Raw genomic sequence first — 54707 nt, forward strand, 5'->3', positions numbered from 1 at the left:
AGGTAACCCTCGGCGTCGCCGCAATCGAAGCGCAAACCCTTGAATTTGTAGGCCAGCACACAGCCGTTCTGCGCCTGTTTCATCAGCGCGTCGGTGATCTGGATTTCCCCGCCTTTACCCGGCTCGGTGTCGGCGATCAGGTCGAAGATATCCGGCGTCAGAATGTAGCGGCCGATGATCGCCAGGTTCGACGGGGCGTCCTGCGGGGCCGGTTTTTCCACCATGTTGTTGACCCGGTAGATCCCGTCGGAGATCGGCTCGCCGGCAATCACGCCGTACTTGTGGGTCTGGTCGCGGGGGACTTCCTGGATGGCCACGATCGAGCAGCGGAATTTCTTGTAGAGCTCGATCATTTGCGTGAGCACGCCATCACCTTCCAGGTTCAGGCACAGGTCATCGGCCAGTACCACGGCGAAGGGTTCGTCGCCGATCAACGGACGGCCACTGAGAATCGCGTGGCCCAGGCCCTTCATTTCCACCTGGCGGGTGTAGGAGAAGGTGCAGGTGTCGATGAGCTCGCGGGTTCCGGCCAGGAACTTCTCTTTCTCGGTGCCGCGAATCTGGTGCTCCAGCTCATAGCTGATGTCGAAGTGGTCTTCCAGCGCGCGCTTGCCCCGCCCGGTGACGATCGCCATGTGTTGCAGGCCGGCGTCCCGTGCTTCTTCGACGGCGTACTCGATCAATGGCTTGTTGACGATCGGCAGCATTTCCTTGGGCATGGCTTTGGTTGCCGGCAAGAAACGAGTGCCATAGCCGGCAGCGGGGAACAAACATTTACGAATCATAAAAGTATCCTGGACAGTCATGGAACACAGCCAACGGGTGCGCGCAATAACGAGTGATTGCAAGTTTCAATGATTATTGAAGGCTTACTTTAATACCTGAGAGTGGCCACTAGTGGCAAATAGCAATGTGCGGATAACGCGACAATGTTATGAGATGTCGGGTTGATAGTTGTTAGTTATTTTTAGTCGGTATCTGTTGATAGTGGTGAGTGCGTCGGAATGCTAATAAGTATTCCGCAATACAGTTTGGCCTGAAAAAATATTTATTGCCAGTCGTTGAACTAATTTTGTTTTGGGTTGTTGTCGCTCTTATTTGTGTGGATCAGCACACAGCTTTAACAAGAGGGGCTTGACACGCAACTTCGCACTTTTCCCACTATGGACCGCGCTATGAAAATTCTGGTAACGGGTGGAGCTGGATATATCGGTTCGCACACCACGCTCGCGCTGCTTGAGGCAGGCTATGAAGTTGTTGTGCTGGATAATCTTTGCAACAGCAGCGACGCGGCATTGCACGCGGTGGAAGCCATTTGCGGCAAGAGTGCGCTGATGATCCGCGGTGATGTGTGCGACCGGGCCTTGCTGGACCGGATTTTCCAGCAGCATGCCATCGATGCCGTCCTGCATTTTGCCGGTCTCAAGGCTGTGGGCGAGAGCGTGCGCAAGCCGCTTGAGTATTACGAGACCAACGTCAGCGGCAGCATCACGCTGTGTCAGGCGATGGCCGCAGCCGGGGTGTTTCGCCTGGTGTTCAGTTCATCGGCCACGGTATACGGCGAGCCGGAGCAGATGCCGATCCGCGAGGACTTCCCCACGGGCAACCCCACCAATCCCTACGGTCAATCCAAGCTGATCGTCGAAAATGTATTGCGCGACCTGAGCCTGGCCGAACCGCGCTGGAGCATCGCGCTGTTGCGTTACTTCAACCCGATCGGCGCGCATGACAGCGGCCATCTGGGCGAAGACCCCAGTGGCATTCCGAACAACCTGGTGCCCTACATCAGCCAGGTGGCGGTGGGCAGCCTGCAGGAGTTGTCGATCTTCGGCAACGATTACCCCACGGTCGACGGTACCGGGGTACGCGACTACATCCACGTCGTGGACTTGGCGGACGGGCATCTCAAGGCCTTGCAGTCCATCGCCGGGCGCACCGGCATCCATACCTGGAACCTGGGCACGGGCGATGGCTACAGCGTGTTGCAAGTCCTGCGGGCGTTCGAGCAGGCGTGCGGCCAACCGGTGCCCTATCGGATGATGCCGCGTCGCTCGGGTGATATCGCCGAGAGCTGGGCCGACCCTTCCAAGGCGCAGAAGGAGCTGGGCTGGAAGGCTACGCGCAACTTGCAGGACATGGTCATCGATACCTGGCGCTGGCAATCGAACCACCCCAAAGGCTACCTGGGATGATGGCGTTTTAGCCCAATGTTATTTCCGGTCAGGTTGTTAGATATCGTCGGGAAAATACACTGGCCATGCCTTTTGCAAGTCCGTAGATATAAACCTGCCGTTCGACTTTTATCAGTTGGGTAAGACTGTGAAAGAACAACGGATCTTGTTCGCACTTTTCGCGGACTTGAACTCTACCACCTCTAACGTAATGCCCGATTTCTATCAGGTTGAATGTTAGAAAGGAGTTGATATGAAGAAAGCGATGGCAATTGCCCTGTTGACGATGTTGAGCAACTGGGCGTCCGCGGTAGAAGCGCCGCTTACAACTGCGACCAATGTATTGGGTAACGTGGCGGCGACTCAAGCCACTGCAGCCAGTACTGCAATGGTCGCCAGTGCTGTAGCGGCGTCCAACAGTGGTGGAAGTGCAAACGGCGGTACCACGGGTACGACAGGTACCACGGGTACAACCGGCACGCACAACTAACTGAAACACCTGTTGGTGCAGTACAAGGTCGCCCGATGCAAATCGGGTGACTTTGTTTTTAGATTCGCCCTTGAATAGCGTAGTGCCATTATGACTCGTAGTTTTTCTCTTTTAATGTTGGCAAGCATCGCTTTACAAGGTTGCATGTTTTCCCCCGGCCAATACCTGAGCACCAGTGATATCACACGCCAGGGCGCCAGTGAGAGCAGCCGGGTCGAGCTCATTCCGATCACACCCAAGCTCATCTCCATGAACAGGGCCACGCAAAAGCGTGAGTCCGTGCCGGCGGAATTGCTGGCGGCCCCGGCCGAGTACCGCATCGGCAGCAACGATGTCCTGTACATCACGGTCTGGGACCACCCGGAGCTGACGGCACCCTCCGGCGCGCAACAGCAGATTGACGCCAACGGTCGCCTGGTGCGTGCCGATGGCACGCTCTACTACCCGTTTATCAAAGAGGTCCAGGCGGCCGGTAAAACCGTCCAGCAATTGCGGGCGGACATCGAAGCCAGGCTGTCGGCCTTCATCGCGGAGCCGCAAGTGGATGTCGCCGTGTTGCGCTTTTCCAGCCAGAAAGTCGTGGTGACGGGCGCCGTTTCGAAGGCCGGTCCGCAAGCGATTTCCACCAACCCGCTCAGTGTGGTCGAGGCCCTCGGTTCGGCCGGTATCGATACGGCGAACGCCGACTTGTCCGGTCTGTTGCTGACGCGAAACGGGCGGGTCTATACGCTCAATCTCGACACGCTCAATCAATCGGATTCCGAGTTGCAGAGCGTCTACCTCAAGGGTGGCGACCAGTTGTATCTGCCGTACAACGACAAGAAGCGCATCTACGTCATGGGTGAGGTCAACCAGCCGCGCGCACTGAGCTTCAAGACCGCCACCATGAACCTGTCCGATGTGCTGGGCTCGGTCGGCGGATTGAGTCAGACCACCTCCAACGGTAACGCCGTGTACGTGATCAGGGGTGTTGAAAACCTCGATGTGGAACCGGCGAAGGTCTACCAGTTGCAAGCCGAATCACCGACCGCCATGGCGCTGGCCACGCACTTTGAAGTACGTCCCCAGGACGTCGTCTACGTAGGTCCTGCCAACGTGACTCGCTGGAATCGCTTCATCAGCCAGTTGGTGCCGTCGGCATCGATTGTCGGTACAGGCGCTTCCGCGGCGAAGAACATGAGTGAAGTCAGCAGCAACAGCAATTAAGGCCGGGTCCGATCGTGAGAACGTTGAAAGTTGGCGTCTGCTTGATAGCGGCCTTGATGTTGTGTGGCTGTAACCCGCTGATGGTCGCTTCGTTGACCAACTTCAAATCGGCGGTGTCAGGGCCGGATGAGCTGGACGTGACGGCGGCCCAGGTGGCGGATGTCCGCTATCCCCAGCTCAAGCTGACCACACCGTTCGGTTCCGGCGTGCTGGCGCTGGTGCGCGAGCGCGACGACCTGCAGTTCTGGGTCGCATCCGGCAAACAGGTTCTGCTCATGCGCGATGGCCTGGCGGTGCGCAGCATCGGCCTGGGCCTGGGCGGCGATCTGGACGGGACGCGCCTTGCCGACGTCTCGCCCTTCAAGCTAGGCCTCCATCAAGTGCCCGATGGCTACACCAGCCAGCGCTGGATCGATCTCTACCAGGGCCAGGAAGTCGGGGTGACGCTGAACAGTCGCTTCTCGCGCAAATCCATGGAAACCCTGGAAATCCTCAACAAGGAATACGCCGTGCTACGTGTCGATGAGCAGATTGACGCGCCGGCCATCGGCCTGCGTGCGACCAATCGTTACTGGGTCGACCCTGTTGACGGTTTCATTGTGCAGAGTGAGCAGCAACTGACCTCGCAGTTACGGGTCAAGATCGTGCAACTGACCCCTGACCGCAGGCATGCCCGGTGAAGCGGGTCAGGGCTCTATCGGCGTGCCTGCTGTTGCTCACCAGCCTCAGCCATGCAGCGGTCACCGTCACCGGTGACGTGGCCAACCCGGGGCCGGTCGAGCTGCCGGCGGGCGGGCGGTTGCTGGACGTGATCAGCGTGGCCCAGCCCAATGCCGAGAGTTACTGGTTGGCGGGTGTATTGCTGCGTCAGTCCCTGGTCGAGCAACAGGCTCGGCTCAAGGCCGGGGTGCTGTTCGATCTGGATGTGTTGCAACGCATGGCCGTGCTTTTCGACAGGCCGAGCCGGGCTGCCCTGGCGGTGCGCTTGGCCGAGCAAGTCCGGCGCATGCCGGTCACCGGGCGCCAGGTGGCGGTTCTGGATCCGGTCGCCGTGGAAGTCGGGTTTGCCCGCAACATCCGCCTGGACGACGGCGACCGCCTCATCTACCCGTTGCGGGTCGACGAAGTCGAGGTGCTCGGCGCTGTCGCCGAGTCGTGCCGGTTGACCTATCAGCCACTGCAAGAGGCCCGCGATTACCTGCAGGGTTGCACGCCGCTGGTCGATGCGGACGCCGATTACCTGTGGTTGATCCAGCCCAACGGCGTCACCCGGCGTGTCGGCATTGCGCACTGGAATCGCGAGAGCGGGCAGATACCTGTCGCCGGCAGCAGGATTCTGGTCCCGGTCAAAACCGATGACCTTGATCCGCCTGTCCCTGAACTGAATCAGCAGTTGGCCGAATTTATTGCCACGCAGCTGGCTGAGGTGGTTCGTTGAATTTACGTTTTGCAGCCGTATTGTTATTGCCGTGTGGTCTGGCTTATGCAGAACCACGCATTACCCAGAATGATTTCGGTGGCGCGGGCTTGTTGCAGACGCCGACGGCGCGCATGGCGCCGGCCGGTGAGTTGAGCCTGAATGCCAACCGCACCGACCCCTATAGTCGCTACAGCGTTTCACTTCAGCCGCTTGAGTGGCTGGAAGGTTCGTTTCGCTACACCGCGATCACCAACCGCCCCTATGGCCCTGAATCGTTGAGCGGCAACCAGAGCTACAAGGACAAGGCGGTCGACCTCAAGGCACGCCTGTGGGAAGAAACCCATTGGGCGCCCGAGGTGGCCTTGGGCTTCCGGGACATCGGCGGTACAGGCCTGTTCTCCAGTGAGTTCGTGGTGGCCAACAAGCGCTACGACAATTTTGATTTCAGCGCCGGCATTGCCTGGGGCTATCTGGGCAACCGCGGCGACTTCGAAAACCCGCTGGGCTACCTCGGTGATCGATTCAAGACCCGGCCGGACAACGAAGGCACCGGTGATGTCAACGCCGGGGCCTATTTTCGTGGCAGCCCTTCCTTTTTCGGCGGTGTGAGCTACCAGACACCCTGGGATCGGCTCAGCCTGAAACTCGAGTACGAAGGCAACGATTACAAGCACGAGCCGAAGGACAACCAGATCAAGCAAGACTCGCCGATCAACCTTGGCGCGGTGTTCAAGTTGACTGACTCGATCGACGTCAGCGCGGCCTGGGAGCGCGGCAACACGGCGATGTTCGGCGTCACCTTTCACACCAACTTCGCCAGCCGCAAGGCGCCGGCCAAGACGTTCGACCCGCCGGCTGAACCCTTGCCGGCGAAGGCGCCGAGTACCGGGATGGATCAGGTCGACTGGGCCGATGTGTCCCGGCGCCTGCAGCAAAATGCCGGGTACAAGGTCGAGCGCATCAGCCAGCGCGATTCCGAATTGTTCGTGTATGGCGAGCAGCAGCGTTACTTCCATTCGGCCAAGGCCGTAGGCCGCGCGAGCCGGATTCTGGACAACAGCGTCAACGACGATATCGACTGGTTCACCGTGGTGAACAAACGCTACGGCCTGCCGCTGGAAGAAACCAGCGTGCCTCGGCAAACCTTCCGCGAAGTGATCAACAATGAGGAGCCGCTGCAATCGCTGCACCGCACCACCGAGATCAACCCGGCGATGCCGCACAACGAGAAAACCCTCTACACCGAAGCGATGCAGCCATTCGCTTATGGTGTCGGGCTGGGCTTCAAGCAGAACGTCGGCGGCCCCGATGGCTTGCTCTATCAGTTCAGCGCCGACGCGGACGCCGAGTACCGTTTCAACCGCAACACCTGGTGGAGCGGCTTGCTCAGTGCCAACCTGATCAACAACTTCGACAAGTTCACCTATGACGCACCCAGCGGCTTGCCCCGCGTGCGCACGGACTTGCGCCAGTACATGACCACGTCCGATGTCACCATGCCGTTGTTCCAGCTCAGCCATGCCGAGCAGTTGGACAAGGACCTGTATGGCATGGTGTACGGTGGCTACCTGGAGTCGATGTTTGCCGGCGTCGGGGGCGAGGTGCTGTTCCGTCCGACCGGCGAGCGCTGGTCGGTGGGCGCGGACCTGAACTACGTCCGCCAGCGGGAGTTCGACCAGGGGTTTGGTTTGCGTGATTATTCAGTGGTGACCGGCCACATCACCGGCTACACCGACTTGCCCTACGATACGCTGGCCGCCGTCAGCGTCGGGCGGTACCTGGCGGGTGACTGGGGCGGCACACTGGATATTTCGCGGGAGTTTTCCAATGGTGTACGGTTTGGCGCCTGGGCAACGATCACCACCGCCACCGGTGCTGAATACGGCGAAGGTAGTTTCGACAAAGGCATCTACCTGTCCATTCCGTTCGACGAACTGATGAGCATGTCGACCATGCGCCGCGCCAACCTCGTCTGGTCGCCACTGACCCGGGACGGCGGTGCACGGCTCAATCGCAGCTACCAGTTGCACTCCATGACCGACAGCCGCGACGACGACATGTTCTACCGCAACTTCGAGAAGATCACCGAGTAACCTGTGGGAGCGAGCTTGCTCGCGAAGGCGTCGGTACAGCCAGCATCCATATTGCCTGACCCTACGCTTTCGCGAGCAGGCTCGCTCCCACAGTGGGTCTATTGGTGACTCGGAAATCTGGCCAGATACCCGATTCCTGTGGGAGCGAGCCTGCTCGCGAAGGCGTCGGCACATCCAGCATTGATGTTGGCTGACCCGACGCTTTCGCGGGCAAGCCCGCTCCCACAGTGGGTCTATTGGTGACTCGGAAATCTGGCTAGATACCCGATTCCTGTGGGAGCGAGCTTGCTCGCGATGGCGTCGGCACATCCAGCATCCATGTTGGCTGACCCGACGCCATCGCGGGCAAGCCACGCTCCCACAGTAGTTACTTGGCGACCGGTAGATCCAGGCACACCGCCAATCCCCTGTGGGAGCGAGCTTGCTCGCGATGGCGTCGGCACATCCAGCATTGATGATGGCTGACCTGACGCTTTCGCGAGCAGGCTCGCTCCCACAGGGGGGGCTTTTGGTTAGCCGGAGATCCGGGCAACCACCCATCTCCCGAATCACAGCCACAAAAAAGGGGACTTGCGTCCCCTTGCGGTGTTGCCTTGTGCAGCCCTAGACCATCAGTAGATGTCTTTCGACAACAAGGTGAACGGCGTCTTCACCAGAATCTTCAGGTCCAGCCACAACGACCAGTTGTTGATGTACTTGAGGTCGATCTCGACACGCTTCTGCATCTTGTCGATGGTATCCGTCTCGCCACGGCAACCATTGATTTGCGCCAGGCCCGTAATGCCCGGTTTGATTCGATGGCGCGCCATGTAGGCGAGAATTTTCCCGGAGTAGTAGTTGTTGTGCGCGATGGCGTGAGGGCGTGGGCCGACCAGGGCCATGTGTCCTTGCAGCACGTTGAACAGTTGCGGCAACTCGTCCAGCGAAGTGCGACGGATGAAGCGTCCGACGGCGGTGATGCGCGAGTCGTTACGGCTGGCCTGCTTGACCTCATGATCATCGTGCACCCGCATGGAGCGGAACTTCCACACCTGGATCACCTTGCCGTTCCAGCCATGACGGTCCTGCTTGAAGAACACCGGGCCGGGCGAATTGAGCTTTACGGCCAGTGCAATGAGCAGCAACACCGGGCTCAGCAGGATAATCGCCAGCAGGGCCACGCTTTTTTCCGCCAGGCTTTTACTCAGTGCGGCAGTGGGCCGGCTGGTCAGCGGACTTTCGTTCAGGTAGATCGCCGGCAAGCCGTCCACGACTTTCACCGAGTGATTGAGCAGCGTCAGGCTGTTCAAGTCCGGCACCCAGACCACGTCAACGTTGGCATCCAGCAAATCGACGTACATGGCTTCGATTTGTGCCGCCTCCGACAGGGGCAGGGTGATGTACAAACGACGGATGTCATGGGTCTTGATCAGTTCGAGCAGGTCTTCCTGGGCGCCGACGATGCGGGGGGCGCCGGGTTCCAGAGAGGGAAGGGTGCCGTTGCTGACCAGGCCCACCAATGGCAGGTTTTCGAGGTCGCTCAGCTTGTTCGCCAATCCCAGTGCCAGTTCACCGGTGCCGACGATCAGGGTTTTATGCTCGCTTTTGCGTGACCGCTGGTAGAACTTCGAAAACGCATGCAGCGGCGCATACAGCAACGCCTGTCCGAGGAAACCGTACACCGCCCAACCCAGGATGACTTGTCGGGAAAACAACTCATCGGCCTTGCAGATAAACGCGATGCAGGCCAGCGCCGCCATTGTCATGGACCAGCCCATGAACAGGCGTCCCAGCCCTGACAGATAATTGTCTCTTTTGCGGTACACACCGCTGAACGTATAAGCCGGAACCGAGGCCAGGACGGCGAGCGTTGCGCACATCCGGTAATAGAACTCGACCGATCCGGTGTGCCGTTCAGCAAGTATGAACAACAGCGAAACTACAAAGGCCTGTGCCAGCGCCCATTGTCCCCAAAAGGTAAGTCCCTTGAGGCCAGTGTTTCGATTGATACCAAGAGTAAGATCCATACAATATCCCCAAAAGACGTCCATTCAGGTTTCGACAGTTGAAATCCGAGTTGTTAAGCAGACTTGTTATTGTTGTTAGAGCGAGTGTCCTGAGGTAACAACGTCGATATGCCGAACTGTCGTCAGTCAATAGACTAAGTTATTGGCGGAGATACTGTCTGACGAGTTCTAACAAGATGGCAAAGTGCCAACTATCAGGATTTTAGAAAAGATCGAGCGTTAGAAAAGGTCGAATGGAAGAGGGTGAATAATTAGAGTGGTCTTTGGTATTGTAGGAGGGGTGGGGATAAGAGGGTCTTGCCAGTGCGGAGGTTGTAACCAAACAGAGTGCTTTTTTTATTGTTGTAGTCGCACTGTTTCTGTTTGTTTTAATTGCTGAAGGTTGAGGTGTTTACGCTACGACTTCCTGGATCAGGCAATAGCCACGATTTCTGACTGCGCGAAACAGTCGTTCACCGTTACTGGCCAATTTGAATTTGTCTTGCAACCGGCTCAGGCACATTTCCAGGCCGCGATATTGCTCCGGCTCCCTGCCGATGCTGAGGATCAGTTCGTCGCGACTGACGACGCGCTCTTCATGGTGCAGCATCTTCTTTACCAGCGCGGCTTCCAATCCGGTCAGGCTGATCTCGACGCCCTCTTTTGCCAATACGCTTTGATCCTTGTCGAGTTGCCAGGCTTCGCTGTAAGGAGTGTCGCCATCGATTGTTTGCGAGATATCGTTGGCTGTCCCGGCAGTTGCCGGAATGCTGTGGAATGGATTCGTCGATTGCGCTGCGAGCCATTCGGATTCCAGGGTGGCCAATAGTCGCTGTGTATCATGTTCGATACTGCGCGCGACGTTCCTCCTTGAAACGCTTGGGTAGCTGAACTCCATCAGCACGGGAGCGGAAGAGGGCGAAGCAACACCTTCAATAAACATTTGTGCCTGGGAGGTGCCAAATGAGTTGAAGCGCTCACTGGACAGGATGGTCTCAAGTTCACGCTGCGACGTAGTGCTGTGGGTCACGACGACAAAGTATTTCCTTGGGAGGGTTGTACTAGTTTCCATGTCTCTCTCCTGAAGTACACACCAAATTTGGCGAAAAGATGATCGGCAGGGGAGTAAAGACTCCCTCGGAAGTAATCGAAAGGCAGGGTCTGGGCCCAAATTTGGCCCTCGATAGGTTCCACTCGATCTACAGTTGCAGAATAAACTCTTATTGTTATGGTCCGATGTTGCCTCGGTGATTGATTCGATAAGTGTCGTCAGTATGAAATACAAAAAAAACGATGAAGTCGAGACCTTTGTATCCTTGAGTTAAATTGCCTGTTGAATTGATATTAAAGCGCCATCCCTGCTGTGTATCAGGGGGTCGAGATCAGTCCCCTCATCAACCGGTAGCCATGCCCTCGGATGCTCTGGATGGCGTTTGTGCCATACATGTCCTTGATTTTTCCACGAAGGCGACTGATCGATTTTTCCAGCGCCCTGGGGTCATAAAAGTTGGTGTTGAGCCCCATGATATTGGCGATTTCATCGTGGCTTAGTATGTGGTTACTGGTTTGCGCAAAAGCTTCCAGGATCTTCATTTCTGCAAAGGAAATGTCCAGCTTCTTACTGGTGCCCAGTAGGCAAATACGGGTGGGGTCCAATATCAAATTGATATCTCTTTGCCATTCTTCACTGTTGAAGAACTCGGCGAGCAACTCGGAGTTTTCATCGGAAAGGGTATTGAACTTGATACAGTAGTCGGCCCCTGCAAGATAGTACTTGATCTTGTTGTAGCTGCCTCGACCCGTGATCACCGCGCAAATGATGGGTTTCAAGTTGCCGGTGCGCAGGTTTTCCACTAGCGCGAGGCTTTCCTCGAGGGCCTGGGGGCTGTCGATGATGATGAAGATGGCGCGGTACGAACCAGAGCGTTCATTCTTCTTGAATGAACTAGTGTAGGCGTTGGCCTCTAGTGCCATATCGGTCCGCACATGCCTTGCGACTAGCGCTCTAAAATGTTCAGCCACGCCACGGGTACGACCCAGAGTGAGAACTCCGGGTTCATCGTTAGTCTGGCGCTGGCTTCTAGTCGCTAAGTTCCCTGTAAGCATCATGCATTGACTCGAATAGGTGCTGACATCGGGATGTTAAAGCACCGGTTCTCATCTGTGACTGACAATTGGTAACATTTACGCCGATTTTAGACGTGGCTCCCGAGTTTTCTAACAATAGTTAAGCTTTTCAAGCTTTTAGTTGATTTTCTCGGCAGGCTGAACTAGTGGAATAGCGTCCTTAGATGGTGGCAATATGGAATTGTGCCACTATTTTGAAACGATGGCGATTTGTTTTTATGTCCTTTTGCCACTGTTTGGCCCACTACGTGCCACCACTCAGGCCAAGGTGCTCAATCCAGTAAGAAACACAAATACTGTGAGAGCGATCACACTTTATTGAGTGGCGAGACTTTTTTCTACTAATTACCTAAATATTTTCCGCGCTGTTCGTACCCGGACGATTATTAACATGGCTTGAGTGTGTCTTTTGATAAGACATATTCTCCCTCGCTACATCAGGTCATGGGTGTGGATGTCTCGATTGTTTTGCTTGAGCTACTCAATATCTGAGTACAGTTGACGGATCGTTCCCAAAGAACGGTCTGACGGAGGATTGATGGATTTCTGGACCCTTTTCAAAGTGTTGATTCTGGGCGCGGTAGAGGGCCTGACTGAGTTTTTGCCCATCTCCAGTACGGGCCACCAGATTATTGTTGCGGACTTGCTGGAGTTTGGCGGTGAACGCGCCATGGCGTTCAATATCATTATTCAGCTGGGCGCCATTCTTGCCGTCGTCTGGGAGTTTCGCCGCAAGATTTCAGAGATCGTCAAAGGACTGCCGACCCAACGCAATGCACAACGCTTCACGCTGAACTTGCTGATCGGTTTTCTTCCGGCCGTCGTTCTGGGTGTCTTGTTCGCCGACCAGATTCATCACTACCTGTTCAACCCGATCACCGTGGCAGTCGCATTGGTCGTGGGCGGCATTGTCATGTTGTGGGCGGAGCAGAGGGACCACGTGGTGCACGTCGACCATGTCGACGACATGCGCTGGCCGGATGCGCTGAAGGTAGGCTTCGCGCAATGCCTGGCGATGATACCGGGCACTTCCCGCTCCGGATCGACCATTATCGGCGGGTTGCTGTTTGGCCTGTCGCGCAAGGCCGCCACCGAGTACTCGTTCTTCCTGGCGATGCCCACCATGGTCGGTGCGGCGGTGTATTCAGGCTACAAATACCGGGAGCTGTTCCAGGCCGGCGACCTGGCGGTTTTCGCCCTGGGCTTCGTCACAGCGTTCTTTTTCGCCATGATCGCCGTGCGCGGCTTGCTCAAGTTCATTGCGAACCACAGTTATGCCGCGTTCGCGTGGTACCGGATTGTTTTCGGATTGTTGATCCTGGCAACCTGGGCATTCGGTTGGGTGAACTGGACGGCGGCCGCCGCCAGCTGACAGGCGAGTCAGGCGGATCGAACCGCCTGGCCGAATGGCGAGAACAACCAGGCATCAACGCCCTTCAAGTAACCCGGCAGCTTGATCCAGTAAGGCCAAGGGCTCCTTGGCCTTGTGGATATCCACCGACAACAACTGCCGAAACTTGCGCGCCCCCGGGAACCCGGTGCCCAGCCCCAACACATGCCGCGTGATGTGGTGCATCGAACCGCCGGCATCGATGTGTGCGGCGATATACGGCCGTAACTGCGCCAGTGCTTCGGCACGCGTGATCACCGGTGCCGTGCTGCCGAACAGCTGCTGATCCACCTCGGCCATCACATAAGGGTTGTGATACGCCTCGCGGCCCAGCATCACGCCGTCGAACGTCTGCAAATGCTCGTGGCAGGCCTCCAGCGACTTGATCCCGCCGTTGAGAATGATCTCAAGTTCAGGAAAATCCGCCTTCAACCGCGCCGCCACGTCATAGCGCAGGGGCGGGATGTCACGGTTCTCCTTCGGCGACAACCCCTCCAGAATCGCAATCCGCGCATGCACGGTAAAACTGGTGCACCCGGCATCCCGCACTGTGCCGACGAAATCACACAACTCCTCGTAACTGTCCCGGCCATTGATCCCGATACGGTGCTTGACCGTCACCGGAATCGACACCGCATCACGCATCGCCTTCACACAATCGGCCACCAACTGCGGATGCCCCATCAGGCACGCGCCGATCATATTGTTCTGCACCCGATCACTCGGGCAGCCGACATTCAGGTTCACCTCATCGTAACCATGTTCCTGCGCCATGCGCGCACACGCCGCCAGGTCCAGCGGCACACTGCCGCCAAGCTGCAACGCCAACGGATGCTCGGCCTCGTTGTGGCGCAGAAAACGCTCGTGATCGCCGTTGAGCAGGGCACCGGTGGTGACCATTTCGGTGTAGAGCAGGGCGTTTTTCGACAGCAGGCGCAGGAAGAAGCGGCAGTGGCGGTCGGTCCAGTCCATCATAGGTGCAACGGAGAACCGCCGAGACAGCGTAGAGCTTAAGTTTACTGGAGATGTAGCTGATTTTTGTACCATTTTACTCTACGTGTTTTATGCCGGTTTTCGGGGGTAAATGGGCGTTTTTGAGAGGTCGTTGGTACAATGTACCAACCCTTTTCACAATTGTACCAGTTGACCATGGCCACGATCAGAGCACGGAAACGCACCGACGGCAGCATCAGTTACACAGCACAGATACGCCTGTTTCGCGATGGGGCGCAAGTTTACCAAGAGAGCCAGACTTTCGCCCGAAAACAGGCCGCCCAGGCTTGGGTTCGCAAGCGTGAAACCGAACTGGATCAACCAGGCGCCATCGAGCGGGCCAACCGCCAAGGCGCCACGGTCAAGGAAATGATCGACCGTTACCTGCTCGAAATGGAAAAAGTCCGCCCATTGGGCAAAACGAAACTGGCAACGCTCAAGGCGATCAGCGAGTCGTACCTGGGCAAACTCAACGACCAGGACATTAACAGTCAGCAGTTGGTGGAGTATGCACTGTGGCGCATGGGCAAAGAGGGCGGGACCGTCCAACCTCAGACGGCCGGTAACGATCTGGCTCATCTCGGTGCAGTACTTTCAATTGCCCGGCCAGCGTGGGGTTACGAAGTCGACCCTCACGCAATGGCGGACGCCCGAAAGGTGCTGAAGAAGCTCGGCTATAACATGAAAAGTCGGGAGCGCGACCGACGGCCGACCCTGGAAGAGTTGGACAAAATTCTCACGCACTTTCGTGGGATTCAAGCCCGCCGACCAACGTCGATCAACATGCTCAAGCTGACCGGGTTTGCATTGTTCTCAACCCGGCGTCAGGAAGAAATTACGCGCATCCTGTGGGCGGACCTGGATGAGGAAGGCCGACGGGTACTGGTGCGCGACATGAAAAATCCCGGTCAAAAGATCGGTAACGATGTTTGGTGTCATTTACCGCCAGAGGCATGGGACATCCTTCAAACAATGCCGAGATCGCTCCCCGAGATTTTTCCGTACAGTGCTGAGTCCGTGTCCACGTCCTGGACCAGGGCTTGCAAGATTCTCGGCATCGAGGACCTGCACTTCCATGACCTGCGCCATGACGGTGTCAGCCGGCTGTTTGAGATGGACTGGGATATTCCGCGTGTCGCCAGCGTATCAGGGCACAGGGATTGGAATTCCATGCGTCGTTATACCCATCTACGCGGTCGTGGCGACATTTATGCGAATTGGAAGTGGTTGGAGAAGGTCCTACAGGCGCCCGTAAAACTGGGCGCTAGGACACTGAAGTAATTCAGCTGCCTCGCGGCGCGCTGTTCAACTGATTGCTCTCTTTAATCGCTGCAGCGCGTTGAGCATCGAGGTATTCCGCGAGATCTGTGATGTGAATTCCCTTCGCACTTTTTTGGCTTGGCTCCAAACGAGTAATTGGGATTTTTATTTGCCCAGCCAGCACCTTGCGTTGAAACATATCGGTGGTGAGGTGCGTGAAATAGTCGCTGCAGACTCGCGCCAATGGAATGATGGCTTGTCCGTCGTATTGGGCAAGAAGCACGAAGAGAGTTTTCATGGCTTTGTTCCCTCATGAATAGCTTCCATCTGTTCATTGCGTCCCAGGTCTGCGACTGGGCAGGGGCGTGTAGTACTTCTGCCAACTGAAAACGTGTTCGTGATAGCCTCGGCGACGCCATCGTTGAGGGTTTGAGCTTGCATGGTTCTCTCCTTTCAGTGGTGGTCGGTGTCGAGGGGTTGCAGCCCCTCGGCACCACTTCCAGTTACTTCGTTACTTGGCGAGCCAGATCAGTACGTCAGGTACCTGAATAGCCGTGACAGCGATCAGTGCGACGGTTGCGATCGTGCTGATCAGGTTGCTCAACAACTCCCTGCTACCCCGTTGGGCTGTTTCGTTGGTGTGCTGCATGGTTCTCTCCTTTCAGTGGTTGCCGGTTGCAGCCGGCGTTACATGTCGCTGTCTGGTTTTCGCACCAGGTGCAGCTCCAAGCCTTCAAACTCGTTGTTGTCCTCTGTGCTCGATTGCCAATCCAGTACCGCCTGGATCTGCTGTCGCGAGCAGTTCAGGACCAAAATCTCGCGCTGACCGTCGGTTGCCCGAACCTCCAAAATGTCAACGAGTCCCTCTGCCCCGTAGGCTTCGGCCTGTACGGTTTTCCGGTGATCGTTGCCCATTTGGTTCATCAACTCGGTGACGCGGTCCTGCAGGCATGCCGATCTGTCACTGCCGGCGAGTATTTGAATTTGCATTCATCTGTCCTGTCGGTGATTGGCGGTCACGCCTGAAAAATCCAGCACTTCACAATGGGTTGCTTGGTGACGACGGCGTTGGAATGCTTCGCCTGGTGGGCACGCACCGCGCTGTCAGTCGCCTTGTTCGTCTCGAGCAGCTTCCGAGAGCGCGAGTCTTTCAGGCGCTCCCTCAATTCGCTGATGTCGGCGACCTTCTGGCGGTGTTCTGCCGCACATTTGACGAAGTCGTTGAGGTTGATCGCGATGGTGTTGTCTTTCTTGCTGTGATTGACCACCGGCCCGTCAGCGTCCAGACCCTCGAGGTATTCGTAGACTTCCCAGAATTCAGCCACTACCGGGTGATCCGAGCTGATCGAGGATTGACGCTCGATGGCCATGCGGATGATTTGGGTCCGGGTGTGGCTGATTTGCGGCTCGCTGAGAGGCACGACCAGACGCAGGCAATCGAGCAGGGCGAGCAGTTGGGCGTGGTTCTTGTTGATCCGCTCCACGCGGATGTAGCCACGCAGCTGGTTGCCGCAATGGCCACACTGCTCCTGGTCATCTTTGAATGGCGTTTCGCACGCGAAGCAATGGCTGTGAAGGGTGCGTAGCTTGGCTTCGTAGCCCGGCATGCGATTGGCGAACAGCTCCATCACTTCCGACTCTTTGCGTACCGCTTGCAGCAGGAAGTTGCTGAGCTTTGCGCCTTCCAGGGAGTTGAGCAGGTCCGCCGCCGCACGGCTTTCGGCTGTCACGGTTGGCCGGACAAAGTGAAGTTTCACAATCCGAGTCATGATCGCCTCGGATGCCACGACCGGTGCGTTCTGGCTGATGGCGATAGTGGCGCGGAAAGGCGGTTCGTAGGTTTCGTTGCCGGCGGTTTTGACACCCTTGGTCGCGAGCGTGCCGCCACCGTAGTAGTCCTTCAATTCGTCCCATTCGAACGTTTTGGCGTGGGCCTTATCGTCGCCGCTGCGATCCGATTCCAATAGAACAACGGGCATGCCGGAGATTTGCCCCATCAAGCGGCTACGCCCAGCCTTGGTGGATTTGGACGGGTCGAAACCTTCGTATCCCTCGCGGCCCAGCAGTTTCCACAACAGGGTGAGCAGTGTGGTTTTACCAGCACCTGCCTCGCCCGTGGCTTCGAGGAACGGGAACGACTGGTACCGGGCGCGGATCTGCTCCGCAAACAGCGAGCCGAACCAGAAGGTCAGCGCGACGGTGCCTTGGGCGCCAAAGCACTGCCAGAGCAAATTCACCCACTGCGAGTCGTAGTCCTTGGCGTCCTTCTGCAGGGCGATCTTCACGCCTTTTTGCAGGCTCTTGAGCTTCAGCTTGCCCATCTCGAAGAACTCCTCTTCGTTGATGGTGATGAGCTGGCCTTCCCGGATGGCGATGTCGTTGAACACGTAGCAGCCGTACTCCCGGCTGTAGCCAACGTAGTCGATGGTTTGAACGGTTTTGATACCGAAAAGCTGGTCTTTCATGATTTTGTCCAACTGTTGCCCACTACCGGTGAACACGGCTCCGGCACCCATGCCGAGAAGTCTTTTTTTGAATTCGCTGGCCGCTGCCACCTGGCCGCCGGTGAAGGTGTTTTTCACCGAACCACCGTCATGGGGGAAGTCGACGCGGAAGAAGTACCAGGACTCGTCGGTAATCTCGTTGCGCTGGAAATACAGGGCCTTGGGATAGCAGTTGGCGATCTCGACCACGCAGCCGGACATGCGCAGTGCCTTGGCGCGGCGAGCCTTGTCGTTGAGCTGCTGGTCTTCGTGGTTATCGCTGGCATCCAGCGCCTGCATGGCGCTGTTGAACTTCGAGATGTCCAACTTCCACCAGTACAGGCGGGAGTCGAAGCCGAAGTGAAACTCTTCGCGCTCGCGCCACTGATACATGAGCAAGGCCTTTTCCACGGCGCTTTCTGCGATCAGCAGGGCACCGTGATGCTTGGCATCGTCCAGCTCTTTGTCGATCCGCTGGGTGCGGGCTTCGACGTCCTCCATGAACGCCCAGCGCTGGTGCAGATCGTTCCAATCGACCTTGCGCGAATCAGGCTGAGGGATCTGTGCCGCGTCGCAGGTGAAGCCAAGGTCACGCGCCTGGCGGACCCACATACGGGTGTATTTGTGTGCACCTGGTTCGTTATCCAGTGCCCAGATCAGCTTTGGCGTCTTACCGCTGCGAGCGGTGATCAGGGCTTTCAGCGACTCCTCTGGGTAGGCGTTCGAGGAAAGCGCGGCGACTGCGGGGATGCCGTTCTGCACCAGGGCGATGGCATCGAAGATGCCTTCGACGATCCACAATTCGTCTACCTGTAGGAGGTCGACGCAGGGTGGCATCCACCAGTAGCCCTTGTAGCTTTCGCCAGGCTTGAAACGCGCTTTCTTCTTGCCGAAGCGGTTCGGCTTGTCGATGAGCCGCTCCCAATAGCCGCCTTTTTCGAGCGGAAAGCGAACGGTGGCCGAGCCAATGTTCAGGTCCCGATCAAAGTAGTGTTCCTGGGTGTACCAGCCTTCAATCTGGCCAACATCGAAGCCGCGGGCGAAGGTCAAGTAGGCCTTCGCACTCGCTGCGGGTTGATCGTCGGTGGCAGGGGCACGCTTGCTCCAGTCGTCGAACAGGTCGCTGTACAACTCTTTCACCGGTTCCATGTAGCGGCATTTCTGCTCGCGACCGCAGCGGATGAACCATGGCTCGTCATACCGGGAAAACAACCGGCGCTGGTTGCATTGGGGGCAGGTTCCCTTGCGCATGTATTGGGTACCGGCCATGTGCTGCAGACCAAAGTCCGCCTCGAGCCGCTGCAATACATCAGCGCGCAGTTGATGGTCCATGGTTTTCACTGCGCACGCTCCACAGCATTGGTGTCGAGCTGTTTTTTCAACTCACAGCGCGTCCGGCAGATTCCGGCGAGGTAAGGCAGGTCCTGGAGAACTTTGGGGCCGCGTTGGCCGGCTGGCACATTCCGGTAGCGGTCGGAGTACCAAAGATCAGCCATGGTGACTTCGTACTGACTGTTGAGCCATTGCAGGTATTTCTTTGCCTGCTGCTCGTCCAGTTCCAGTTGGATGGTGATTTTGCTCATGTCAGCCGCCAATAAGTTGCAGTTTCCCCTTACCCACACGAAGCGGGCATACGGAGGGGAGGGTTGGATTAGTTCGAGGTGTCGCGGGAGGGCAGCAGGCGCGCTGGTAAGAAGCGCGCCGGCACGGGATAGCGTTTCTGTGTTTGGGGATCCAGCAGCCAGACCTGGTACCGATATGCGCTGCTTGCCGGATAGATGCCCAGCCGAGTTACGCGCTTTGTGGTCATGCCTTCGAATTCGGCAACTGCCAATTCGGCGATACGCTGCACCAGGTGCTCGGGTACTTCGAGTGAATGGGTGAGATAGCGTTTGCAGTTTTCGAGTAGCTGGTGGTCGCCGGACAAGTGCTGGCCACTTTGGCGGTACAGGTAGGCCACCGCCGCTTGCTGCATGGCTGCGCGATAGTCGTTGGTGGGATTGATCGTCAAAGTGATGGCGTTCATGCGTATTCAACCTCCATATCGAGTGGGTCCAGCAAATCAAGCTGATCGTCGGGGGACTTCATCGCCAGGCGCCGTAATGCCAAAGGTGCTACGGGTAGTTTTACGGCTGGGTTTGGCATTCCGCTGGGGCTCATTTCATGCGTCATTTCAAACTCGGCACGCACGGACCAGCCGCAGGCCTCGTTGATGCACTGCAGGTAGGCCACGCGCAGGAAAATATGAGTTCCTTCGCTAGTGCGAATACGCATGCGGTTCGAGCAATGGGGACAGACAAGTTTGTAGGTGCTCACTGATCGGCCTCCTTGCTGTGCAGTTGAATCGTGGCCAGCACCTCGGCATGGCGAGCGCTCAGGTATTTGCTGTGGGCTGCAAGAATTGCAGCCGCCTCATCTTTCTCGATGACTCCGTCAGCCAACGCTTTATCAATGATCTGATCCACCACGCCACGCTTGGCTGATGTGCTGACCGAACGGCTGTATAACTCGATGTTGTCCAGAGTGTCGGGGTCGGCGATAGGCACGAACATGCCGCTGTAAAGCGAGGCCACGTACTCAGGGAAAAAGCTGGTACCTGCGTCTTGCTCCAGAATATGAATCTGGTCATCACTCAATGGCCGGCTGCCGGCGTTTTCGTAGACATGGTTGTCGAACTTTTTGAGTTCGTAGCCGAGGCGTGCTGCTGCGCATTCGCGACCACCTGGGTAAGCGCAAACAATGGCACTGACTACTTGGCGCCTGGTTTCTAGCACTGGGCGTTTCATCTTCTGGTTTCCTCCTGGAGCCAGAGGCCCTAGTTTGTGATCACGCCGTCTTTGATCCCGAGGATCACGGCTGCTCGATGCGCTTCACCTCGAAGACACTTTTTTTGTCCACTCAAAACGGCGTAAACGGTGCTTGGGTGCAAGTCATGCTTTTGGGCGAATGCTTTTACCGAAATGCCTTGTTCTTCAAGGCGCTTACGGGCGGCTTCGCGGGCTTGCTCGGGTACACAGGTGGCGTGCATAGTGGTTAATCGTGCAATTTCGTGTAGGGGTATGCGAAGGATAATGCACGTTTGTTCTTTTTAAAATAGGCAAGAGGAACGTTTGTGCATCTTTCTGAAGAAATTGGTGCGCGCCTCCAATCTGAACGCAAGCGTCTGAATCTGAATCAAGAGCAATTCGCCAACATTGTCGGAGTGTCCAAAAGGACTCTCGCGAGCTATGAGAGCGGGTCTCGTGAGGCGGGATCGGTGCTGCTGAATCTTGCAGCGGGTGCGGGGGTTGACGTGTTGTACGTTGTCACCGGCCAGCGTCTGCCGGTGGCCGAACGGACGCTGTTGATAGAAGAGTTAGAGATGGTCGCGCATGTACGGGGTTTGGGCGAAGAAGACAGAGGGGCGGTGAAGCGCTTACTCAGAGCCTTTGGCAACAAGAGCGACGGTCAATAGGGATTAAGGCATGCTGAAAGGGACATCAAAATCGTTGCTGTTCACCGCGCTGTTGGCCGTTGGCCTGGCAGGTTGCGGTGCAGATGAGAAAACTCAGAGGCTCACGAGCCGGGAATATGGGATCGCTTGGCCATTCACGGTCAGTAGCGTTGATTTGCTGTGTGATGGACCATCGCCCAAGGCGTTGGCAAGAATTGACAACGGTACAGTCTATGCCTTGAGCGGCAGTGCCCGTGCGATTGCAAAGGAGCGCGGATGGGCTGACGGTCGAGAGATTACGAAAGCCGACTCCTCCATGCCAGGTGTCAAAATGGACTACAGCGATATCGTTCAACGTGCCCAAGCTCTATGTGGCGGCGCTAATTTGTAATGAAAAATCTTTTTGTAGGCTGGTGACACGCTCAAACATGCTGAAAATCGCTCATTCCCCGGGTGCTTTGGTCGGTACCGAGGTTGGTACCGGGTACCCGAACGTGTTGAATGGAGTGACACATGTCGGCGAAGAGCGAGCTACAAATCAACCAGTCAGAAGCAATCAAAATGCCTGAACTGAATGAGCGCGAACGGATGGTCGTGCAGATGTTCAGGCTGCTCGATCAGGAGAGTCAACAAGACATTATTCGTTTTCTGGATGTCCTTCTGACCGGAAAGTAAAAGCGAACCCGACCATGTGTCGGGTTCTTTTTTGGGGGCAGGCCTTGTCTGCCTGCATACGTTTCCACTCTCGATCCACCGCCCGTTTCGCTGTCTTCTCTGTGGCATACAACCAACGCAGCCGCCTCGGTTTGGTCTGGTCCCCGGCAGTGATTGTTTTTTCCTTTCCCGTTTCTTTGTCGCGGTAGTACGCGATGATCCCAGTGAAGTCCCCGGTCAGCTCTTCGGCCAACCCCTCAACAGTATCCTCTGGCAGTTTGCTCTCTAGATCAAGACTCATGGTGTAGCCATTGTCGGCGCTGAGGCTGTGCTGCACGTTGCCTCCGTACCAGATGATTTCATCAATCTCGGCTTTCACGCCCTGGAGCGTGTAGGTCAGTTCCGGGATCAGATCCGGGCGACCCCGGGCAAGGGTGTAGCTCAGGGTGGCGCTGCCGCGTTGTAGGCGATTGAACTCGGCCCGGGCAGCCCGTAGGGCGGACTGCTGATCACTGTAGGTGTGGCGCAGGTCCTTGAGGTTTTCACCGCCACCGGCAATGGCTTCCTGCTTCTTGGCACTGTTCACGTCGTAGTAATAGGCACGCACACCGTCGTAACTGTCGCGATCGGCTTGCAGGTACCGGTGCTGGTCGCCATCGACGCGGGTCAGGGTGATATGGGGCAGTGCCAAGCCGCTGGCCGTCTTGCCACCGCCGGCCGGCATGCACAGCAGGCAGCCTGCTTTGACCGTTGCCACGGCATCGAACTCTTCGCCGAGTCGACTGATCAGGTTGGCATCCGATTCATTGGCCTGGTCGAGCTGCAGGATGGGTAGACCGCCCAGGGCTTCGGCAATTGTTGCTTTGAGACCGTTGCCACTGGCGATGGCGCCCAGCACTTCACCCAGAGTGGTATTGCTCCAGCTGCGCTCGCGTTTGGTCTTGAGTCCTGTCCGCAGATCCGCCGAGCGTGCGCGAATGCTGAGCACGTCGGGTGCGCCGCTGTGCTCGGTTTCGTCGACGGTGTAGGTGCCTTTGTCGACTAGGCCGGTATCACTCCAGCCCAGCCACAGTCGCAAAGTGGCGCCCTTGGGTGGAATGGCCAGCAGGCCATCGTGGTCGCTGAGCGTAATGCTGAGCTGGTCGGCCTCGATGCCGCGATTGTCGGTCAGCTCCAGGATCATCAGCCGCGGACTGATCAACTGCGCGATGTCATTGCCATCGACGGTCAGGCGAAACGCCGGTACCGCATAGGCGGCATCGCGGCGGGCTTGCTCCAGTGCGTTTTTTACATAGCCCGTTACCCGGGCAATCGCGGCATCAATCACAGCAGCCCCCTGAGAACGTTCAAGCCGGCGCCAGTAGCGGCCCCGAGCAGATCAACACTTCCATCGTCGACGCGCTTCAGACTCAGGGTGAATTCGATTCGCCGCGCGGCGCCGTTGGGAAAGAAGATGGTCCTGGTTTCCGTCAGGTTGTCGATCACCCAGAGTCCGCACAGTCGGCCGGTGCCTTCGACCATGGGCCAGGCCTTACCGGTACCGGCCATCTGGCGCAGCGCGTCGAGGCTCAAGACGGTACCGGCCAGCTCGGGCAGGATGATGCCGGGGAGGGTAATGGCGTCCTCACCAAGGCCCAGGAACTGGCGGGCAGGGTTGGTGCCAATACGACTACTGGTGGAGTGGCGCCAGTCAGTCTGGCGCTGCATCTCCTGATACGCGGCGGTATGTAGGCTAAAAACAAACATGCCGAGGGCGAGCATCATGTGGGTTACTCCTGGTCGGACAGTTGGCTGCGCTTGCGGGCGGACTTTTCCCGATCGATACGGGTCAGCTCGGCCCGCACGGCCCGGGCAATGGCCTGGGCATCCATGCCCGGGGTGGGGTGAATGTTGATTTCGTAGTGGTCATGACTGTCGTAGGTCACGGCCGCCTGTGACGCGACGGGGGCTCGGGTGTCGATCTCAATCGCTGGAGTTGCCGCCGTGCCCATGGCCATGACGGGGGCCGCGATGCTGCCTAGCGCCATCGCACCGGCTGCCGTGAACTGTTTGCCGAGGCTGGCCAACATCCCCAGAACGACCGAGCCGGCGCCGCTGGTTTCACTGGCGGTTGGTTGCGCAACGGCTTGAGCGGCTCTGATAGGCTGAGCCACACCAGCAGCCTCGGCCGGGGTGCGTTGTTCCCCCGTCGAGGAGGGGCCAGCGATCGCATTCATCACGAAAGAACCCGCGCTGGTGAGCTGCTTGCTGATTTGCGCGACGGCATCGAGCGGCCCTTGTTCACCGGATTGCAGCCCCTGCGTCAAGCCTGCCATGGTGAAGCCGCCCAGTTCGGCAAAGACCCGCGACGGGCTGTGGATACCGAGTTTTTCCTTGAACCAGTTGATGGTCGAACCACCGATCGAGGTGATGGCATCCTTGATCTGTCCGGCGCCGGCCATTAAGCCGTTGACCAGGCCGTTGACGATCATGTTGCCGAACTCGGTGAAGCGCGTCGGTAGATCCACCCCCAGGTAGCTCAGCACTCCAGCAAAGGCCTGGTAGATCAGCCCAATCGGGCTGAAGTTGGCCAGGGTGGTGAGGATGCCGCCGATGCCGCCGCTGAAGCCTGCCTTGATCTCGGTCCAGGCATTGGCGAAGTACAGCTTCACCTGGTCCCAGTTCTGATAGATGAGGTAACCGGCGCCGGCAAGTACGGCCACGACGGCTGCGATGGCCAGCACTACTGGATTAGCTGCCAGCCCCCACAACGCGATGCTGACTGTGCGCAATGCGGTCAGCAGCCCACCTGACAAAGTCGTGGCGAGAACACGGACCCCTGATACCAACATTGGTACCGCCGATTTGGCGAGATTGGTGAAGGTTGGAAACAGTTGCTGGCCAACCTTCAATGCGCCGCCACCCTTGATCCCGAACAGAGTCATGCCATAACGCAGCATGGCGAATGGGCCGAGCAGGCCGGCCATTGTCAGGGCGAGGCCGCCAAAGCCGAACGCCAAGGCTGCGACCAACGCCACGGCCTTGACCAGTCCGCCTGCCAACTGCGGATTTTCACGAGCCCATGCCCCTACACCATTGGCGACCTCGCCCAGGGTTTTGATCAAGTCTTTAAGTTCGGGAGCCACTGCGGCGCCAAACTCACTCATGGCGTTGGTGAAGCTACCCTCTGCGGCTTCCCAGACATTACTGAGGGTCTGGAGTTGTTCATTGACCCGCTTGCGCAGATCCGCTTGTGCCTGGAGTTTTTGCTGAACCTCTTGGTAGCCCGCCAACCCTTTGTTCATCATGGTGTTGAGAACGGTCATGGTCTCGGCGTCGTCGCCGAAAAGGCTTTTTATTGCTGAGGTACGATCTTCATCGTTGAGTACTTTTAACTTTTCGATCTGGGCATAAAGGTTCTCCAAGCCTGCGAAGTTGCCCTTGTCGTCGGTAAACTTGAAACGAATCGGCTTTCCTTCGATCTCCATGATCTTGTTGACGTCCTTGATGTTGTCCTTGTCTAAGCCGGCCTGAAAGATTTTTCGGAAGGCGTTGCCTGCTGCGCCACCTTCCATGCCGGCTTGGTCCATCATCACCAGCAGGGGTGCCAGTTCCTTGGCTGCTTCCAGCCCTGATTTTTTGATGGTGTCCATGACCGGGGAAATTTTACTGAAACCCTGCAGCATGTTGCCGCTGTCGACGCCCATGTAAAAACCGCGCTGGATGGTGTCCATCAGCGCCATCATGTCTTTCTCACTGGTCCGAGTGGCGTCCTGCATCTTTGCAGCAAATTCGGCAGCCTCTGTGACCGGCATCCTGAGCTGCACGCCGAGATACGCGGCCGCTTCACCCGTGCCGCCAAGGATGCTTTGGGCACTCAAACCCTGCCGGCGAAGCATGGTCATCATTTCTTGAAAATCAGCTGTGGTGCCAGGCAGACGGTCACCGAGGCGAGTCGCAAGATCTGTAATTTTCTGGAAGTCTTCAGATACCTGGCCGGTGTCCCCCATCATTGACACTTTCAGTTGAGTGGCTGAGTCCTCGTTCGGAGCAAAGGCCTTGATCGCTGTAGCTACCGGTCGGCTGGCGGCGTACCCGACACCGAGGCCCGCAGCACCGGACGCGGCCATGTTGCCAGCGGTGCTCTGTGTTTTGTCGTAGGTGCTGCGCGCTTTCGCCAAAGCCTCCTGTTTGCGCCGTAGCGTTTCCAGATGACTACTTTGCGTGCTGATGGCTTGGTTGGCGCTCTCGATCTGGCGTTTGAGTTTGAGTTCGTGCGCGCCCAGGGCATTGGTGTTGATCCCGGCTTCCTTGAGCTGAGCGCCGAGGCTGGCCAGTTTGGCGTTCTGCTTGCCGTACTGTTCGCCCAGCCGCTTGGATTCGTTGGTCTGCTGCTGCAACAGGGCGAGTTGAGTTTTGTGCGGCTGCTCAAGCCGGCGTAGCTCTTCGCGCAGGTTGGTGTGGCCCGCACGGACTGTGCGTAGCTGTGCGTTGCCAGCGCTGTATCGCTCGGCGAGTGTCTTTTCCTTGGCGGCCAGTTGATCGAGCTCGACCTTGCGGGCTCGCTGAGCCGTGGTCAGTTGCTCGTATTCGACGCGTTGCTTGTCGGTCAGGGTATTGCCCTGACTGGTCACGGCGTTGAGGGACGCAATCTGGGAGCGTGCTTTGGTGTACTCATCACGGACCAACCCAAGGGCATCGCGTGAGCTGGTGAGTTCGCGCTTCAGCTCGCCCTGGGTGTCCTTGAGCGCATCAAATTTCTGCTTGGATTGTTCTACCAGTGCCTGAGTGGGGGCCAGTTGTTGGCGCACTTTGGCGGTAACGCGGCTGAGTTCACCCAGCTTGGCGTTGCTGGCCTCCAGCGCAGCCGCTGTCTCGCGGTTAGCTGATTGCATCTCGCGCCAGGCGCTGATGTCCTTCTGCTGGGTGTTGAGTTCCTTGAGGCGATCGCGGGCGCTCTTCAGCGCCCGGGCCGTTTCGAGACTGCCTTTGGTGATTTGCCGCAGCGGGGCAGTGGCCTTGTCGATGGTGTTGAGCAACACCTGTAGTCGTAGATCATTGGCCATCGGCGCCACTCCTAACCCGCGCCCTCTCGCGCCAGTCCATCAGTTCCTGCAGGCCCAGCCGATCCATGTCGGCTGGTGCCCAGTGAAAGACCACGGCTAGATCGGCCATGGCGTCCTCTACGCAACGAGGGATGCATCCGTCTTCGCCTGCTTCTGCAGCAAAAAACCGACGACTTTGCCGCCGATGGCCAGCAGGTCGGCAGGGTCCATGCCGGCAGCTTCGGGAGCAGTAATGCCAGGCGAGCTGATGCGCGGGATGACCTTGATCAGGCTGGCCACGTCGAGGTTCAGCAGCTCGGCCAGGTGAATGCCACGCAACTCACCGGCGCAAGGTTTGCGCAGAGTGACGGTGCTGATGAGTTGATTGCCACGCTGGATAGGGGTGTCGAGCTCAACGGTGTTGTCGTCGTGCTTGTTCTCTTCAGGCGCGGTAATAGTGGATTTTGCGGTTTCAGGTGTGGACATGGTGTTCTCCAGGAGGTGGGGTATGCCCTCAATCGGGGGCCATTCGAGTTAGATGCCCAGGGCTTTGCGCTGGGCTTCGAGCATGTCTTTGCCGTCGACCTTCTCAACGAAATTGAGCAGGTCGATTTCGATGATCTCTTCGCCGTCGACGATCAGTTTGTAGTAGCTGCAGGTGGTGGTCATGCTGTGCTCGGTGTCTTCACCCGGCTGGGCATCGCCCATTTCGATGGTTTCGTGACGGCCACGGACCACGATCTCGACGGCGCTCATTTCTTCTGTGTCGTCCTGCTGGAAAGAACCGGTAAAGCGCAGCAGGACGCCGGACGCCTTGACCATGCCGAACTGGCGCAGCGAGATCAGATCAACGCCACCGGTTTTCCATTCCAGCTGAATGCCGTCGTCGGAGAAGCCCAGGTCCGCCTTGACCGGGCCGTTCATGCCGCCGCCGCGATAGGCTTCCATCTTGCGGCCGAGGGAGGGCAAGGTGACGGACTTGGCGACGGCCAGGTAGCTGTTGCCGTCGTTGAAAAGGTTCATGTTCTTGAGTTTGCGGGGCAGGGCCATGGCGGTGTTCTCCGGTCGGCTGGCGCAGGGTTACCTCCCCGTGAGGGGAGGCCCGGGTTAGCTGTTGAGGCGGCTGGCAAAGTCGACCAGGTAACGGTCGGTGATGCGCTGACGCAGGGTGAGGTCTTCCAGCGGTGGCACAGGGGTGTAGTCGTAGTCGATGTACAACTTGCCGGCCTTGAGCGTGGTCGCGTCGTTGATGTCTTCGGGGTACCAGGCGCTGCCGCCGATCAGGTAGCCGCCGGCGATCATTTCGCGGAACTTGTCGTTGATGCTTTCAAGCATGTCGCGCACCAGGGAGGGGTGCATGGGTTTGTCCATGGCCCACATTTGCGCGTTGGCGATGGTATCGGCCAGCACCTGGGCGGTGCGGGTGTAGTTCTCGAAGGCAAACAACGGATCGTCGCTGCAGGTGCGACTGCCCCAGAAGCGATAGCCGCCCTCGTTAATCAGGGTGGTGACTTCGTTGCCGTTGAGGTAGTTGGCATCGGTGGCCGAATTCTGCAGATCCCAGAACACGTCAGCGCTGATGCCGGTGACGCCGTTGACGGCAACGTTGGACAGGGTTTTGTGCCAGCCCACTTCCTGGTCGATCTTGGCACGCAGACCCAGCGCACGGGCCACGGCCGGAGCGGTGACGGTGGCGTTGGTGACGGTGTTCCAGTTCTGGAAGTCCGGCCAGATGACCATGACTTCACGGGCGCCGAAGTTCTCGCGGTAGGCCGTCGCTTCTTCCTTGGTTTGGCAATCCGACGCGCTGACATAAGCGAATGCGCGCAGCTGCTGGGCGATAGCCACCAGCGCGGTGGCGACGGGAAGGGTGTCGAGACCTGGCACACCGAGAATGCGTGGGGTGACCTGCAAGCGCGATTTGGCTGCGAGCAGGGCTTTCATGCCGGTGTACTTGCCGGCGGCGGTGGTAGTGCCGATCAGGTTGCTGGTCGTCGCGGCGTCATCGGCACCGGTGGCGACGCGGACCACGACGGTGATCGGTTTGGTCTGGTCGGCAATTGCCTGCAGGCTGGTAGCCAGCGTGCCTTGGGTGCCAGCTTTGCCGATGGCGGCTTGTACGTTGGTGATCAGGACAGGGGTGTCCAGAGGGAACATCGTGGCATCGGCATCTTCGGCAGTACAGACCAGGCCGATGACAGCGGTGGAAACGGTGCGAATGGGGCGCGTGCCCTCGTTGATTTCGAGGACTCGCACGCCGTGATGGTATTCGTCGGCCATGGTGTTTGCCTGCGCAGTGATGGAAAGACACTGCACAGGCTGCCGCGCGCGCGCCGGATGAGCGAGCGGGGGGAGTTGTAGCGACTGGCGCTACAGGTTTAAACGTATTTCTTCAGTCACTCAGTAATCCAAGCTGGTGCTACCGGACGGTGATCTGCCAGGGGAAACTCTTCGCCTTGTGGCCAGTCGCGCAACTGCCTGCGGTATGCCTGCAAGGTGGTGTATTGCTCGGCGCTGAGCGTGGTCGCACTACCTTCCTCCAGCTCATCACGGTGCCGGGTTACATCTCCGTCCGTGGCGGCCAGTTGGGCGTCACGCCAGGTGCGCTCGATCGCGGCGACTTCCTCCGGAGTCAGCGGTGGCGGTTCAATCAGCACCGGGTAACCGTTGGCATCCTCCCGAATGATATTCCCCTGCGACTGCCCTTCGAGTAGCTCGTGATGCCGTTCCGACGTGATCTGCTTGGCCCCCTCGGGAATGTTTTCACCATGCAGACGGTCATCGTAAAAGCCGCGTGGGTTACTTGAGTAGTAAATGGACATGGATTTTCCTCTATGAAGTTACTTACCGATGGCGCGCCACGAGAAGTGGCGGACGTTGTTCGGGGCATCGGTGTACCAGACGGTCGCCTCAAATTTGTTTGGGAGTGGGGCGCCGACCTGCCAATCGGTCTTGTTCGCCCGGTAGGTGCCGCCAGCCCCGTCACTGGCATCCAGATCCGTGGCGCCGATGCCAGCGCAAGCCACAAGCGACAGGCATTGGGTTGGAAAGACTAAAGGAAACACAACATCGAACTCCCAGCGTCCGTTGGCCGGGTTCGCTACGCCGATCACCTCACCCCATTGCTCGAACAGGCCGCCGCCGATATTGCGGAAGCCGCTAGTCCCACCGGTGTTAGTGAGAGCAGCGCCGTTACCAATCACCAACCAGAGGCCGCCGTACTGCGTGACCGTTACTTCATCGTTCGGCAAGAGCGAAAAACTCGTCGCAGAGCCACTTATATTGAAGGCACCGATAAAGGCGTCAGCTCCTGTTCGCGCGAGCGTGCATGTCCCGAGTCCGAGGTTCACAAGGCGAATGCTTGCGCCATTTGCCACGCCGGCGGCGCTGGGAAGGGTCAGCGTTACGGCTGACGGAGATGAAACCACGAACTCACCACCGAGATCTGCGAGCGTGATGGCGCGGCTGGCCGTGATGGACGTAGCTGTTCTTTTATTGCCCAGTGCGCGCTGGACGAACTCTGTCGTAGCAAGCGACAGGTCGTTGTCGAATTGCGGCGGCGTCGGCCCTGTTGGGTTGCCGGTCAAAGCTGGCGAGGCCAGCGGTGCCTTGGCCGCCAACAGGTTGATCATGGTCGTGGCAAAGTTCGGGTCGTTGCCCAGCGCCGCCGCCAGTTCATTCAACTGGTCCAGGGCGCCAGGGGCCGCCCCCACCAAGTTTGCGATTGCCGCCTGAAGCGCCGCCATGGTGGCAATCTGCGAGGTGTTGGTGCCCAGTGCCGCAGTCGGTGCGGTGGGGACACCAGACAAAAGCACGTTGCTCAGCTCGGTGTTGGCAAACACCACCAGCGCGCCGTTGGCGTACAGCTCGGCGGACCTCGACTGGGTCAAGACCACCGAAGCACCGGTCGGGTTGCGCACGGTGACGGTGAATGCGCCCGAGGTGCTGTTGAACACCAACCACCTGCCGGTGACGCCGGCCGGCAGGGTTACGGTGACGTTACCCGTCAGGGCTCCGGTAAAGTTCAAGATGCCGGCCCCGACCTGGGCCACGGTTACCACGGTATCGCCGGTGGCGTTTAAGGCGATATTGGCGACGCCCTTGACTGCGTACTGCACGAAGGCCGTGCTGGCGATGGACGTGTCGTTATCGCCGGCAGCCGGAGTGGGCGCCTTCGGGTCACCCGTGAACGTAGGGCTGGTCAGCGGCGCAAATCCCTGAGTGATGTTCTGGAACGTCAAGGCTGTGGTGCCTAGGACAATCGCGCCATCGGTGACCAACTGCCAACTGGTGTCCGCCTGTGTGGTGCCTTGCTCGACCGACACCAGCAACGCCGACGTGACCTCGGGACTGCCATCGGCATCCGCGGCGCGCGCCCACACACCGGCGGCAGCGACGTACAGGCCGTTGTCTTTGGCCAAGGTCTGGTTTTTCACCAGCACCCGATCGCCCGCGACTAGGGCGATACCGTCAAGGCTCTGAAGACCGGTCAGCAAGATGTTGGCCGTGGTGGCCACCTTCACCGACTGTTTGCTGTCGAGCTTGTAGATTTCCTCCTGCACCTTGGCATCGACATAGGCCCGGGTGGCCAGTACCACGCTGGGATCGATCTTCAGTTCAACGTTGTTGGAGTTGCTGACGATCAGGTTCATCCGCACGACCTGCGTGCGGCCAGAACCTTGCACCAGCAGTGGTTTGAACGACGGAGCGCAGTTGGCGATGGCGACCAGGTCGCCGTCAGCGTCATACAGGCCGATTTCGCGAATCCACCAGCCGCCCACGTCTTCAGGGATTACCTGCTCGGCAACGATGATTGCATTGTTCGTGGGGTCGACCTTGAGCTGATTGAGCGGGGCACGACGACGCTCATTGATTAGCGTGGTCTGCGCTGCTGACGGAATAGGGTCCGTTTCATTGGCATCGCCGACGCCCATCTGGGTGATCTTCCAGGCGATGCCCAGGGCATTGGCATTGGCCTGCTTGGCGGTGCCTATGGTGGTCAGGATGGCGAAAAACTGAGAGTTCTGGTCGATCATGGGTATACATCCAGAGTGTCGATGGTGTGGTCGCGGCCGCCCCGGCCAATGACGCCGGTGACTTCTATGTCGCGCTGAGTGGGCGGGTACACGGTGATTTCGTCGCCCTCGTAGATCGTGGCGCCCATGTAGAGGCGACCGGTGGTTTCGAGGCTGATGGCCAGGCCTGTCAGGTGCCGGCTGCGGGGCTTGGCGTCATCAATGAGGAACGTCAGTTCCTGGTACATCTCATCGGTGATACCGGTTTCCAGCACGCCGACCTTCAGGGCAAAGGACCCGGGCACCCCTTCGGGGACGGTCTGCCACCACTCCATCACCTCGATCAGATAACCCAATGGTTCGACGACGCGGCGCAGGGCGCCGATGGTGCCCTTGTGCGAATGGATGTAATACGACGCACGAATGGCGGCCCGCTTGGTGGCTTCCGTCCACTGGCTGTCCCAGCGATCCACGGAAAAGGCCCAGGCCAGATACGGCAGAAACTCCACCGGGCACAGCATGGGATTCCACAGCAGACGCAGCGGAATGGGCGTGCGCTCGATCTGCGCGAGCGCCTCGGCTGCTAAGCGCTCCAGCTGGCTGGCATTGCGCGGCAACAGCGATGCGGCGCCCATTACTCAACCCCCTGCGTGAGGGTAATCCCGGTGCAATAGGGCGCCTGGTAGGGCGTGGCGATAATATCGACCCAGCCGTCGAGCTCGACCTTGCGCACCCCTTCAACGTGCAGCGCGGCGTGGATGGCTGACTCGGATACTTCCATGGCCAGTCGGCGGCGTTGATGCACATAGGCCTGCAGGCGTTGGTTGGCCGTGGCCAGGATCGGCTCGGACTCTGGACCGTTGGTTTTCAGGTACAAGCGGGCATTGACCTGGTACGGCAGGACGACCGCGCTTTGCACCGTCAGGCGATCCGCCACCGGTCGGCGATCTTCGTCGCTGAGGTAGGCTTTGACGATGTTGAGCACGGTCGCATCCGCGCTGCCATCGCCCAGCAGGGATTGCACGGTGACCACCACCACGGCAGGGCTCGGGCTTTCCGCCGTGGCATCGGCCACCCGTCCATCGGCGGCGCGGGCGTGGAAGATGTAGCTGTTGCGCGGCCCGGCGGTGCTGAGGCCTTCGAACGCCATCTGCGCACGTTCGCGCAAGCTGTCGTAGCTCTCCAGAACTTCGGGGATTGGCGGCACGGCCGAAGGATTGCCGGCCTGGACCAGCAGGCGCTCGACGTTGTAGTTGGCGGCCAGGTTCTCCAGATCGGCGCCCTGGGCGAGGGCGAGCATGTTGGCCACGGCACCTTCGTTGACGCGCTGGCGCCAGATGGTTTCGCGGTAGGCATTTTCTTGGAGCAGCTTGGTCAGCGGCTCCGATTCCAGTTCGAGGCGGGCGGCGATCTTCGCTTGCTCTTCAACTGGCCAAAGGCTGACGGCATAGGCCTTGCGCTCGGCCAGGATCAGTTCGTAGTCAATCTGCTCAACGATTTGTGGCGCTGGAAGCTGGCTGAGGTCGATCGGGACAAAAGTGTTCATACGCTAGCCCCCAGTTGCAGCGGAATACTCAGGTTGTGTTGCTGGTTGCTATCGACTTCGGTGCCTTCCAGTTCCAATACGACCCGTCCCTGCAGGCTGACGCCGCTGAACTGCACACGGCTGAGGCTGATCCGCGGTTCCCAGCGCATCAAGGCCATTGCCGTGGCGGCATACACGCGCAGGCGCGTGGCATCGTTGAAGGGGTGGTCCACCAGCTCGGGCAACAAACTGCCGTACTCGCGGCGCATCACTCGGGTGCCAATGCGCGTGGTCAGGATGTCGGCAATGGACTGGATGATGCTGTCCTGGTCATTGATGGCGCCGCCGGTGTCTCTGTTCATTCCGGTTTTCCCGTTTTGCCGCCGCCGGACATCACCCCGCCGTGCAGGTGTTTGACCAGGCAGATGCCGGCCGCGACAACGTCTTCCGAAACGGTGACCTTTCCGGTGACGTGCTGATTGCCGGTCTGGGTGTAGTCGCCCTCATGGGTGATCGGGCCGACGATGTGAATGCCGCCCTGACTGATCAGCTCAGTGGTACCGGCCTCGGGCAGGACTGCGCGCAAGTGATGGGCAATGCTGTCGTATTCGATGACGGCGCCATCGCGGTAGGTGCGGCGGTGCAGGCCAGGTCGATCGCCGTTGGCGGCATGTTCGTCACTGAAAATTCCGGTGAGGGCCACACCATTGCTGAGTTGCCCAGAGGGGCTGAGCAGAATGACCTGCTCGTTTACGGTGGGTGGGTCCCAGTCCTGATCCAGTCCGGCCCGTGCTGCGATCCATGGCAGCCAGCCGGTCATCAGTTCGCCGGTTTTTACGCGCACGCGCGGCGGCTGCATCTGAACTTCGGCAACGGTGCCGAAGCGGATGAGATTTTCGAGCTGGCGTGAGATGGCGGCAAAATTGTTCATGCCGCCGATGGTCGCGTTACGCGCACGCGAACGCAGCTTTCCTGCGTTGTATGGTGCAGCGCTACAAGTGAATCACACGATTTTTGGCGTTGAGGTCTTTGGCTTCTTAGGCGGCCGAGAAGGGCGAGGTGGGATCTTGCTCGCGATGCCTAGGGCGGCTTTTCCGCTCACGATCGCCCGATGTATGAACTGCTCAAGTGTCGTAAGGAGGGTTTGAAATTCTTTTTGGGTTGGTGACCAAGCTCGGTGGGCAGCTGCGCTCCCAGCATCTGCGACGACCCCTAGCGTCTTTGCTTCCGTTTCACCGATGAAACCATGATCAAAAAGTTGTTTTACCTTCGCTTCCAGTGAAAGTCCTGGATCAATTTTAAGGATCTCGGTAGATCGATCGAACGCCGTTCGTAGCCCTACAGAGGCGAGAATAAAAGAGCTCGCCTCATAGGCCTGGTATGTCTCGTCTAGGATCGCTTGAAGTTGAGGGTCAATTTTAGCGATGTCCCAAATCCAGTCTGGCTTCAGGCTCTTTTTCTCGGGAGCTGGATACGTAAGGATTTTGGTTGGATTGGTAACGATCTCTTCGCCCGTGACCGGATGGTAGGAAAAATCCCAGTCCTCGGAATCCCAACTGCTGTGGTGAAAAAACACCACCTCACAGCCGCAACACCTAGCCAGCTTGTAGTCGTTTTGTCCGTTCACTCGATGCTCGCCATCCGTCCATTCCCATGGAACATCCAATGCACCATGAATTTCACAATTCCTTTCGCCGTCGCAGCGAGGGCAGTGGGCTTTGAAGGTGCTAGGCATTCCGCGATGACTCCCCATCTATTATTCAGGACTATCTGTTCAAAAAGATCGCATTGCGGGGAGTTCTACCTTTTCTCTCCACAAATGGAAACACGTTTCCTTATTCGTCACTGACCACATCAATGAGTTAAGTGCTGGAGAAGAGTATCGCGTATCAATTCAAGGTCGGCATCGGTGAAGCCCAGCACCTCCCGCTGGTGGTAGCGGACATCCGGAGCGCCCCGTTCGGCGCGGTCCTTCAGACCGTACTGATGCACGCGGGCGATGCGGGCAATCCGCCCGGTGAAACCGACGCTGACCAGGTTGCTGTCGCCCCGGGCTTTCAGGTAACTCGCGGTTCGCAGCTTGCGGAACATCTGCAGCTTGCGCTGGATCCGGCCCTGTTTTCCGCGCAGGTCGCGCTGCTTGCGTGGGGCGTACTGGCTGCCGTCCGGGTTGCGCTGGGCGGTGACCCGCTGTTGCTGACTGCGGCGCAGCTGCTGCGCGATGGTCCGGGCCAAGGACGTGCGAGCTGCCGGCTCAATACGGTGCAGCAGCAGGCCGGCCCAGTCCTCCAGAGCTTGCAGATCACTCATGGGCGGGGCGCTGTGGATGCGGGCTGACCAACGCCACGGCATCGGGCGGTTGTGGCGCAGGCCATTCGGCGAGCAGAACGCCGTCGGCAAACACCTGGATCGGGCCTTCGATCTGTTCGTAGGGCGTGTACTGCGGCTCGGCAGAATGTTTGACGGTAAAGGTGCCATCGTCCTGTTTTTTGACGATGACGCGCTCGGTCAACGGCAGGCTCAGGCTCATGTCGACCTTGCTGTGGTCGATGACATCGGCTTCGAACTTGATGCCCTCGGCGGACTTGTCCAGGTTGACCAGCAGCTCCGACTGGTTCACGCGCAGCCAGCCCAGCAGCGGCAGCATCACACTGTCGGGATGGCCGGCGAAGTCGGTCAGGATGATCTGCAGATCATAGGCATATTCGAAGGACAGGCCGGCAGCCCCGGTGCAACGGATCTTGCCGTTGTCGATGAAGATCAACAGGCGGTCGGGGTTGTGCTTGAGTTCGGATATGGCAGCCAGCAGATGGGCTCGGAGACTATCGGGCTTGTTCATGTTGCACCTGGTGTTGGTAAACCATATCGACCTGGGCGGCACAGTCTGCCCAAGCGGCCTCGGCGCGGTCCTGATCGGTGAGCAAGGCGCCGTTACTGTCCGGCCCCGTCGCTGGCAGGCGGCACGGCACCACGGCCGGACAGCCACTGACGATAAGCGTCGGCGCCGGTGAGGGCGGGGCGCTCGCGCAGCCGGCGAGCAGCATCAGGTAGAGGCTGGTCAGCCCAATTACGTAGTTCGGTGTTTTCACGTTTCAATACCTCGATCGTTCGTTCACGGTTGGCCAGGCCCTGGCGCAGTTGATCCTGCTGGGCGCGCAGACTGGCCTGCGTCTCGCGTTCCTGTTGCAGCGTGTCGCGAAGGCTGTTCGCGGTAGCCAGATTGCGACCGGCCTCGTCACGGACAGCCTTGAGGTCTTTTTCTGCCAGCTCGGTGTTCTTGTCGGCGATCGCTATGCGCTGCTCCTGGCCCCAAGTCACCAACGCTAGGATGCCGAGCAAGGCAAGGCTATACAGGGCCTGGCGCAGCGTGCTCATGCGCGGTACCAGCCGAGCTTGTTCATATCGCCGACATCCAGCTGCTGCACCGGGCCGCGAATGATGATGACTTTGCGGCTTGGCATTAGGACGTAAAGCGCATTGATCAGCAGTTCCATGTCGTGCGAATCGCTGTCCTCTGGCACCACGAGTAGATCGCCGTCCTGTACGTTCAAGCGTTTCACTGCGTCGATATCGATCATGCGGCCTCCGGCACAGGGCAGCCGGCGGCGTGCCGTTGATAGGCTCGCTCCAGCTTGATGTCGTAGAGATTGCGTTGGTAGTCGGGGCCGTTGAAACCCTTGGCAAACACAGCCCATTTCTTTGCCTTGAGCGCCTTCAGCAGTGCCGGATCGGCCTGGAGGAAGCGCACGAAGGCTTCGAACTGCTCGTTTTCGTCCTTGGCCATGCGGGCGGCGAAGTCCTGCACGCTGGAGTAGCCCAGGCGTACGGCGTGATAGCCCATGATCTGAAAGGCGCCCCAACTGGCGGACTCCAGCGCGCAGGTGTCATCGATGAGTCGGGCGTGGGCCAAGCGTTGGTGTTCGGCGGTACCGCCGGCATACCCACCAGCACGCGGGTTGACCAGGTTGGGTTGACTGGTGGCCAAGTCATCGGCGTGAACCTGCAGCGCAGCGGCGTCGTCTTCCGGGGTACGCGGGCGGGCGAGCTGGCGGTACATGATGTGCCGCTCGTAGAGAATCTTGGGTTTGCCGTTGTCGAGGAAGCCCGCACCCAGGCTCTCCACTTCATTAACGGCGAGGATGGCGGCCAGCTCGATGCCCAGGCGCGCAGCCGCTGCCGTCAGCGTTGCATTGCGCAGCAGGGCAGTGCAGTCGGCACCGGTCAGTGCGGCGAGGGTTTTGGGGCCGGCGATACCGTCAGCGACCAGCCCCATCTTGGATTGATAGGCGCGCACCGCATTCTCGGTGGCATCGCTGAACAAACCATCCACGAACAGGGAGGCACCGGCCAGATTGAGGCGTTGCTGCAGCACGCGAACATCCTGGCTGCGATCGCCATGGCGAAGGGTCGTCATACTTGGTCCACCTTGCGCTTGAAAAATTGATTGGCCAGCGCCCGGGTGCCTTCAACGCCGAGCAGTCCAATGACACCGCCGAAGAACGGGCTGGTCGTGGCAGGAATTCCCAGCAAAGACAGGCCATGGCTGCCAGCCAAAGCGAGGGCGCCGCACAACGGAGCCTCCAGCGCAACGCGGCGCAAGGTGCCGCCGCCATACATGATCCGCAGCGCCGCGATGACGAAAGCCAAGCCGCCGGCATAGAGGGCAGGCCAGTTTTGTTCGAGCCAGGTCGCGAGCCAGGCCCAGGTGTCCGGTTTGTCAGGCATGCGCTTCATTCCGCTGTCCAGGGTTGAGGGTGGGAAGCTGGTGAATGTCCAGGGAAGGGAAGCTTTGAGTCAGTCCCATAGATTCACCATCTGTCGTTGTTCTGCTTGCGGGGCCACCTCCGGCAGCTGCACCAAAGTGCCGTGCGGCAGGGTCGTGCCGAGGTCGGCCAGCCCGGGATTGGCATCAAGCACGGCCTCGGTGACGCCTGCGGTACGGCCGTAGTGGCGCCAGCAAATGGCATCGACGGTGTCGCCTTGGTTGGCGATCACGGCGGGCATCACAGCAGCTCCACGGTGGTGTGGCTGATACCTAGGAGGCTGCGCAGTGTCTTGCGCGAATCGCGACGCAGTTGGTCGGCGCTGCTTTCTTCCTCGGTGACCTTTTTCTCGCCGCTATTGGTGGCGTCAAAACTGCTGTAGCGCTCCACCAGTTCGGCCAGCGCGCCGCAGTAAATTACGCGGCGATAGAGGTGCAGCAGCTGGCTTTCGCCTTTGATTTGCTCGGCAGGCACGTCGGCCAAAGTGGAAAAGCCCAAGGCCTGTTGGGCGGTCCGGTAGCCGGCAAGCTCCCGGTTTGCCTCGATCATGGCGTTGACTGTCGCGACCTCGAGGCGATCGTCAGTGACGGCATCGGTGATACGCATGGCGGCGCGCAAATGCTGGCCGTCAATCTCTGGCCAGAAGGTACCGTTGCCGATCGGGAAGGCGGTCGTTGGAATGCCGCCGGCGATGAATCCGCTCATGCTTGTCGCTCGAATAGGTCGGCGGTGGTCGGGACTTCACAGCTGGGCCAAGGAGAAAAAACCGCTGATCCGCCCCGAGCCGCCGGGTGCGTGGGGACGCTCGGTTAACTGGCTGGGCCAGTGTGTTTCTTCAGGAGGCGCTCAGCGCGCTCCAGGTCTTTCTTGCCACCGCAACTGCTGTGCAGCTCGATGGCTCGTTTGAGTAGATCGATGCCGGCTTGCAGTTGACCTGGTTGCCCAGGTTTCACGTCGTCGATGTCTTCCAGGGTGGCGCGGCCGAGGGCGAGGATCAGCTTGGCGCGGGCCTCGTCCGGCATGTCCTGTTCTTCGGTCAGCACAGCGGTATGGGTGAGGATCTCCAGCTGGAAGGTGCCGCCGGCCTTTTGAGCTTTAAGTGCGGCCGTGGCTACCTCTTCGGCCACCAGGCAGCCGGTGGTGCGATTGAAACGGTCCGGCATCATCAGGCCGTGTTTCAAGACGTACTCAGCGACCTGCAATCCGCCAGCAAAGTCGCCGGCATCGAAGCGCCAGACCATCAGGGTGGTGATCACGTCGTCCTGGGCGCCCTGCCCAGCAGAAAGAACGCCGTCAACGTAGGGCACGTAATCGGGCAACATCTCGATCTTGAGCTTCGCCTTGCCCTCTTGAGACTGCACCTGCTTCAGACGGAATTGGTCCTGCTGCAGTTTGGCCAGCGTGACCTCGTAACCGGTGGCACCTTCCATCATGGCAGCGGGAGCGACTGCTGCGGCCTCCAGCGCTGCGCGTTTGCGCAGCTGGTTGCGTTGGGCAAGGGTCAGCGACATGACTTATACCCTCTCGATGTTTTCGACCAGGGCGACCAGGCCGAGGTCTTCGACGACATAGGCCTCATTCGAGGACTGGTAGTCGGCGACGCGGTCGTATTCCGGCTCGTCCTTCAGGTGACGACGGCGAGCGCTGGCCTGGTAGTAGATGGACAGGTTGTTCAGCGTGGTGATGAATACGCCGCCCGAGATGAAGAACGGTGCGTCCTCGATCGGCAGTCCACCCAGACGGCCTTTGTTGACGATCTCGTCGGCGGCGTTTTCTTCCTGGTTGGAAGCGGCACCTTTTTCGACGGCCTTGAGTTGTTTCTCGTGCAGCAATGCGCGGTCCACGATCACGACTAGGTCTGGGCGTTTGCGGTGCCATGGGTCGAGCATCTGAATCGCGTCGAACACCAGACCGTCGAGAGTCTTGTAGTCGCCGGTGGCGCCCACGGTGACCTTGCCCGGGGTGGCGCCCTCATCGAGCACGCGATCCGGTACCGCAACACGGATTTTCTCCAGCCACCCGACGTTGACGTCCTGCAGCAGGGGGCTGGTCGCCAGGTTGGTGTCGACAGCGACGCTGGTGCCGTTGAAGCCGATCATGATCCGATCCAACCCTTGGCGTTCAGCGATCGAGCCGGACAAGCGAGGCTGGAAGTCGGGGAACTTGGCCCAGGCATCAAGTTTTGCGTAAGGGAACGCGGTGTCGAAGTTGGTTTTTTTGCAGCTGTAAGTGTCCTTGCTCAGGCCACTGACATCGCGCGGCTGACGCGGATTGTTCGCGCTGGTGTTGGTACGGCCTGCGGTTGGCCCGTTTACGCCCAGGAGAATCGCTTCGCCTTCCGCTTCATCGACCGGGATGATGTTGATCTTTTTCAGGAAGCCACTGGACTCCTGAATTGCGGTTTCCAACTTTTGCTGTGGGGTCGGGGCCACGGTGAATTTCACTTCTACCGAGTCGACGCCGTTGATCTTGGCTTGCTGCGACAGGTAGCCGTTGAAGGCGATTCGAGTTTCTTTACGCATGGTGCTCTCCGAACTGGTAAGGGGCTGCGACAGGGGGATCAGTAGTCAACGAGGGCTTGCCCGTTACCGCCGGAAAGCGGCGGGCGAGACTGCTGACTGTGGTCCTCGGTGGCGCCGAGGCGCTTGACCAGGTCGGCGAAGTCGGTGTTGAGCTTCTCGAACTTGGTTTGCAATTCCTGGCGGGCTTTCTGTTCAGCGGCGAAGGCTTCAGCCTGTTCGCTGCCATGGGTGGCCAGGCTTTCGATCAACTCGCCCAGGGCAGCGAAGTTGGCGGCATCCTTGCCATCTTTGTCCTTGCTCATGCCGAGGAGCTCGCCAACTTTCTCTTTCAGAGAGGCGAACATGCCGGGGGTGTCGGCGAACTCTTCGAATTCCAGGGCGGTTTCTTCTGCCGCAGAGAACAGGTTGTCCTTGTCCTTTTTGCGGTTGGCCAAGGTGCCGTGTTGGGCGCTGAAAGACAGCGCTTCGGTGCCCAGGCTCGCGGGGGTGTCGGTGATGGCGAGGCCGACCAGGTAGGCCTTGCCACTGTCGGCGAACTTCGGTTGAACCTCGATTGAGGTGTAAACCTTCTGGCCTGCCTTGTTCAGGGCGAGCAGCGCGGCGTTGGGTTCGAGTTGGCCGAACAGGGCCAGCTTCTTGACACCTGCAATCTCGACCTCTTCGGCCTTGAGTGCCAGAACGTCACCGTAGGCGCCGAACTCACCACCGGGCCAGTAACCCTTGATGTGCTCGCAGTTGATCCGCGCACCGTAGGTGTTGGGGCTGTAGGTGCTGGCCATGTCCTCGATCCAGCTGCGCTCAATATTGCGTCCGTCAGTGGTGGCGCCTTCAACGGCGATGCGAGTCCATTTGGAGCGGAATTTCTTGGCTGGGGTGTCGGTCTTGCCGGCCATACTGGAAGTCCTCATTGCGGTGGCGTTGTGCCTGGCGATGAGGGCATGGTCGGCATCGCGCGATGGCGCGGCAACGTGGGGGAGTTGTAGCGGGGCGGCTTACAGGGCGCGGTGGTGGGGCCGCACGCGCGCGAACGGCAGCATCTGCGCCATGAACGCTATCGTCGAACTACCCACTGATCACCGCCGGCATGCCAAGCACCTGTATTGGCAGGGATACCGTGTGTGCGAGATTGCCGAGCTGATCGGCGAGAAGGAAAAGACCCTTCATAGCTGGAAAGCTCGCGACGAATGGGACCGGGCTACACCGCTGGAGCGTATCCAGGCGGCCACTGAGGCCCGTCTGGTGCAACTGATCCTCAAGGACCCCAAGTCCGGCTCGGACTACAAGGAAATCGACCTGCTCCACCGGCAACTGGAGCGGCAATCCAGAATTCAGCGCTACCAGGACGGCGGTACCGAGACAGACCTCAACCCTGAACTGGCCAAGCGTAACGCCGGGGAGAAGCGTAAGCCCAAGCGCAATGACATCCCAGAGGAAGCCGTCGAGAAGTTGATCGAGGCGTTTCTTGATGGTTGCTTCGATTACCAGAAGGACTGGTATCGCGCGGGCAATCAGCGTACCCGAGCCATTCTGAAAAGCCGTCAGATCGGCGCGACTTACTACTTCGCCCGGGAGGCGTTGATCGATGCGCTGACCACCGGCCGTAACCAGATTTTCCTGTCAGCCAGCAAGGCGCAGGCCCACATTTTCAAGGCCTATATCCAAGCCTTCGCTCGAGAGGTGGTGGAGGTTGATCTCACCGGTGACCCGATCATTCTGCCGAACGGCGCCGAGCTGCACTTCCTCGGTACCAACGCCCGGACGGCCCAGGGCTATCACGGCAATTTCTACTTCGACGAATTCTTCTGGACCTTCAAGTTCAACGAACTGAACAAGGTCGCCTCCGGCATGGCGATGCAGAAGCAATACCGCCGGACGTACTTCTCGACGCCAAGTTCGATGGCGCATGAGGCATACACATTCTGGACCGGGGAGCGTTTCAATAAGGGCAAGCCGACCGCCCAGCAATTGAAATTGGATGTCAGCCACGATGCTCTGCAGCAGGGTAAGCTCTGCGACGACCGGATCTGGCGTCAGATCGTCACCATCCTGGACGCGGAGGAACGGGGCTGCGACCTGTTCGATATCGACGAGCTGCGGCTCGAGTACGACGCGGCGGCGTTCCAGAATCTGCTGATGTGCCAGTTTGTCGACGACGGCGCGAGCATCTTCCCCCTGAACATGCTGCAGCCGTGCATGGTCGACAGTTGGTCGATCTGGACGGACTACCAGCCCTTCGCTGCTAGGCCCTTCGCTGACCGACAGGTCTGGGTTGGTTATGACCCGGCAGAGTCGGGCGATACCGCCGGCCTGATCGTGGTTGCGCCACCGTTGGTACCGGGCGGCAAGTTCCGCGTGCTGGAGCGACACCAGTTCCGTGGGATGGACTTCGCCGCTCAGGCGGAGACGATTCGCCAAGTCACTCGTCGCTATTGGGTCACCTACATCGGTATCGACACCACCGGCCTCGGCAGTGCCGTGGCGCAGCTGGTGCGCCAATTCTTCCCTGCATTGAGGACGTTCTCTTACAGCCCCGAGGTCAAGACCCGACTGGTCATGAAGGCTTGGGCCGTGATCAGCAAGGGGCGGCTGGAGTTTGATGCCGGCTGGACAGACCTGGCCCAGTCGCTGATGGCCATCCGCAAGACCGTCACCGCAGGCGGGCGCCAGTTCACCTACACCGCCGGACGTACTGACAACACCGGCCACGCCGATCTGGCGTGGGCACTCTTTCATGCATTGCACAACGAGCCGCTGGAGGGTCAGACCGTGGCCAACACCGGCCTAATGGAGTTTTTCTGATGAGCAGCCCCCAGGAACAGCCGACCACGTCGCAACCAACCGAAGGTGAACTCCTGGTTAAAACCGGGGGCGGCCAGTCGATGGCATTCACATTCGGCGATCCGGTACCGGTGCTCGATGGCAGGGAGATTCTCGACTACCTGGAGTGCTGGTCCAACGGCCGCTGGTACGAGCCGCCGGTCCCGCTGGATGGCTTGGCGAAGTCCTCGAAAGCGAGCGTTTATCTGCAGTCGGGCCTGATCTTCAAGCGTAACGCATTGGCTCGAACGTTCATTCCGCATCGATTGCTGAGCCGGCAGGCTTTCGAGCAAATCGTCATGGATTGGGGGTGGTCGGGAAACCTCTACTTGGAGAAGCGCGACAACATGCTCCGACAGGCCATGGGCTTGAAACCCTGCCTGGCGAAGTACATCCGCCGAGGTGTCGACCTGGACACCTACTACCAGGTGCAAGGCTGGAAGGACGAGCACGAATTCAAACCTGGGAGTGTGTGCCACCTGCGGGTGGCGGACATCAACCAGGAAATCTACGGGCTGCCCGAGTGGCTGCCGGCTCTGCAGAGCGCATTGCTCAATGAAAGCGCCACGCTGTTCCGCCGCAAGTATTACCAGAACGGCAGCCATGCGGGCTTCATCATGTACATGACCGATGCTGCCCAGAATGAGGACTTCGTCAACGATTTGAGATCGGCGATGAAGAACAGCAAAGGCCCGGGCAACTTCCGCAACCTGTTTATGTACGCACCTGGTGGCAAGAAAGACGGCCTGCAATTGATCCCTATCAGCGAGGTCGCGGCAAAGGACGACTTCGGTGCGATCAAGAATATCAGCCGTGATGATCAGCTCGCCATGCTGCGGATTCCGCCTCAACTGATGGGTGTGGTTCCGCAAAACGCTGGGGGGTTTGGATCGATCCGCGATGCGGCTCAGGTTTGGGCTGTCAACGAGTTGGAGCCGGAGCAAGCTAGGCTGCTGCAGATCAATGACTGGCTGGGGGAGGAGGTGGTGCGTTTCCGGCCGTATGAGGTACCGACGCAAGGGTAAAACCCTGCGCAGTGAACGAGGCGACGGGCTGGTGCGTCAACACCAGCCCGACGTCGAAACGCTCGAGCTATTCGAGCAAGAATCCGAACGCTGCTAGACCGTTCGGATTTGATTCGCAGACTTCTGTCATATTCTTTCCCAAGTCCATCGGCGCGACAGACCGGTTTGTGTAGGTCATCTTCGCTAGATCGTCTGCTAGCTTCTTCGGCGCATGCCAACGCTTAATGGCCGCATCCCGAACGTGGTCGATTCGCGCGCCCGAGTCGCGGGCTTCCGCCATCTCGATCACGATAGTACCTGCGCCGTTACACATATAGCGTTTGCGCACATTCGGATCGGAGCTATTGCGCTGCATCTCTTGCTCCAAGAGCTGCGAGCGAATAGAACTATCCGCGTCATCTAGGCCACCATCGCCCGCCCAATTTGACCACGCTTCGCGCTGCTCGACCGCGGGGGCCGCACTGGCCGCGAGCGGCATGACTGCAAGTAGTAGAGCGGTTCCGAGAACTCTGCTGCTCATTGCGTAACCTTTGTATTTAACTGTGCGGCATTCTAATCGATGAACGCTCCAAACCTCGACTCTTAGCCCATCCGAGGTCCACGGCTGACCGTCTGTTCAGGTTCACCGGCAGACACCAGTCTAAACCCCTCACTATGACTCTGGTGGACCATGCCCCACCCTTCTGGCGTCCAGCCGGCACAAAAAAGCCCACCGAAGTGGGCCTTTTTGTGGTAGGCAATTGAACGAATACCCCGTTACAAGTAACAGCGCGGGGAGGGCACGCCTAGGCGGCTTTCATTTCGGCCGTGCTGGTCGATCGCATCGTTCAGGAGACCGTACTCGGAGCAAAACCAGCCGTGGGCGACCGCTTCCGACCCGGAGCCGATGGTGGTAATAGGCATAATCGACTAATTGTAGACTTTCATAACGCTCAGACTAAGGGGCAAACCATTCTGCGGCTAAGCGAATAGGTTTGGGTCGCGAAATTTGGCACAGATGTGTTCGCGAACAGAATCCGGGCGACCCCAGATATCGTTGAAGGCGAATTGCCTCCCGAAAACGGTGATACCTAAACCATCCGCAGTGCGTTCACCGGAATTTTCGGGTGCAATTATTACTGCCAGAGACATGCCTTCTATGTAGCTTATGGGCAAATTCCAGCGGTCCTCTCCTATTTGCAGACCGCCATCAACATTGAAGGTCAATCGTGGGTCTAATTCACCCTCATGTGCAATTGATGTGCGGCCGAATTTATACAAGGCCTCATGAAACGTCACTCCGCCAAAGCTGCAGCCCTTAAAAACATTCCCAGTTGCTACGGCTGTAATGAGCACCTCTTCATCTTGAAGAAATGCCTTTATACGCGTGGCAACACCTTTTTCTTTTGGGCGGCGCTTCTGTGCTGTTTTATCTATAGCGGGGAAGAGGTTTACTAAAGCCCCCTCACAGTCTTGTACCCTAAGCCGCTCAACGCATTGCTGAAGACGGCGACTAACTCCACTCGGTGCATTCATGTTTTAGACCTGCTGTTAGGCAACATGCCATGTCACGCTTCTCGTCGTGAGGGCATGTCGGATTACGTACTTTGTCGCCTTGTAAGTCTTTGTCCAGCCAAGAGGTGGTCGCGGTAAACGCGAACATCCCCCAGAAAGAAGACCGGCAAGGAAGAGGGCAATCCTCACTGCCTTCTGAATTTGAAAGCAGCATCCGTGACGCTACCCACTTGCCATCACTATGTCCATCGGTCGATCTTAGCCGCTCTCAGACGATCATGGTTACGCGGTGGTGGGTGCAACTCTGAGCGGAGAGGGAGAGGTGCGCTCGACTCCGTTCTACCCATTCGAACCCAGTGGTGATGTTCGGGCGTCGTCGATGTGACCTTGGCGCGCGCAGTCGTCCCCCCGCCACGCCTGCGGGCTAAATGTGTCGTTTTTTCTGCAAGCCTGCACCCGGCCCAAACCCGCCAAGGCTGGGGGCTGTGTCCGCGAATATGGGGTGGAAAAAGCCTGCGGATCCCTGCACGAGCGGGGTAAATACCATGGCTTGTCACGGAGGTCTCAGGCGGCGATTTTCAGAGGTCGCTCGGGAAAGAGGTTAGTTTTTCAAAATGGGGCGGGAGGTGTTTTGCGGACCCCGTATTTACTGGGGTTGCGGGCTAACTTTGGGGGGTTAGTTATGGTTAGGTTGAAGGTTAGTAAATTGTAAGTTGCTGATATATAAGGAATTTATTTATTGTATTTTTAACATCTATAAAGGTTAGGAAATAACCCGGTGCTAACCAAAACCTAACCTACGGCACTCGTCGCAAAGCCACGCAGTACAAGGCTTTCAGGGCGGTCAGTCAAAAACTAACCGTCCTAACCGTTTTCCGATGGGTCAACATGAAAAGCCGAAAGCGCCTAGGGGGAGGGCGCTGGCACAGGTCCGTCAGATGTTGTGCACTTATGTTGGTGCGCAATCACTTCCAGATTTCAGTAACTGTCACCAAAACTGTCACCAGCTCTACGCAACGTCACTTCGATACCGCTGGAAGCCTTGAAAATAGTGGAGCGGGTGAAGGGAATCGAACCCTCGTTATCAGCTTGGGAAGCCGATAACGAGAGAAGTGTTTTGCGAATGTGGGGTGTTACTTTTTTTGTGGTGCAGACAAGGACTCAAACTTATCTATCAATAAATGAATTTTTGTACTTGGATTAAGTGCGTTGCTATCTTCCGCATCTTTTAACACTCTGGGGGAGCACTTTCTCGCCAAATCGAAAGGCGCACCCAGCAGTTCTTGAAAATAGCTCCGGTCCTTACCTTTGTCATAGTCTGCGAGAAGCGGTTTTGTCTTTATGTCTTTTATAACGTTGTCACCTGGGGATGCGTTTCCGGTTCGATTGAACGGTTTTCTACAGTAGCCAAAGTGGAGGAGTATCCAGAATTCGAACGATGGATAAGACGGGATTATTTTAATTTTTTTGTGAGGACGAGCTAGATCTAAAGCCTTCTCGAAGCAGACGTGGCTGTCTCGATCTATTGCACAATAGACTTCATCGAAACGTGTTTGACGACGGATGGCATGCTCTACAATTCCACTTGGGTGTGTCACGCCCGCATGCGCTACATCAACCAAAAGAGCTGCTCTGAAGTGCTCAGCTGCCTCTTCTAAGTATTGCTTTCCGGATTTTGTATCTTCGCAAAGAACAAGGATCTTTTTTTCGGGGATGAACTTGGGTTCCCCTCTTGAAAAAGAGTTCGCGCTTCTGGCCATGATTAAAGCTCCTTGGTTAAAGGAAGGCCTCGATAGCGTCCAGCAAAATAACGCCGCTCTAAGTCTTCGCCTTCGCGTCCTTCAAAGTCATGGATTGAGAAAAGTCTTGTTGCTGCGTTTCTATCTCGTTCGGTGATCCAGAACTGATCTCGTCTTAAAACTTTTGAGTTCATCAAGTGAGTGTCGTGGGTCGTAAATATTAATTGTGACGACTTGGAGAACGCGATATGTTTTTTTATGATGTTAACAACGATTTGGGGGTGCAGGCTGCTATCGAGTTCATCGATTGCTAAGGTTAAGCTGTCGCCATCTTTGTTTCCCTTCATTGCAAGGGTGAACCATGGAAGCCAAAATCCAATTAAATTTCTAGTTCCTTCCGATTCCTCTTTGAAGTCGAAAGGTACTTCTCCAAGAGCGCTTTTATGTGTCAGCGTGGTCTTGGTGTCTTCTTCAAAGTTAGCGAAGTCTTCTGAATTTTCAAATGGCGCACTCAATGATTTTTCATTTTCGGAAGTGATCGAAATGGAACTTACAGGGATGTCGACTTCACCTAAGAAGTTTGCGAGGCGTTCCGCAGCGTCCGGCATCAATGCTAATACTTTTCGAGTAGCTCGGGACCAGCTTTGCAATGTGTTTTGATTAATAACTAAGCACGAGTCTTGAAACCAAGAGCAAGGAATTTTTAATTGAGTCATGTCCTCGCTGCTGTTCTCAGAGGCTTGAAATAAGTACAATGATCTCGGGCTTGTTATTTTTCTCCACGCCTCATGAACTTGCTCTCCACCCTCAAGCGTGTCTCCGAAATTGTAAACCTCTTTGTCTTTTATGAATTCTCTTTTAAATAGCGGACTTTCTTTTCCGTTAGGGAAGGCGATTAGTTCTTCTAAAACTATGCGTGTGCTGTTCACACTCACCGAGTATTGATACCGCATGCCTCTTTGAATGAAATGATATTCAAAATTGCTTGGCTCTGTTTCTAGTTTTTTGTCAAAACGAAAATAGTTTGAAGGCGAAAGTTTATCCGCTTGCTTGAATCCGATTCGCACAAAGTCTAGAGCTTCTAGTAAGGAAGATTTGCCAGAGGCATTAGGGCCATAGATAGCGGCAACTTTTAGTAGATTTGGTAGCTTTTCCCCCTTCACATTAGGTGTGATGATGTTTTCTTTTTTACCTAGTCGAGGAGACGCCACCATGGAGAGTGTTTGTCGCTCCCGAAATGATTTGAAATTGGAGACAGAAAACTCGATCAACATGCTGAAAATCCGTTGTTGCTAGGGGGTAATGAGGAACAGTAGGCCAAAAAAGCGCACGAAGTGCAATTTTTTTGCAGTTCATCGCGAACCTGATCGTAGTGGCATTGTGATGGCTTGTCATCCAGCCCACCGTGACACGGTCTTTTTTCAGTGGCGGAGTAGCGGTTTGGAACCTCCTCTCCTTCCCAAATCAATCTGGAGTCAACATCACCGCAAGTGTCATCTTGATGAAATCCTCATTCTGATCGATCGCAACCAAGGCGCCACGGATGTTGTTAGCAACATCAGTAGCTCCACGCTCCTCGACCCACAGAGTAAGCTCCATGATGGCGGCTTCCAGGGCGAGCTGGTTTTCGTTGATTTTGTACAGTAGGGAAGGGAGCAGGTCTGAATTTGGCATCGCAGTTCCTCCGTGAACAGGAAAGCGTAGCAGCTTCAAAACTTCATGAGGGAGATGAAGGCCGGTTCTAATTCCAAGCGTATTGAACCGCATCGACAGTGCTCGAGATTGGAGCCGAAAACGGTTGCTTAAAATTTGCTACAGGGGATGAGGGAGAAGGTGGAATTTCGTTGTGGTCGACCGGCAGCAGTCGACCCATAGCTGCCAGTTGAGAAAAAAGACATCATCTGCTCTCTTGCGAGGCTCGTGCAGGCTCCCCAAAAGATTTTCCGGAGTCACTACGGCATTGCAATTGAGCGACGGCTAGTTGTCGAGCTATCTAGGCTTGGTTTTATTATTGCGGATCATCATCGATGGCATTGCACGGAGAATATATGGAAATTAATGATCACGGATTATTTTGGTGGGCGGGGAGTGAGCACACCGACGGATATGCTGCCGGACTACTGACAATAAATTCCAGCGGTGTTATTAGTCTAGAGTTGCACCAGACTTTACCAGGGCGCAGCGGAGCGGAGGCTGTGTTTAGGGAGGAGGTTGCATCGGAGGTCGGGATTGTTGGCTGCTTGAAAGCTACGGGGCACTACGTACTGCTCAGGGGGCTGCAAACAAACGGTGGCCGAAGCGGTTTGATTTCATATGAAAATTTTATTGCTGAAGAGTGTTTTATTTGCCAGGAGATGATAGATGCCGAAAAATTTACGAAACTAAAAATTTCTTTGGAAGGTTTGCAGGAGTGGATTCGCCCCGGGAAGATTGATTGCGAGGAGCCGCTAAATAATAAGATTTCGATAGATCTCGAGTGTAATCCGACAGAAGCGTGGGAAACCAATACAGGGCTTGTTGAGATACGACACCATTTTACAGGGAATAAGCCAAATTTGTTTAGCAGCGATCTAAATATTGGATTGGCCTCTGAGCTTATTTATACTCCTACATCAGCACTCTCTAGCCAAGAGATAGTGGAGTGGTATCGTGCTGTTCAAGACCTCCTACTAATCCTAACCAATTGCACTTTGACACTTAAGTGGCCAAAGCTGATTTGGAGCTGCGAAGGCAAAGACCTCGTGGTTCGTTACTATTTTCGTCGACAGGAGCCAGCTGATAATAAGATTACCTGGCAACAAACCCTACTTCCATTCCCAAGGATTCGTGAAGCTTTTGGTACGATGGTCGATAAATGGCTTCTTGCTCGAAAAAGCTTAGGACCTGGTATAAGCCTCTATCTGGGCACCAGGCGGAATTTCAGATTGTATGCAGAGCATCGTTTTGTGAATTTGGTTTGGGGCCTTGAAGCGCTAGGAAGGCGAACGGACCTTCCCGAATCCGACGATTCGAAAGTGAGCGAAAAAGTTAAGAGAATAACTGAGGAAATTAGATCTGTCGAAGGACTGAATTCAGGAGATCGTAACTGGCTAAAAAATTTAATGAAACGTGCTGTTGAACGTCCGCTGTCGGAAAGGCTGTTTGAAGCATTGAGCCCCGTCGCCATTGGTATTTCTGAAGAGAACCTGAAGAAATTTTGCAAAACGTGCGCTGATCTGAGAAATGATTTGTCACATCATGGGGGAGAACGCGAGCCAGGAGAATATGAGGCTTTCCTCACAGGTATTCTGAACAATAGTGAAGCGCTCTCCAAACTCTATCTCCTTGTCATATTAAGTCTATTGGGAGTTGGTGGCGATGAGTTTAAAAGAATCATTTATATGGACATTGGCTCGAACTCATTTAAATTCTCGTTCCGTCAGGCAGGTTTGATACCGGAGGAGGACATTGAGCAGCTACTCGCTAGCCTCAGTCTTCAAGCTTTGATAACAGAGTCAAAGCCTGAGTCGGGAATCGAGTCAGAACCTACGCTCGAATCCCAAGCGGGTAGGGCCATCTAAGCAATAGTGCAGTAATTATTCGGATCGCCCAGTCCATCCACCTGGGCGGTATCGGAACGTCAGTTATCGCAGAGCTACACGCGCCACTGCTCGTCAGACTAGCCGTCGTATGTCATCTCACTATCTTCACTTTGGTATCCGAGTACAGATTACCCACAAATGTATGCGCACTCTTGGCGACACCTTGATTATGTACCTACACGTAGATGTGACCGAGCGCGGTCCAATAATCCAATTGAGCATTCGTGCTTAGCAAGTCATGCGTGTGTTTTTTGCCGCACTCGAAGAGTGCTTTGAGGGGTACTTCCGGGAGTTAGTTACCCTCTACGAGCGGCAGCTATTGACCGTTATCTGCTGGATGTAAACGCAGTTTGCCGTAGAGAAAGGGTCAGTTGGAAGGGCGTGGTGGTACAGAATTGGTACAGAGGAAATCGAAGATTAATGTAAGCCTCTGTTTTAAAGGGGCTTGTCGTTAAACGGTCCAATCCATCATGGGGGCAACAGAAAACCGCCTGGATACCGAATCTGCTGGATAGGCTTGGTTTTCTGTGGGTTTTATCGGCATTTCGCTACTTCTCATTTGCTACGGTTTTTGCTTGGTATTGAGAGAGTGCCGCTGCAATGTAGCAACGCAAACCACTCGTGTAGCAAAACCATGGGAACAATCACCGTTCGCAAGCGCAAGGATGGCTCTGCAGCGTACACCGCATTGATCCGCATCATGCAAAAGGGTGTGACAGTTTATCAGGAAAGCCAGACTTTCGATTGCAACACCACGACCCAAGTCTGGCGCAAGCGACGCGAAACTGAGCTGGCCGAACCTGGTGCAATTGCCAAGGTCAATCGCAAGGGTGTGACGGTCAAGGAGCTGATCGAGCGCTACCGGGTTTGCCTGCTGACCGCCAGTGCGTTAATCGCCTCGATCGGCGATGCGAAGGGCTTTAAAAAAGGACGGCAATTGGCTGCCTGGTCAGACCTCATGCCCAGGCAGCACTCCGGCGGTGCAAAGCCGACGTTGTCAGGAATGAACAAATGCGAAGGCGCGTACCTACGAACCTTGATGGTTCCGTGTAAGCGATTGAGGTAACCAGCAAAGGGGCGTCCATGAATGCCGGAACGCTGGTCGTGCGATTGCCTGATGCATCGAAACCCCTCGGCCTCCCGATTCCGGGGAGGCCGAGGGCGCTAATGCCGGTAACGCTAGTCAGATCTTGCCGAAGTTGACACAGCAGTAGCCCATATCGTCCTTTTCCTGCGCCTGCCGGAATAGATACGGCACCCATTCGCAACGCGTGACCAGGCCTGGGCTATTCAGTCCTTTGAGAAATGGCAGCAGCCTGCCGTTACTCAAGTCGCCACCGTAGCCGGTCTCAGACACATAGAGCACATGGATAGGTTTCTTGTCGCGCAAAAAGGCAAAATATGTCATGTGGTCCACTACGACATTTTCTGCCGACTCCGCAGGAATACCGCATGACTCCCCCAGCTTACTGATTGAATCCAAGTGAAGCTGAGCCCCCAGCACCGGAATCGAAAGCGGCTGCCCGGGCAAACTCGATTGCGCGAAGGAGGAGTTTTGTGTGATGCCAGGGGTCACGAGGGTTACCAGTGTGACCATCGACGCCATAGAAAGCAGCAATAACAGCGAATAGGCTACTAGTGTGGGGGTGTTACTCAGCTTCACCGCGCGCCGGGAGTGCATCAACAGGGCTGCGATGATGATCGACACAGGCATGAATTGAATGCCAGCATAAAAATTCTGGATGTTGTAAAAAAACGCATTGATTAAATCTGCGCCAACCAACAACAGCGCCAGCACGACAGGCGCAGACACTTGGCGGCGAGCTACTTGCAACATAAATATAGTGACGCTTACAACGTGGACTCCGATAATAAATGCATACAAAGAGTAATAAATGGCAAGATTGAGGTACGGCAACGCTTCAAAGCTACCGACCATAGGCGGCAGCCAGCCCGATTGAAAAGTGTCATTAAAGGTAAGGTGTATCAACAACCGGTCGGGGAAGTTCATTAAATTATTGTAAGCGGCGCTGACAAACTCGGCTGGTGCAGAGAACAGCATACCCGGTAACAATGTGTTGGCCGCCAGCAATTTTTGAATGTTCGGCGCATCCTGGCAGCCCGCCAGCGCGCTGAAATCGTGAAAGGTCTGAACGCATAGAACCACGATGAACAGCCACAAGCCATAGCGAATCGCTTTGTGGTACGTTGCCGTCGCCAACCACACGGCCGCTATCGCGAATGGCGCATAGAACATGCTTTTCGGATGGGCATAAAAAAATAACGTCAGCAGCAATGCAAGCCCAACAGTCATCGCCACCTGCGCGCGAGCAGACTTCTGCTCCTTGAAGAAGAGTGCCAACAAACAAAGCATCAGGATCGGCAGCATCAGAAGTTGTTCAGGACGCGACAAGACCCACAGATAGGGTAGGACACCCAATGAGGCCACCGCAACCAATCCAGTGAAACGCTGAAGAGCTCCTCCAAAATCACGCGCCTGCGTCAAGCACCAATAAGCGAGCAAGGCAAACCAGATCAGCGATAAAGAAATACCGCTCACTCTCAAGCCGAAAGGACCCAGGTGGGCATAGAGCGCCGACAGTAATATACCGGCCGGATAAAATACCCATGAAACTGTCCGGCCTGCAGTTGTTGTGCATTGTGGATAAAGGGTAACCGCATTTCCGTCCTCCAAAAAGAGCCGCGCAACCCTGAATTTTGTCATGACTTCATCGGAGTAAATCGGAAGAAATACTCCGCTCAGTAATACAGCAAAGAACAATGCTAGAATAATTATTGGAATTTTACTTGTTAAAATATTTTTCATTCTTAAATATCCGGTCGATTTAAAAATCGATTATTCCATCTTCGTCAGTAAAGGTTTATTAATCCTGCCAATGATAGCCCAATCCCAGCATTGACCCTGCATTGTATCCATCTAACCTGAAATGGAGAGGGGGGCTTCAGCTGCTGACAAATTGGCTTGTCTTGAGCGATCCGGCGATGGAAAAGGCGCTCTATAAATCACTTCGTTACGCCAGTTCGCCCGGTAATCCCCATTTTTAGTACTCACCAGACGGAGAGGTCAGGCCACCAGTGTGCTGAGCGATTAGTTCATTTATCTACTGGTAACGATATACCGTGCAGCCAATGTCATGGGTGCAGCTATGCAGGGTGCAGATCAGCAATTGCACGCTGCGTGTTCTCCCTCAGGAAACGGCGCGCTGTAGCGAGTCGACGATGCCTGCCTGTTGTTCCTGTGTCAGCCCCACCCACAGTGGCAAGCGGATCAAGCGTTCCGACAGGGTGTCTGTATTTGTCATCGCGCCATGTTTTCGGCCGTAGCGCAGTCCTGCCGGTGAGGAATGCAGCGGTACGTAATGGAACACCGGGTAGATATTGTCGTGTTTAAGCTTCTCTAGCGTGCGTTGGCGATCGATGCCGGGAGCAAGCAAGACATAGTACATGTGCGCATTGTGTGTGCAGTCTGCCGGAAT

60 protein-coding genes and 2 pseudogenes (2 of these 62 cut by a window edge) are annotated in these 54707 nt (G+C 57.1%); 15 read left to right on the top strand and 47 right to left on the bottom strand.

Annotated features, from left to right (window positions below; translation table 11 throughout):
* Positions 1-785, bottom strand: partial view of a UTP--glucose-1-phosphate uridylyltransferase GalU gene (gene galU, locus AC3WJW_RS12480; RefSeq protein ID WP_102698711.1) — the 5' portion only. Its footprint begins 49 nt before the window's first position; the window shows 785 of its 834 coding nt (coding positions 1-785); its start codon is at positions 783-785; its stop codon lies off the left edge, out of view.
* A gap of 390 nt (positions 786-1175) precedes the next feature.
* On the opposite strand from galU, the gene galE reads away from it, so the two are divergent.
* The 6 genes from galE to AC3WJW_RS12510 all read left to right on the top strand — a co-directional run bounded on the left by galE (position 1176) and on the right by AC3WJW_RS12510 (position 7380).
* Positions 1176-2192, top strand: coding sequence for a UDP-glucose 4-epimerase GalE (galE, locus tag AC3WJW_RS12485; protein WP_102698710.1), 1017 nt, complete (start codon positions 1176-1178; stop codon positions 2190-2192).
* A 232-nt stretch (positions 2193-2424) separates the two neighbouring features.
* A complete protein-coding gene (locus tag AC3WJW_RS12490; protein ID WP_102698709.1) occupies positions 2425-2661 on the top strand; it encodes a hypothetical protein in 237 nt (78 codons plus the stop codon).
* Positions 2662-2751: 90 nt separating this feature from the next.
* Positions 2752-3867, top strand: a complete 1116-nt coding sequence (locus AC3WJW_RS12495; protein ID WP_493726182.1) for a polysaccharide biosynthesis/export family protein — start codon at positions 2752-2754, stop codon at positions 3865-3867.
* A 14-nt stretch (positions 3868-3881) separates the two neighbouring features.
* A complete protein-coding gene (locus AC3WJW_RS12500) occupies positions 3882-4547 on the top strand; it encodes a YjbF family lipoprotein (protein WP_493726183.1) in 666 nt (221 codons plus the stop codon).
* Positions 4544-5305 carry a capsule biosynthesis GfcC family protein gene (locus AC3WJW_RS12505; RefSeq protein ID WP_493726184.1) on the top strand — a complete coding sequence of 254 codons (762 nt, stop codon included), beginning with the start codon at positions 4544-4546 and terminating at the stop codon, positions 5303-5305. The genes AC3WJW_RS12500 and AC3WJW_RS12505 overlap by 4 nt, the downstream gene beginning before the upstream one ends.
* Positions 5302-7380 carry a YjbH domain-containing protein gene (locus AC3WJW_RS12510; protein WP_493726185.1) on the top strand — a complete coding sequence of 693 codons (2079 nt, stop codon included), beginning with the start codon at positions 5302-5304 and terminating at the stop codon, positions 7378-7380. The genes AC3WJW_RS12505 and AC3WJW_RS12510 overlap by 4 nt, the downstream gene beginning before the upstream one ends.
* Positions 7381-7991: 611 nt before the next feature.
* On the opposite strand, the gene AC3WJW_RS12515 is transcribed toward AC3WJW_RS12510, so the two are convergent.
* From AC3WJW_RS12515 to AC3WJW_RS12525, 3 genes are all read right to left on the bottom strand, one after another.
* The gene (locus AC3WJW_RS12515) at positions 7992-9386 is read right to left on the bottom strand and encodes an undecaprenyl-phosphate glucose phosphotransferase (RefSeq protein WP_493726186.1); all 1395 of its coding nucleotides are present in this window, start codon (positions 9384-9386) and stop codon (positions 7992-7994) included.
* Between the two features lie 391 nt (positions 9387-9777).
* Positions 9778-10437, bottom strand: a complete 660-nt coding sequence (locus tag AC3WJW_RS12520) for a winged helix-turn-helix domain-containing protein (RefSeq protein WP_493726187.1) — start codon at positions 10435-10437, stop codon at positions 9778-9780.
* Positions 10438-10733: 296 nt separating this feature from the next.
* Positions 10734-11474, bottom strand: coding sequence for a winged helix-turn-helix domain-containing protein (locus AC3WJW_RS12525; protein WP_493726188.1), 741 nt, complete (start codon positions 11472-11474; stop codon positions 10734-10736).
* 556 nt (positions 11475-12030) lie between these two features.
* On the opposite strand from AC3WJW_RS12525, the gene AC3WJW_RS12530 reads away from it, so the two are divergent.
* Positions 12031-12864: an undecaprenyl-diphosphate phosphatase gene (locus AC3WJW_RS12530; RefSeq protein ID WP_493726189.1), complete on the top strand. Its 834-nt coding sequence runs from the start codon at positions 12031-12033 to the stop codon at positions 12862-12864.
* A 54-nt stretch (positions 12865-12918) separates the two neighbouring features.
* On the opposite strand, the gene dusA is transcribed toward AC3WJW_RS12530, so the two are convergent.
* On the bottom strand, positions 12919-13929 hold the full coding sequence (gene dusA, locus AC3WJW_RS12535) for a tRNA dihydrouridine(20/20a) synthase DusA (protein ID WP_493726190.1): 1011 nt from the start codon (positions 13927-13929) through the stop codon (positions 12919-12921).
* 102 nt (positions 13930-14031) lie between these two features.
* Here dusA and AC3WJW_RS12540 point away from each other — a divergent pair, with 102 nt between their 5' ends.
* A complete protein-coding gene (locus tag AC3WJW_RS12540; protein WP_493726191.1) occupies positions 14032-15156 on the top strand; it encodes a site-specific integrase in 1125 nt (374 codons plus the stop codon).
* Position 15157: 1 nt separating this feature from the next.
* Here AC3WJW_RS12540 and AC3WJW_RS12545 read toward each other — a convergent pair whose 3' ends face one another.
* The 9 genes from AC3WJW_RS12545 to AC3WJW_RS12585 all read right to left on the bottom strand — a co-directional run bounded on the left by AC3WJW_RS12545 (position 15158) and on the right by AC3WJW_RS12585 (position 20646).
* Entirely contained in the window at positions 15158-15433 is a 276-nt protein-coding gene (locus AC3WJW_RS12545; RefSeq protein ID WP_493726192.1) for a pyocin activator PrtN family protein, read from the bottom strand.
* Between the two features lie 213 nt (positions 15434-15646).
* Positions 15647-15784: a hypothetical protein gene (locus tag AC3WJW_RS12550; protein ID WP_258684599.1), complete on the bottom strand. Its 138-nt coding sequence runs from the start codon at positions 15782-15784 to the stop codon at positions 15647-15649.
* A gap of 38 nt (positions 15785-15822) precedes the next feature.
* On the bottom strand, positions 15823-16125 hold the full coding sequence (locus tag AC3WJW_RS12555) for a hypothetical protein (RefSeq protein ID WP_493726193.1): 303 nt from the start codon (positions 16123-16125) through the stop codon (positions 15823-15825).
* A 26-nt stretch (positions 16126-16151) separates the two neighbouring features.
* Positions 16152-18950 (bottom strand): toprim domain-containing protein, encoded by a 2799-nt coding sequence (locus tag AC3WJW_RS12560; protein ID WP_493726268.1) that lies wholly within the window; start codon positions 18948-18950, stop codon positions 16152-16154.
* Between the two features lie 5 nt (positions 18951-18955).
* On the bottom strand, positions 18956-19201 hold the full coding sequence (locus AC3WJW_RS12565; protein WP_493726194.1) for a hypothetical protein: 246 nt from the start codon (positions 19199-19201) through the stop codon (positions 18956-18958).
* A gap of 68 nt (positions 19202-19269) precedes the next feature.
* On the bottom strand, positions 19270-19644 hold the full coding sequence (locus AC3WJW_RS12570; protein ID WP_493726195.1) for a hypothetical protein: 375 nt from the start codon (positions 19642-19644) through the stop codon (positions 19270-19272).
* Complete coding sequence (locus AC3WJW_RS12575) at positions 19641-19934, bottom strand: Ogr/Delta-like zinc finger protein (protein WP_493726196.1); 294 nt, start codon at positions 19932-19934, stop codon at positions 19641-19643. Before AC3WJW_RS12575 ends, AC3WJW_RS12570 begins: the two co-directional genes overlap by 4 nt.
* Entirely contained in the window at positions 19931-20404 is a 474-nt protein-coding gene (locus AC3WJW_RS12580) for a YmfL family putative regulatory protein (RefSeq protein ID WP_493726197.1), read from the bottom strand. The genes AC3WJW_RS12575 and AC3WJW_RS12580 overlap by 4 nt, the downstream gene beginning before the upstream one ends.
* 29 nt (positions 20405-20433) lie before the next feature.
* Positions 20434-20646, bottom strand: a complete 213-nt coding sequence (locus tag AC3WJW_RS12585; protein WP_493726198.1) for a DNA-binding protein — start codon at positions 20644-20646, stop codon at positions 20434-20436.
* An 84-nt stretch (positions 20647-20730) separates the two neighbouring features.
* Between AC3WJW_RS12585 and AC3WJW_RS12590 the strand changes: the two genes are divergently transcribed.
* The 3 genes from AC3WJW_RS12590 (at position 20731) to AC3WJW_RS12600 (ending at position 21726) form a co-directional block, all read left to right on the top strand.
* Positions 20731-21072 carry a helix-turn-helix domain-containing protein gene (locus tag AC3WJW_RS12590; protein WP_493726199.1) on the top strand — a complete coding sequence of 114 codons (342 nt, stop codon included), beginning with the start codon at positions 20731-20733 and terminating at the stop codon, positions 21070-21072.
* A 10-nt stretch (positions 21073-21082) separates the two neighbouring features.
* Positions 21083-21442, top strand: coding sequence for a DUF2511 domain-containing protein (locus tag AC3WJW_RS12595; protein WP_493726200.1), 360 nt, complete (start codon positions 21083-21085; stop codon positions 21440-21442).
* Positions 21443-21564: 122 nt separating this feature from the next.
* On the top strand, positions 21565-21726 hold the full coding sequence (locus tag AC3WJW_RS12600) for a hypothetical protein (RefSeq protein ID WP_493726201.1): 162 nt from the start codon (positions 21565-21567) through the stop codon (positions 21724-21726).
* Here the strand turns inward: AC3WJW_RS12600 and AC3WJW_RS12605 are convergent.
* The 26 genes and pseudogenes from AC3WJW_RS12605 to AC3WJW_RS12730 all read right to left on the bottom strand — a co-directional run bounded on the left by AC3WJW_RS12605 (position 21689) and on the right by AC3WJW_RS12730 (position 41447).
* Entirely contained in the window at positions 21689-23032 is a 1344-nt protein-coding gene (locus tag AC3WJW_RS12605; protein ID WP_493726202.1) for a phage late control D family protein, read from the bottom strand. The genes AC3WJW_RS12600 and AC3WJW_RS12605 overlap by 38 nt on opposite strands.
* Positions 23029-23469, bottom strand: coding sequence for a phage tail protein (locus AC3WJW_RS12610; protein WP_493726203.1), 441 nt, complete (start codon positions 23467-23469; stop codon positions 23029-23031). Before AC3WJW_RS12610 ends, AC3WJW_RS12605 begins: the two co-directional genes overlap by 4 nt.
* Before the next feature lie 5 nt (positions 23470-23474).
* On the bottom strand, positions 23475-26750 hold the full coding sequence (locus AC3WJW_RS12615; RefSeq protein WP_493726204.1) for a phage tail tape measure protein: 3276 nt from the start codon (positions 26748-26750) through the stop codon (positions 23475-23477).
* Complete coding sequence (locus AC3WJW_RS12620) at positions 26740-26859, bottom strand: GpE family phage tail protein (RefSeq protein ID WP_007972807.1); 120 nt, start codon at positions 26857-26859, stop codon at positions 26740-26742. Before AC3WJW_RS12620 ends, AC3WJW_RS12615 begins: the two co-directional genes overlap by 11 nt.
* A gap of 8 nt (positions 26860-26867) precedes the next feature.
* Entirely contained in the window at positions 26868-27215 is a 348-nt protein-coding gene (locus AC3WJW_RS12625) for a phage tail assembly protein (protein ID WP_493726205.1), read from the bottom strand.
* A gap of 48 nt (positions 27216-27263) precedes the next feature.
* On the bottom strand, positions 27264-27779 hold the full coding sequence (locus AC3WJW_RS12630) for a phage major tail tube protein (RefSeq protein ID WP_493726206.1): 516 nt from the start codon (positions 27777-27779) through the stop codon (positions 27264-27266).
* A 57-nt stretch (positions 27780-27836) separates the two neighbouring features.
* On the bottom strand, positions 27837-29009 hold the full coding sequence (locus AC3WJW_RS12635; RefSeq protein ID WP_493726207.1) for a phage tail sheath protein: 1173 nt from the start codon (positions 29007-29009) through the stop codon (positions 27837-27839).
* 116 nt (positions 29010-29125) lie between these two features.
* On the bottom strand, positions 29126-29551 hold the full coding sequence (locus tag AC3WJW_RS12640) for a phage tail assembly chaperone (RefSeq protein WP_493726208.1): 426 nt from the start codon (positions 29549-29551) through the stop codon (positions 29126-29128).
* 18 nt (positions 29552-29569) lie between these two features.
* Positions 29570-31765 carry a phage tail protein gene (locus AC3WJW_RS12645; protein ID WP_493726209.1) on the bottom strand — a complete coding sequence of 732 codons (2196 nt, stop codon included), beginning with the start codon at positions 31763-31765 and terminating at the stop codon, positions 29570-29572.
* Complete coding sequence (locus tag AC3WJW_RS12650) at positions 31762-32379, bottom strand: phage tail protein I (RefSeq protein WP_493726210.1); 618 nt, start codon at positions 32377-32379, stop codon at positions 31762-31764. Before AC3WJW_RS12650 ends, AC3WJW_RS12645 begins: the two co-directional genes overlap by 4 nt.
* Positions 32379-33290 (bottom strand): baseplate assembly protein, encoded by a 912-nt coding sequence (locus AC3WJW_RS12655; RefSeq protein WP_493726211.1) that lies wholly within the window; start codon positions 33288-33290, stop codon positions 32379-32381. The genes AC3WJW_RS12650 and AC3WJW_RS12655 overlap by 1 nt, the downstream gene beginning before the upstream one ends.
* Positions 33287-33631 carry a GPW/gp25 family protein gene (locus tag AC3WJW_RS12660; RefSeq protein ID WP_493726212.1) on the bottom strand — a complete coding sequence of 115 codons (345 nt, stop codon included), beginning with the start codon at positions 33629-33631 and terminating at the stop codon, positions 33287-33289. The genes AC3WJW_RS12655 and AC3WJW_RS12660 overlap by 4 nt, the downstream gene beginning before the upstream one ends.
* Positions 33628-34200, bottom strand: coding sequence for a phage baseplate assembly protein V (locus AC3WJW_RS12665; protein WP_493726213.1), 573 nt, complete (start codon positions 34198-34200; stop codon positions 33628-33630). The genes AC3WJW_RS12660 and AC3WJW_RS12665 overlap by 4 nt, the downstream gene beginning before the upstream one ends.
* 72 nt (positions 34201-34272) lie before the next feature.
* Positions 34273-35004, bottom strand: a complete 732-nt coding sequence (locus AC3WJW_RS12670; protein WP_493726214.1) for a DUF4145 domain-containing protein — start codon at positions 35002-35004, stop codon at positions 34273-34275.
* Between the two features lie 119 nt (positions 35005-35123).
* Positions 35124-35579, bottom strand: coding sequence for a phage virion morphogenesis protein (locus AC3WJW_RS12675; RefSeq protein WP_493726215.1), 456 nt, complete (start codon positions 35577-35579; stop codon positions 35124-35126).
* A complete protein-coding gene (locus tag AC3WJW_RS12680; RefSeq protein ID WP_493726216.1) occupies positions 35572-36108 on the bottom strand; it encodes a phage tail protein in 537 nt (178 codons plus the stop codon). The genes AC3WJW_RS12675 and AC3WJW_RS12680 overlap by 8 nt, the downstream gene beginning before the upstream one ends.
* A pseudogene (gene lysC, locus AC3WJW_RS12685) lies at positions 36092-36286 on the bottom strand (Rz1-like lysis system protein LysC); the annotation flags it as partial. The pseudogene lysC and the gene AC3WJW_RS12680, both read right to left, overlap by 17 nt.
* Complete coding sequence (lysB, locus tag AC3WJW_RS12690) at positions 36201-36644, bottom strand: Rz-like lysis system protein LysB (protein ID WP_493726217.1); 444 nt, start codon at positions 36642-36644, stop codon at positions 36201-36203. The pseudogene lysC and the gene lysB, both read right to left, overlap by 86 nt.
* On the bottom strand, positions 36641-36847 hold the full coding sequence (locus AC3WJW_RS12695; RefSeq protein WP_258684647.1) for a hypothetical protein: 207 nt from the start codon (positions 36845-36847) through the stop codon (positions 36641-36643). The genes lysB and AC3WJW_RS12695 overlap by 4 nt, the downstream gene beginning before the upstream one ends.
* Positions 36844-37683: an N-acetylmuramidase domain-containing protein gene (locus AC3WJW_RS12700; RefSeq protein WP_493726218.1), complete on the bottom strand. Its 840-nt coding sequence runs from the start codon at positions 37681-37683 to the stop codon at positions 36844-36846. Before AC3WJW_RS12700 ends, AC3WJW_RS12695 begins: the two co-directional genes overlap by 4 nt.
* Positions 37680-38003 (bottom strand): phage holin, lambda family, encoded by a 324-nt coding sequence (locus AC3WJW_RS12705; protein WP_493726219.1) that lies wholly within the window; start codon positions 38001-38003, stop codon positions 37680-37682. The genes AC3WJW_RS12700 and AC3WJW_RS12705 overlap by 4 nt, the downstream gene beginning before the upstream one ends.
* A 60-nt stretch (positions 38004-38063) precedes the next feature.
* Positions 38064-38273, bottom strand: coding sequence for a tail protein X (locus AC3WJW_RS12710; protein WP_493726220.1), 210 nt, complete (start codon positions 38271-38273; stop codon positions 38064-38066).
* Positions 38273-38737, bottom strand: coding sequence for a head completion/stabilization protein (locus AC3WJW_RS12715; protein ID WP_493726221.1), 465 nt, complete (start codon positions 38735-38737; stop codon positions 38273-38275). Before AC3WJW_RS12715 ends, AC3WJW_RS12710 begins: the two co-directional genes overlap by 1 nt.
* Before the next feature lie 104 nt (positions 38738-38841).
* A complete protein-coding gene (locus AC3WJW_RS12720; protein WP_493726222.1) occupies positions 38842-39543 on the bottom strand; it encodes a phage terminase small subunit in 702 nt (233 codons plus the stop codon).
* A 3-nt stretch (positions 39544-39546) separates the two neighbouring features.
* Positions 39547-40554 (bottom strand): phage major capsid protein, P2 family, encoded by a 1008-nt coding sequence (locus AC3WJW_RS12725; protein WP_493726223.1) that lies wholly within the window; start codon positions 40552-40554, stop codon positions 39547-39549.
* Positions 40555-40592: 38 nt separating this feature from the next.
* A complete protein-coding gene (locus tag AC3WJW_RS12730; RefSeq protein WP_493726224.1) occupies positions 40593-41447 on the bottom strand; it encodes a GPO family capsid scaffolding protein in 855 nt (284 codons plus the stop codon).
* 151 nt (positions 41448-41598) lie between these two features.
* Between AC3WJW_RS12730 and AC3WJW_RS12735 the strand changes: the two genes are divergently transcribed.
* On the top strand, positions 41599-43353 hold the full coding sequence (locus AC3WJW_RS12735) for a terminase ATPase subunit family protein (RefSeq protein ID WP_493726225.1): 1755 nt from the start codon (positions 41599-41601) through the stop codon (positions 43351-43353).
* Complete coding sequence (locus AC3WJW_RS12740; protein ID WP_493726226.1) at positions 43353-44396, top strand: phage portal protein; 1044 nt, start codon at positions 43353-43355, stop codon at positions 44394-44396. Before AC3WJW_RS12735 ends, AC3WJW_RS12740 begins: the two co-directional genes overlap by 1 nt.
* A gap of 67 nt (positions 44397-44463) precedes the next feature.
* On the opposite strand, the gene AC3WJW_RS12745 is transcribed toward AC3WJW_RS12740, so the two are convergent.
* The 5 genes from AC3WJW_RS12745 to AC3WJW_RS12765 form a co-directional block, all read right to left on the bottom strand.
* The gene (locus AC3WJW_RS12745) at positions 44464-44916 is read right to left on the bottom strand and encodes a hypothetical protein (protein WP_493726227.1); all 453 of its coding nucleotides are present in this window, start codon (positions 44914-44916) and stop codon (positions 44464-44466) included.
* 440 nt (positions 44917-45356) lie between these two features.
* Positions 45357-45911: an Rv1289 family protein gene (locus tag AC3WJW_RS12750; RefSeq protein WP_493726228.1), complete on the bottom strand. Its 555-nt coding sequence runs from the start codon at positions 45909-45911 to the stop codon at positions 45357-45359.
* 1112 nt (positions 45912-47023) lie between these two features.
* Positions 47024-47650 (bottom strand): RloB family protein, encoded by a 627-nt coding sequence (locus AC3WJW_RS12755; protein WP_493726229.1) that lies wholly within the window; start codon positions 47648-47650, stop codon positions 47024-47026.
* Between the two features lie 2 nt (positions 47651-47652).
* On the bottom strand, positions 47653-48903 hold the full coding sequence (locus AC3WJW_RS12760; RefSeq protein WP_493726230.1) for an AAA family ATPase: 1251 nt from the start codon (positions 48901-48903) through the stop codon (positions 47653-47655).
* Positions 48904-49093: 190 nt separating this feature from the next.
* The gene (locus AC3WJW_RS12765; RefSeq protein WP_493726269.1) at positions 49094-49303 is read right to left on the bottom strand and encodes a hypothetical protein; all 210 of its coding nucleotides are present in this window, start codon (positions 49301-49303) and stop codon (positions 49094-49096) included.
* A 374-nt stretch (positions 49304-49677) separates the two neighbouring features.
* Between AC3WJW_RS12765 and AC3WJW_RS12770 the strand changes: the two genes are divergently transcribed.
* Together AC3WJW_RS12770 and AC3WJW_RS12775 are read left to right on the top strand one after the other, a co-directional pair.
* Positions 49678-51189: an ApeA N-terminal domain 1-containing protein gene (locus tag AC3WJW_RS12770; protein WP_493726231.1), complete on the top strand. Its 1512-nt coding sequence runs from the start codon at positions 49678-49680 to the stop codon at positions 51187-51189.
* An 895-nt stretch (positions 51190-52084) separates the two neighbouring features.
* Positions 52085-52255 (top strand): annotated as a pseudogene (locus AC3WJW_RS12775) (transposase); the annotation flags it as partial.
* Between the two features lie 138 nt (positions 52256-52393).
* Here the strand turns inward: AC3WJW_RS12775 and AC3WJW_RS12780 are convergent.
* Together AC3WJW_RS12780 and rffA are read right to left on the bottom strand one after the other, a co-directional pair.
* Positions 52394-54037: a hypothetical protein gene (locus AC3WJW_RS12780; protein ID WP_493726232.1), complete on the bottom strand. Its 1644-nt coding sequence runs from the start codon at positions 54035-54037 to the stop codon at positions 52394-52396.
* Between the two features lie 382 nt (positions 54038-54419).
* A protein-coding gene (rffA, locus tag AC3WJW_RS12785; RefSeq protein ID WP_493726233.1) for a dTDP-4-amino-4,6-dideoxygalactose transaminase crosses the window boundary here: on the bottom strand, positions 54420-54707 show its 3' portion. The gene runs 852 nt beyond the window's last position; the window shows 288 of its 1140 coding nt (coding positions 853-1140); the start codon falls outside the window, past its right edge; it ends in the stop codon at positions 54420-54422.

Source organism: Pseudomonas sp. GW821-FHT07G06 (genome assembly GCF_058986625.1).

Bases quoted from the DNA above. Each gene is read 5' to 3' on its own strand.
- AC3WJW_RS12515 (WP_493726186.1), bottom strand. From the start codon at position 9,386: ATGGATCTTACTCTTGGTATCAATCGAAACACTGGCCTCAAGGGACTT.
- AC3WJW_RS12595 (WP_493726200.1), top strand. From the start codon at position 21,083: ATGCTGAAAGGGACATCAAAATCGTTGCTGTTCACCGCGCTGTTGGCC.
- AC3WJW_RS12630 (WP_493726206.1), bottom strand. From the start codon at position 27,779: ATGGCCCTGCCCCGCAAACTCAAGAACATGAACCTTTTCAACGACGGC.
- AC3WJW_RS12750 (WP_493726228.1), bottom strand. From the start codon at position 45,911: ATGAATGCACCGAGTGGAGTTAGTCGCCGTCTTCAGCAATGCGTTGAG.
- AC3WJW_RS12715 (WP_493726221.1), bottom strand. From the start codon at position 38,737: ATGAGCGGATTCATCGCCGGCGGCATTCCAACGACCGCCTTCCCGATC.
- AC3WJW_RS12525 (WP_493726188.1), bottom strand. From the start codon at position 11,474: ATGATGCTTACAGGGAACTTAGCGACTAGAAGCCAGCGCCAGACTAAC.
- AC3WJW_RS12610 (WP_493726203.1), bottom strand. From the start codon at position 23,469: ATGATGCTCGCCCTCGGCATGTTTGTTTTTAGCCTACATACCGCCGCG.
- AC3WJW_RS12755 (WP_493726229.1), bottom strand. From the start codon at position 47,650: ATGGCCAGAAGCGCGAACTCTTTTTCAAGAGGGGAACCCAAGTTCATC.
- AC3WJW_RS12645 (WP_493726209.1), bottom strand. From the start codon at position 31,765: ATGATCGACCAGAACTCTCAGTTTTTCGCCATCCTGACCACCATAGGC.
- AC3WJW_RS12780 (WP_493726232.1), bottom strand. From the start codon at position 54,037: ATGAAAAATATTTTAACAAGTAAAATTCCAATAATTATTCTAGCATTG.
- AC3WJW_RS12765 (WP_493726269.1), bottom strand. From the start codon at position 49,303: ATGCCAAATTCAGACCTGCTCCCTTCCCTACTGTACAAAATCAACGAA.
- AC3WJW_RS12560 (WP_493726268.1), bottom strand. From the start codon at position 18,950: ATGGACCATCAACTGCGCGCTGATGTATTGCAGCGGCTCGAGGCGGAC.
- AC3WJW_RS12570 (WP_493726195.1), bottom strand. From the start codon at position 19,644: ATGAACGCCATCACTTTGACGATCAATCCCACCAACGACTATCGCGCA.
- AC3WJW_RS12555 (WP_493726193.1), bottom strand. From the start codon at position 16,125: ATGCAAATTCAAATACTCGCCGGCAGTGACAGATCGGCATGCCTGCAG.
- AC3WJW_RS12650 (WP_493726210.1), bottom strand. From the start codon at position 32,379: ATGGGCGCCGCATCGCTGTTGCCGCGCAATGCCAGCCAGCTGGAGCGC.
- AC3WJW_RS12565 (WP_493726194.1), bottom strand. From the start codon at position 19,201: ATGAGCAAAATCACCATCCAACTGGAACTGGACGAGCAGCAGGCAAAG.
- AC3WJW_RS12680 (WP_493726216.1), bottom strand. From the start codon at position 36,108: ATGAACAAGCCCGATAGTCTCCGAGCCCATCTGCTGGCTGCCATATCC.
- AC3WJW_RS12670 (WP_493726214.1), bottom strand. From the start codon at position 35,004: ATGCCTAGCACCTTCAAAGCCCACTGCCCTCGCTGCGACGGCGAAAGG.
- AC3WJW_RS12585 (WP_493726198.1), bottom strand. From the start codon at position 20,646: ATGCACGCCACCTGTGTACCCGAGCAAGCCCGCGAAGCCGCCCGTAAG.
- AC3WJW_RS12550 (WP_258684599.1), bottom strand. From the start codon at position 15,784: ATGCAGCACACCAACGAAACAGCCCAACGGGGTAGCAGGGAGTTGTTG.
- AC3WJW_RS12710 (WP_493726220.1), bottom strand. From the start codon at position 38,273: ATGCCCGCCGTGATCGCCAACCAAGGCGACACCGTCGATGCCATTTGC.
- AC3WJW_RS12545 (WP_493726192.1), bottom strand. From the start codon at position 15,433: ATGAAAACTCTCTTCGTGCTTCTTGCCCAATACGACGGACAAGCCATC.
- AC3WJW_RS12625 (WP_493726205.1), bottom strand. From the start codon at position 27,215: ATGTCCACACCTGAAACCGCAAAATCCACTATTACCGCGCCTGAAGAG.
- AC3WJW_RS12640 (WP_493726208.1), bottom strand. From the start codon at position 29,551: ATGTCCATTTACTACTCAAGTAACCCACGCGGCTTTTACGATGACCGT.
- AC3WJW_RS12530 (WP_493726189.1), top strand. From the start codon at position 12,031: ATGGATTTCTGGACCCTTTTCAAAGTGTTGATTCTGGGCGCGGTAGAG.
- AC3WJW_RS12760 (WP_493726230.1), bottom strand. From the start codon at position 48,903: ATGTTGATCGAGTTTTCTGTCTCCAATTTCAAATCATTTCGGGAGCGA.
- AC3WJW_RS12745 (WP_493726227.1), bottom strand. From the start codon at position 44,916: ATGAGCAGCAGAGTTCTCGGAACCGCTCTACTACTTGCAGTCATGCCG.
- AC3WJW_RS12540 (WP_493726191.1), top strand. From the start codon at position 14,032: ATGGCCACGATCAGAGCACGGAAACGCACCGACGGCAGCATCAGTTAC.
- AC3WJW_RS12655 (WP_493726211.1), bottom strand. From the start codon at position 33,290: ATGAACACTTTTGTCCCGATCGACCTCAGCCAGCTTCCAGCGCCACAA.
- AC3WJW_RS12635 (WP_493726207.1), bottom strand. From the start codon at position 29,009: ATGGCCGACGAATACCATCACGGCGTGCGAGTCCTCGAAATCAACGAG.
- AC3WJW_RS12615 (WP_493726204.1), bottom strand. From the start codon at position 26,750: ATGGCCAATGATCTACGACTACAGGTGTTGCTCAACACCATCGACAAG.
- AC3WJW_RS12720 (WP_493726222.1), bottom strand. From the start codon at position 39,543: ATGTCGCTGACCCTTGCCCAACGCAACCAGCTGCGCAAACGCGCAGCG.
- AC3WJW_RS12665 (WP_493726213.1), bottom strand. From the start codon at position 34,200: ATGAACAATTTTGCCGCCATCTCACGCCAGCTCGAAAATCTCATCCGC.
- AC3WJW_RS12660 (WP_493726212.1), bottom strand. From the start codon at position 33,631: ATGAACAGAGACACCGGCGGCGCCATCAATGACCAGGACAGCATCATC.
- AC3WJW_RS12490 (WP_102698709.1), top strand. From the start codon at position 2,425: ATGAAGAAAGCGATGGCAATTGCCCTGTTGACGATGTTGAGCAACTGG.
- AC3WJW_RS12730 (WP_493726224.1), bottom strand. From the start codon at position 41,447: ATGGCCGGCAAGACCGACACCCCAGCCAAGAAATTCCGCTCCAAATGG.
- AC3WJW_RS12600 (WP_493726201.1), top strand. From the start codon at position 21,565: ATGTCGGCGAAGAGCGAGCTACAAATCAACCAGTCAGAAGCAATCAAA.
- AC3WJW_RS12725 (WP_493726223.1), bottom strand. From the start codon at position 40,554: ATGCGTAAAGAAACTCGAATCGCCTTCAACGGCTACCTGTCGCAGCAA.
- dusA (WP_493726190.1), bottom strand. From the start codon at position 13,929: ATGGTACAAAAATCAGCTACATCTCCAGTAAACTTAAGCTCTACGCTG.
- AC3WJW_RS12580 (WP_493726197.1), bottom strand. From the start codon at position 20,404: ATGAAACGCCCAGTGCTAGAAACCAGGCGCCAAGTAGTCAGTGCCATT.
- AC3WJW_RS12770 (WP_493726231.1), top strand. From the start codon at position 49,678: ATGGAAATTAATGATCACGGATTATTTTGGTGGGCGGGGAGTGAGCAC.
- AC3WJW_RS12695 (WP_258684647.1), bottom strand. From the start codon at position 36,847: ATGATCGATATCGACGCAGTGAAACGCTTGAACGTACAGGACGGCGAT.
- AC3WJW_RS12495 (WP_493726182.1), top strand. From the start codon at position 2,752: ATGACTCGTAGTTTTTCTCTTTTAATGTTGGCAAGCATCGCTTTACAA.
- AC3WJW_RS12740 (WP_493726226.1), top strand. From the start codon at position 43,353: ATGAGCAGCCCCCAGGAACAGCCGACCACGTCGCAACCAACCGAAGGT.
- galE (WP_102698710.1), top strand. From the start codon at position 1,176: ATGAAAATTCTGGTAACGGGTGGAGCTGGATATATCGGTTCGCACACC.
- AC3WJW_RS12620 (WP_007972807.1), bottom strand. From the start codon at position 26,859: ATGGCCGATCTAGCCGTGGTCTTTCACTGGGCACCAGCCGACATGGAT.
- AC3WJW_RS12705 (WP_493726219.1), bottom strand. From the start codon at position 38,003: ATGAAGCGCATGCCTGACAAACCGGACACCTGGGCCTGGCTCGCGACC.
- AC3WJW_RS12520 (WP_493726187.1), bottom strand. From the start codon at position 10,437: ATGGAAACTAGTACAACCCTCCCAAGGAAATACTTTGTCGTCGTGACC.
- AC3WJW_RS12735 (WP_493726225.1), top strand. From the start codon at position 41,599: ATGAACGCTATCGTCGAACTACCCACTGATCACCGCCGGCATGCCAAG.
- lysB (WP_493726217.1), bottom strand. From the start codon at position 36,644: ATGAGCACGCTGCGCCAGGCCCTGTATAGCCTTGCCTTGCTCGGCATC.
- AC3WJW_RS12700 (WP_493726218.1), bottom strand. From the start codon at position 37,683: ATGACGACCCTTCGCCATGGCGATCGCAGCCAGGATGTTCGCGTGCTG.
- AC3WJW_RS12675 (WP_493726215.1), bottom strand. From the start codon at position 35,579: ATGAGTGATCTGCAAGCTCTGGAGGACTGGGCCGGCCTGCTGCTGCAC.